This is a genomic window from Plantibacter sp. VKM Ac-2885 (assembly GCF_015351205.1).
GTDB classification, from domain to species: Bacteria; Actinomycetota; Actinomycetes; order Actinomycetales; family Microbacteriaceae; genus Plantibacter; species Plantibacter auratus.
Map to the genome: position 1 here is coordinate 1,179,785 of NZ_JADKSK010000002.1, position 57,671 is coordinate 1,237,455.

The 57,671-nt window shown below is 68.8% G+C and carries 49 protein-coding genes (2 of these 49 running past the window's edge); 29 read left to right on the plus strand and 20 right to left on the minus strand.

Annotation, left to right across the window (positions count from 1 at the left end; all coding sequences use genetic code 11):
• Positions 1-424 carry the 3' portion of a dTDP-4-dehydrorhamnose 3,5-epimerase family protein gene (locus ITJ66_RS17945; protein WP_137243398.1) on the plus strand. Its footprint begins 179 nt before the window's first position, so the window shows 424 of its 603 coding nt (coding positions 180-603); the start codon falls outside the window, past its left edge; the stop codon is at positions 422-424.
• Between the two features lie 87 nt (positions 425-511).
• On the opposite strand, the gene ITJ66_RS17950 is transcribed toward ITJ66_RS17945, so the two are convergent.
• Positions 512-2,038, minus strand: a complete 1,527-nt coding sequence (locus ITJ66_RS17950; RefSeq protein ID WP_194645500.1) for a glycosyltransferase — start codon at positions 2,036-2,038, stop codon at positions 512-514.
• A complete protein-coding gene (locus tag ITJ66_RS17955; protein WP_194645501.1) occupies positions 2,035-2,307 on the minus strand; it encodes a hypothetical protein in 273 nt (90 codons plus the stop codon). Before ITJ66_RS17955 ends, ITJ66_RS17950 begins: the two co-directional genes overlap by 4 nt.
• A gap of 160 nt (positions 2,308-2,467) precedes the next feature.
• On the opposite strand from ITJ66_RS17955, the gene rfbA reads away from it, so the two are divergent.
• Positions 2,468-3,337 carry a glucose-1-phosphate thymidylyltransferase RfbA gene (gene rfbA, locus ITJ66_RS17960; protein WP_137243395.1) on the plus strand — a complete coding sequence of 290 codons (870 nt, stop codon included), beginning with the start codon at positions 2,468-2,470 and terminating at the stop codon, positions 3,335-3,337.
• Positions 3,338-3,365: 28 nt separating this feature from the next.
• On the opposite strand, the gene ITJ66_RS17965 is transcribed toward rfbA, so the two are convergent.
• On the minus strand, positions 3,366-4,337 hold the full coding sequence (locus tag ITJ66_RS17965; protein ID WP_194645502.1) for a lysylphosphatidylglycerol synthase transmembrane domain-containing protein: 972 nt from the start codon (positions 4,335-4,337) through the stop codon (positions 3,366-3,368).
• Between the two features lie 46 nt (positions 4,338-4,383).
• Here ITJ66_RS17965 and ITJ66_RS17970 point away from each other — a divergent pair, with 46 nt between their 5' ends.
• On the plus strand, positions 4,384-5,595 hold the full coding sequence (locus tag ITJ66_RS17970) for a glycosyltransferase (RefSeq protein WP_194645503.1): 1,212 nt from the start codon (positions 4,384-4,386) through the stop codon (positions 5,593-5,595).
• On the opposite strand, the gene ITJ66_RS17975 is transcribed toward ITJ66_RS17970, so the two are convergent.
• Positions 5,583-6,524 carry a glycosyltransferase family 2 protein gene (locus ITJ66_RS17975; RefSeq protein WP_137243392.1) on the minus strand — a complete coding sequence of 314 codons (942 nt, stop codon included), beginning with the start codon at positions 6,522-6,524 and terminating at the stop codon, positions 5,583-5,585. The genes ITJ66_RS17970 and ITJ66_RS17975 overlap by 13 nt on opposite strands.
• A 165-nt stretch (positions 6,525-6,689) precedes the next feature.
• Between ITJ66_RS17975 and ITJ66_RS17980 the strand changes: the two genes are divergently transcribed.
• Positions 6,690-9,521 carry a hypothetical protein gene (locus ITJ66_RS17980; RefSeq protein ID WP_194645504.1) on the plus strand — a complete coding sequence of 944 codons (2,832 nt, stop codon included), beginning with the start codon at positions 6,690-6,692 and terminating at the stop codon, positions 9,519-9,521.
• 47 nt (positions 9,522-9,568) lie between these two features.
• Here the strand turns inward: ITJ66_RS17980 and ITJ66_RS17985 are convergent, their stop codons facing one another.
• Entirely contained in the window at positions 9,569-10,309 is a 741-nt protein-coding gene (locus tag ITJ66_RS17985; RefSeq protein ID WP_137243390.1) for an ABC transporter ATP-binding protein, read from the minus strand.
• Entirely contained in the window at positions 10,306-11,145 is an 840-nt protein-coding gene (locus ITJ66_RS17990) for an ABC transporter permease (protein ID WP_137243389.1), read from the minus strand. The genes ITJ66_RS17985 and ITJ66_RS17990 overlap by 4 nt, the downstream gene beginning before the upstream one ends.
• 109 nt (positions 11,146-11,254) lie before the next feature.
• Between ITJ66_RS17990 and ITJ66_RS17995 the strand changes: the two genes are divergently transcribed.
• The 8 genes from ITJ66_RS17995 (at position 11,255) to ITJ66_RS18030 (ending at position 21,139) form a co-directional block, all read left to right on the plus strand.
• On the plus strand, positions 11,255-12,190 hold the full coding sequence (locus ITJ66_RS17995) for a class I SAM-dependent methyltransferase (protein ID WP_137243388.1): 936 nt from the start codon (positions 11,255-11,257) through the stop codon (positions 12,188-12,190).
• A 100-nt stretch (positions 12,191-12,290) separates the two neighbouring features.
• Positions 12,291-12,551, plus strand: a complete 261-nt coding sequence (locus ITJ66_RS18000; protein WP_194645505.1) for a hypothetical protein — start codon at positions 12,291-12,293, stop codon at positions 12,549-12,551.
• Between the two features lie 3 nt (positions 12,552-12,554).
• On the plus strand, positions 12,555-14,006 hold the full coding sequence (locus ITJ66_RS20275; protein WP_137243386.1) for a glycosyltransferase: 1,452 nt from the start codon (positions 12,555-12,557) through the stop codon (positions 14,004-14,006).
• A 17-nt stretch (positions 14,007-14,023) separates the two neighbouring features.
• On the plus strand, positions 14,024-15,262 hold the full coding sequence (locus ITJ66_RS18010; RefSeq protein WP_137243385.1) for a glycosyltransferase family 4 protein: 1,239 nt from the start codon (positions 14,024-14,026) through the stop codon (positions 15,260-15,262).
• Positions 15,255-16,181: an NAD-dependent epimerase/dehydratase family protein gene (locus ITJ66_RS18015; RefSeq protein WP_137243384.1), complete on the plus strand. Its 927-nt coding sequence runs from the start codon at positions 15,255-15,257 to the stop codon at positions 16,179-16,181. The genes ITJ66_RS18010 and ITJ66_RS18015 overlap by 8 nt, the downstream gene beginning before the upstream one ends.
• Positions 16,182-16,333: 152 nt before the next feature.
• Entirely contained in the window at positions 16,334-16,780 is a 447-nt protein-coding gene (locus ITJ66_RS18020; RefSeq protein ID WP_137243383.1) for a hypothetical protein, read from the plus strand.
• The gene (locus tag ITJ66_RS18025) at positions 16,777-19,056 is read left to right on the plus strand and encodes a hypothetical protein (RefSeq protein WP_194645506.1); all 2,280 of its coding nucleotides are present in this window, start codon (positions 16,777-16,779) and stop codon (positions 19,054-19,056) included. The genes ITJ66_RS18020 and ITJ66_RS18025 overlap by 4 nt, the downstream gene beginning before the upstream one ends.
• A gap of 85 nt (positions 19,057-19,141) precedes the next feature.
• Complete coding sequence (locus ITJ66_RS18030; RefSeq protein WP_137243381.1) at positions 19,142-21,139, plus strand: hypothetical protein; 1,998 nt, start codon at positions 19,142-19,144, stop codon at positions 21,137-21,139.
• Between the two features lie 85 nt (positions 21,140-21,224).
• Here ITJ66_RS18030 and ITJ66_RS18035 read toward each other — a convergent pair whose 3' ends face one another.
• Positions 21,225-22,862, minus strand: coding sequence for a DUF2142 domain-containing protein (locus tag ITJ66_RS18035; RefSeq protein ID WP_194645507.1), 1,638 nt, complete (start codon positions 22,860-22,862; stop codon positions 21,225-21,227).
• A gap of 247 nt (positions 22,863-23,109) precedes the next feature.
• Here ITJ66_RS18035 and ITJ66_RS18040 point away from each other — a divergent pair, with 247 nt between their 5' ends.
• A complete protein-coding gene (locus ITJ66_RS18040) occupies positions 23,110-24,420 on the plus strand; it encodes a hypothetical protein (RefSeq protein ID WP_194645508.1) in 1,311 nt (436 codons plus the stop codon).
• The gene (locus tag ITJ66_RS18045) at positions 24,417-25,469 is read left to right on the plus strand and encodes an acyltransferase (RefSeq protein ID WP_194645509.1); all 1,053 of its coding nucleotides are present in this window, start codon (positions 24,417-24,419) and stop codon (positions 25,467-25,469) included. Before ITJ66_RS18040 ends, ITJ66_RS18045 begins: the two co-directional genes overlap by 4 nt.
• On the opposite strand, the gene ITJ66_RS18050 is transcribed toward ITJ66_RS18045, so the two are convergent.
• The 3 genes from ITJ66_RS18050 to ITJ66_RS18060 are packed head-to-tail and all read right to left on the minus strand — an operon-like array spanning position 25,408 to position 27,466.
• Positions 25,408-25,800 (minus strand): DUF2304 domain-containing protein, encoded by a 393-nt coding sequence (locus ITJ66_RS18050; protein ID WP_228501983.1) that lies wholly within the window; start codon positions 25,798-25,800, stop codon positions 25,408-25,410. The genes ITJ66_RS18045 and ITJ66_RS18050 overlap by 62 nt on opposite strands.
• Positions 25,797-26,540, minus strand: coding sequence for a glycosyltransferase family 2 protein (locus ITJ66_RS18055; protein WP_137243377.1), 744 nt, complete (start codon positions 26,538-26,540; stop codon positions 25,797-25,799). Before ITJ66_RS18055 ends, ITJ66_RS18050 begins: the two co-directional genes overlap by 4 nt.
• A gap of 44 nt (positions 26,541-26,584) precedes the next feature.
• Positions 26,585-27,466 (minus strand): glycosyltransferase family 2 protein, encoded by an 882-nt coding sequence (locus ITJ66_RS18060; protein WP_137243376.1) that lies wholly within the window; start codon positions 27,464-27,466, stop codon positions 26,585-26,587.
• 91 nt (positions 27,467-27,557) lie between these two features.
• Between ITJ66_RS18060 and gmd the strand changes: the two genes are divergently transcribed.
• The 5 genes from gmd to ITJ66_RS18085 all read left to right on the plus strand — a co-directional run bounded on the left by gmd (position 27,558) and on the right by ITJ66_RS18085 (position 34,212).
• A complete protein-coding gene (gmd, locus tag ITJ66_RS18065) occupies positions 27,558-28,619 on the plus strand; it encodes a GDP-mannose 4,6-dehydratase (RefSeq protein WP_137243375.1) in 1,062 nt (353 codons plus the stop codon).
• A 5-nt stretch (positions 28,620-28,624) separates the two neighbouring features.
• Entirely contained in the window at positions 28,625-29,560 is a 936-nt protein-coding gene (locus tag ITJ66_RS18070; protein WP_194645510.1) for an NAD-dependent epimerase/dehydratase family protein, read from the plus strand.
• The gene (locus ITJ66_RS18075) at positions 29,557-30,744 is read left to right on the plus strand and encodes a DegT/DnrJ/EryC1/StrS aminotransferase family protein (RefSeq protein WP_194605100.1); all 1,188 of its coding nucleotides are present in this window, start codon (positions 29,557-29,559) and stop codon (positions 30,742-30,744) included. Before ITJ66_RS18070 ends, ITJ66_RS18075 begins: the two co-directional genes overlap by 4 nt.
• 124 nt (positions 30,745-30,868) lie before the next feature.
• A complete protein-coding gene (locus ITJ66_RS18080) occupies positions 30,869-31,696 on the plus strand; it encodes an HAD family phosphatase (RefSeq protein WP_194645799.1) in 828 nt (275 codons plus the stop codon).
• On the plus strand, positions 31,693-34,212 hold the full coding sequence (locus ITJ66_RS18085; RefSeq protein ID WP_137243373.1) for a glycoside hydrolase family 65 protein: 2,520 nt from the start codon (positions 31,693-31,695) through the stop codon (positions 34,210-34,212). Before ITJ66_RS18080 ends, ITJ66_RS18085 begins: the two co-directional genes overlap by 4 nt.
• A 47-nt stretch (positions 34,213-34,259) precedes the next feature.
• Here ITJ66_RS18085 and ITJ66_RS18090 read toward each other — a convergent pair whose 3' ends face one another.
• Positions 34,260-35,348 carry a glycosyltransferase family 1 protein gene (locus ITJ66_RS18090; RefSeq protein WP_194645511.1) on the minus strand — a complete coding sequence of 363 codons (1,089 nt, stop codon included), beginning with the start codon at positions 35,346-35,348 and terminating at the stop codon, positions 34,260-34,262.
• A 73-nt stretch (positions 35,349-35,421) separates the two neighbouring features.
• On the opposite strand from ITJ66_RS18090, the gene ITJ66_RS18095 reads away from it, so the two are divergent.
• The gene (locus ITJ66_RS18095) at positions 35,422-36,414 is read left to right on the plus strand and encodes a glycosyltransferase family 2 protein (RefSeq protein ID WP_194645512.1); all 993 of its coding nucleotides are present in this window, start codon (positions 35,422-35,424) and stop codon (positions 36,412-36,414) included.
• Positions 36,415-36,462: 48 nt separating this feature from the next.
• Here the strand turns inward: ITJ66_RS18095 and ITJ66_RS18100 are convergent, their stop codons facing one another.
• From ITJ66_RS18100 to ITJ66_RS18110, 3 genes are read right to left on the minus strand one after another with little or no spacing between them, the layout of a single operon-like run.
• A complete protein-coding gene (locus ITJ66_RS18100; protein WP_194645513.1) occupies positions 36,463-37,743 on the minus strand; it encodes a lipopolysaccharide biosynthesis protein in 1,281 nt (426 codons plus the stop codon).
• Positions 37,744-37,750: 7 nt separating this feature from the next.
• Positions 37,751-38,596 (minus strand): glycosyltransferase, encoded by an 846-nt coding sequence (locus tag ITJ66_RS18105; protein WP_194645514.1) that lies wholly within the window; start codon positions 38,594-38,596, stop codon positions 37,751-37,753.
• Positions 38,597-38,635: 39 nt separating this feature from the next.
• Positions 38,636-39,226, minus strand: coding sequence for an acyltransferase (locus ITJ66_RS18110; RefSeq protein ID WP_205125861.1), 591 nt, complete (start codon positions 39,224-39,226; stop codon positions 38,636-38,638).
• Positions 39,227-39,350: 124 nt separating this feature from the next.
• Here ITJ66_RS18110 and ITJ66_RS18115 point away from each other — a divergent pair, with 124 nt between their 5' ends.
• Positions 39,351-40,418, plus strand: coding sequence for a glycosyltransferase family 4 protein (locus ITJ66_RS18115; RefSeq protein WP_194645515.1), 1,068 nt, complete (start codon positions 39,351-39,353; stop codon positions 40,416-40,418).
• The gene (locus ITJ66_RS18120; RefSeq protein ID WP_194645516.1) at positions 40,418-41,530 is read left to right on the plus strand and encodes a glycosyltransferase family 4 protein; all 1,113 of its coding nucleotides are present in this window, start codon (positions 40,418-40,420) and stop codon (positions 41,528-41,530) included. Before ITJ66_RS18115 ends, ITJ66_RS18120 begins: the two co-directional genes overlap by 1 nt.
• On the opposite strand, the gene ITJ66_RS18125 is transcribed toward ITJ66_RS18120, so the two are convergent.
• Both ITJ66_RS18125 and ITJ66_RS18130 read right to left on the minus strand, forming a co-directional pair.
• Positions 41,416-42,753 (minus strand): hypothetical protein, encoded by a 1,338-nt coding sequence (locus ITJ66_RS18125; RefSeq protein ID WP_194645517.1) that lies wholly within the window; start codon positions 42,751-42,753, stop codon positions 41,416-41,418. The genes ITJ66_RS18120 and ITJ66_RS18125 overlap by 115 nt on opposite strands.
• The gene (locus ITJ66_RS18130) at positions 42,750-43,679 is read right to left on the minus strand and encodes a polysaccharide pyruvyl transferase family protein (protein WP_194645518.1); all 930 of its coding nucleotides are present in this window, start codon (positions 43,677-43,679) and stop codon (positions 42,750-42,752) included. The genes ITJ66_RS18125 and ITJ66_RS18130 overlap by 4 nt, the downstream gene beginning before the upstream one ends.
• A 141-nt stretch (positions 43,680-43,820) precedes the next feature.
• Here ITJ66_RS18130 and ITJ66_RS18135 point away from each other — a divergent pair, with 141 nt between their 5' ends.
• Positions 43,821-45,266, plus strand: a complete 1,446-nt coding sequence (locus ITJ66_RS18135) for a sugar transferase (RefSeq protein WP_194645519.1) — start codon at positions 43,821-43,823, stop codon at positions 45,264-45,266.
• 21 nt (positions 45,267-45,287) lie between these two features.
• On the opposite strand, the gene ITJ66_RS18140 is transcribed toward ITJ66_RS18135, so the two are convergent.
• Genes ITJ66_RS18140 through ITJ66_RS18150 form a run of 3 tightly spaced genes read right to left on the minus strand, consistent with a single transcriptional unit; the run spans position 45,288 to position 49,235 of the window.
• On the minus strand, positions 45,288-46,565 hold the full coding sequence (locus ITJ66_RS18140; protein WP_137243362.1) for an O-antigen ligase family protein: 1,278 nt from the start codon (positions 46,563-46,565) through the stop codon (positions 45,288-45,290).
• 7 nt (positions 46,566-46,572) lie between these two features.
• Positions 46,573-48,000, minus strand: coding sequence for an O-antigen ligase (locus tag ITJ66_RS18145; protein WP_137243361.1), 1,428 nt, complete (start codon positions 47,998-48,000; stop codon positions 46,573-46,575).
• A 56-nt stretch (positions 48,001-48,056) separates the two neighbouring features.
• On the minus strand, positions 48,057-49,235 hold the full coding sequence (locus ITJ66_RS18150; protein ID WP_192018517.1) for an acyl-CoA dehydrogenase family protein: 1,179 nt from the start codon (positions 49,233-49,235) through the stop codon (positions 48,057-48,059).
• Between the two features lie 196 nt (positions 49,236-49,431).
• On the opposite strand from ITJ66_RS18150, the gene manA reads away from it, so the two are divergent.
• Entirely contained in the window at positions 49,432-50,631 is a 1,200-nt protein-coding gene (gene manA, locus ITJ66_RS18155; protein ID WP_192018518.1) for a mannose-6-phosphate isomerase, class I, read from the plus strand.
• Between the two features lie 44 nt (positions 50,632-50,675).
• Here the strand turns inward: manA and ITJ66_RS18160 are convergent, their stop codons facing one another.
• Positions 50,676-51,656 (minus strand): GlxA family transcriptional regulator, encoded by a 981-nt coding sequence (locus ITJ66_RS18160; RefSeq protein WP_194645520.1) that lies wholly within the window; start codon positions 51,654-51,656, stop codon positions 50,676-50,678.
• A gap of 93 nt (positions 51,657-51,749) precedes the next feature.
• Between ITJ66_RS18160 and ITJ66_RS18165 the strand changes: the two genes are divergently transcribed.
• The 5 genes from ITJ66_RS18165 to ITJ66_RS18185 form a co-directional block, all read left to right on the plus strand.
• Positions 51,750-51,893 carry a hypothetical protein gene (locus ITJ66_RS18165; RefSeq protein ID WP_161578604.1) on the plus strand — a complete coding sequence of 48 codons (144 nt, stop codon included), beginning with the start codon at positions 51,750-51,752 and terminating at the stop codon, positions 51,891-51,893.
• Positions 51,894-51,947: 54 nt separating this feature from the next.
• On the plus strand, positions 51,948-52,910 hold the full coding sequence (gene galE, locus ITJ66_RS18170) for a UDP-glucose 4-epimerase GalE (RefSeq protein ID WP_064295220.1): 963 nt from the start codon (positions 51,948-51,950) through the stop codon (positions 52,908-52,910).
• A gap of 186 nt (positions 52,911-53,096) precedes the next feature.
• Positions 53,097-53,426 carry a WhiB family transcriptional regulator gene (locus ITJ66_RS18175; RefSeq protein WP_079002812.1) on the plus strand — a complete coding sequence of 110 codons (330 nt, stop codon included), beginning with the start codon at positions 53,097-53,099 and terminating at the stop codon, positions 53,424-53,426.
• 111 nt (positions 53,427-53,537) lie between these two features.
• Positions 53,538-56,903, plus strand: coding sequence for a glycosyltransferase family 2 protein (locus tag ITJ66_RS18180; protein ID WP_194645521.1), 3,366 nt, complete (start codon positions 53,538-53,540; stop codon positions 56,901-56,903).
• Positions 56,893-57,671, plus strand: partial view of a DUF5719 family protein gene (locus ITJ66_RS18185; RefSeq protein ID WP_194645522.1) — the 5' portion only. The gene runs 655 nt beyond the window's last position; 779 of the gene's 1,434 nt are visible here — the first part of the coding sequence; its start codon is at positions 56,893-56,895; its stop codon lies off the right edge, out of view. Before ITJ66_RS18180 ends, ITJ66_RS18185 begins: the two co-directional genes overlap by 11 nt.

Here is a 57,671-nt window from a genome sequence, read left to right on the forward strand (position 1 = left end):
CATCCACTTCGCGGACATCCCGATCGGGCAGGCGAAGTACGTCACGGCCACGCGCGGTGCCGTCCTCGACTACGTCATCGACATCCGCGTGGGCTCACCGACCTTCGGCCAGTGGGACTCGGTGTTGCTCGACGACACCGACCGCAAGGCCATCTTCATCTCCGAGGGCCTCGGTCACTGCTTCGTGGCGCTCACCGACGACGCCACGGTCAGCTACCTGGTGACCGACGTCTACCGTCCTGACCGTGAGCACGGCATCAACCCGCTCGACGAGCGGGTCGGTCTCGTCATCCCGCCGGAGGCCGGCACCCCGCTGCTCTCGCCGAAGGACACCGAGGCCCCCGGCCTCGACGAGGCGGCCGCCGCCGGCCTCCTGCCGACCTGGGATGACGCCCGGGCGTTCTACGCGACACTGCGCGGCTGAGTCCATGCGCGGCTGACGTCCTGCACAGGTGAACGGCCCTGCGTCCCTGAGAGCGACAGCTGCAGGCCGTTCCCGCACAGCCCGTCGCTACGGGATGTACGGGTCGTCGGTCGGCTCGCCCCAACGGGCGAACAGTCCTGCGGCGTGCTCGTCGGCGGTGTCGGCGTCCTCGGGCCTTCGGTCGACGACGGCTTCCGCTGACGCCGACCACAACACACGTCGCCCGAGCCACGCGAACTTCCGACCGAGGTCGAGGTCCGCGATCTCGCCGCGCAAGCCCTCGTTCCAACCGCCGACGGATTCGAATCCGAACCGATCGACCGCGACGAGCATCGCGGAGACGGCGCTCACCTCACGATCCACGACGAGTGCGTTGGCCTCTCCGGCGGCATCGGCGGCCCGGCCTGAGTACGGCCGGCGGTAGTCACCCCGGGCGTATCTGAATCCGGCATGCAAGATGTGCCCTGACGTGTCCAGCAAGCGAGCACCCACCGCGCCGACGTCCGGCTGCGACAGCGGTCCGGTGAGGTTGGCCAGGGAGTCGACCGCGACCGATTCGATCCGAGTGTCGACGAACACGACCACGTCTGCAGTGCTGTGGGAGAACCCGATGTTCCGTGCGGCGGAGGAGGAATCGGACGGCGCGGGCACGAACACCCGACGTGACGTCGGGGTCTCTTCGAAGCGCTGGAGCGTGGCCTCCGACACGGCGGGGGCATGGACGACGACGAGTTCGACATCGGTCTCGACCCCGGTGGTCAGGGCGACGACGGCGTCGGTTGCTCGCTGTGCCTCCGTGTCGTCGTCGATGCACAGCACCAGGGAGACCGCGGTGGGCAGCGACCACGCGATGCGATAGGTGCCCGGGAGGCGGCCAGGCTCGGCCACCCCGGCGAGACGTCGGCGACCGACCGCCTCGGACACGGCGCGCAGCCCGGCGTCCCAGGCGTAGTCCTTCTCGCGGACGTCGATCGCGGTCGAGCCGGCGGTCGCTCGCCAGTGGTAGAGGACCTCGCCGAGGTGCACGATGCTTCGCGCACGCTCGGTGACGCGCAGGATCGCGTCGTGGTCCTGCGAGCCGTCGTAGTCGGAGCGGAACCCTCCCACCTCGCGGAGGAGCGCGGTTCGGATGATGGACACATGCGAGGTGTACATCTGGGACAGGAGTCGAGCCGGCGACCACCTGGGCTTGGCGAAGGCCCCGGAGAGTCCGCCCTCATCATCGATCTTGTCCTCGTCTGAATAGAGGTAGTCGACCGCCTCGTCCGCGGCGATGGCAGCTGCCGCTACGGCGAGGACGGCGGGGGAGAGGGTGTCGTCGTGGTCGACGAGCACGACGAACGTCCCGGCGGCCGCTTCCAGGCCGGTGTTCGTCGCCGCAGAGATGCGTCCGTTGGTCGACCGGCGGACGACGGTGATACGCGGATCGAGGTCCTGGATCACGGTGAGCGCCTCGATGGTCGCGGCGGACGTCGAGCAGTCGTCGACGAGCAGGAGTTGCCAATCACCCGAATGCTGCGCGAGCACGGAGTCCACCATCTCCCGGAGCTGAGCGGGGTCCGTGTCGAAGACCGGCGTGACGATCGAGAAGAGCGGAGCGTCAGCCGGGCTCACCGACGTCGCCTCCGAACACGGTCGATCGGGCTGAGGAGCGCGTCCCCGACTCGCCAGCGCGTGGATCCGGTGAATTCGGCGACGAGACGCTCGACGTCTGCGGCGTGGGCGCGCTGCTCAGCCGCGAGCGCGTCCTGCAATTCAGCGATCGTCAGTTCGGCTCGCGCACGCTCGGCGCGGGCCCCTACGAGGGCGTCGTTCGCCTGGATTAGGCGGTGCCGGACGTCGGGTTCGGATGTGTGCGGTGGTGGTGCGGCGTCTTCGGTCACGTCGGCATCTCCTCCAGTGGTCGGCGCCGCCCCAGACTACCCGACAGGCCCTGAGAGCCGGTTCCTGCGATAATGGCACGTCGAGCGAACGCGCGGGCACCGATCAGGGCTCGTCCGACGCACGGACCGACTGCATCGAGCGAAGGAAGTACAGACAACTATGCGCGGCATCATTCTCGCCGGTGGATCCGGCACGCGGCTGTGGCCGATCACCAAGGGCATCTCGAAGCAGCTGATGCCGATCTACGACAAGCCGATGATCTACTACCCCCTGTCGACGCTGATGATGGCGGGCATCAAGGAGATCCTCATCATCACGACGCCCGAGTACAACGAGCAGTTCCGCGCGCTGCTCGGCGACGGCTCCGATCTGGGCATCCGGCTCGAGTACGCCGTGCAGCCGTCGCCCGACGGTCTGGCGCAGGCGTTCATCATCGGTGAGGAGTTCATCGGCGACGAGAGCGTCGCACTCGTCCTCGGCGACAACATCTTCCACGGCACGGGCCTCGGCTCCGCGCTGCGCAACCACAACAGCATCGACGGCGCGCTCATCTTCGCGTACCAGGTCGCCGACCCCAAGGCATACGGTGTGGTGGAGTTCGACGACGACTTCAAGGCGCTCTCCATCGAGGAGAAGCCCGCGCAGCCGAAGAGCAACTACGCCGTTCCCGGCCTCTACTTCTACGACAACTCCATCGTGGAGATCGCGAAGACGATCGAGCCGTCGGCCCGTGGCGAGCTGGAGATCTCGACCGTCAACGAGCGTTACCTCGAGCAGGGCGACCTCCAGGTCCAGGTCCTCGACCGTGGTACTGCGTGGCTCGACACCGGGACCTTCGAGTCGATGATGCAGGCATCCGAGTACGTCCGGGTCATCGAAGACCGCCAGGGTTTCAAGGTCGGCTGCATCGAGGAGATCGCCTGGCGCGCCGGCTGGATCGACGACGAACAGCTCGCGGCTCTCGCCACCCCGCTCGTGAAGAGCGGCTACGGGCGGTACCTGCAGACGCTGCTGGCACAGCAGGCCTGACCCACCACCTCCCGAGCCCGGCTCGCGCTCAGCGCGGGTCGGGCTCTTGCGTGCTGTGGGCGGAGCGGCTTCCCGGCGGCTGAGGATCGACGGCGACGACGCGCACGTGTCCGCGTACGACCGCATAGCCGCAGACCGCGACATCGACGACGATGAGCACGAAACGGCTCACGAGGACGATCCCGAGGATCGACGACGCCGTCACGGTGTTCGCGAGGACGAGGGCGAGGATCGCCTCCCGGACGCCGGCGCCGGCCGGGGCGATGACCGCGAGGAATCCGACGACCCAGGCCAGAGCGTACCCGCAGATCGCGGGCAGGATCGCCGCGACGTCCAGGGTGCCGAGCGCCGACACGATGCACCAGAGGTGCAGACCGAAGGCGGCCCAGCTCGCCAGCGACCAGCCGACGGCGGACAGCAGCGGCAGGGTGCGGAGCTCGGGCAGCTCGTCCCGTCGCTTCATGACGGTGAACATCCAGCCGAGCACGCGTCGCATCACGGGCGGCAGGAGGGCGACGACGCCGATCACCACGAGCACGACGAGCACCCACGCGTACTCACGCAGGGCCGGGAACCCGAAGAGCGCGCCGACGGCGAGTGTCGAGCCGGTGACGAGGCTCACGCCGAGCTGAGCGGTCAGCGTGACGACGGTCGTCGCCGTCGGGAGTCCGGCGCGTCGTCCGAGCTGACTGCCCGCGACGATCGGCCAGACGCCGCCGGGGATGTACTTACCGATCTGTGAGACGAAGACCACGTACCCGGCGTCGCGGACGGAGATGCGGTGCCCGAACGCGATGACGATGGCGCGCCAGGCGAGCATCGACAGTGCTACCCCGGTGAATCCGGCAGCACCGGATGCGACGATCCACAACGGGTCCATCTGCGACACGCTCGCGCTGAACGACGCCCAGTTGGCGACGACCGTCCACGCGATGCACGCGATGACGACGACGGCGAAGCCCACCTGGATGGGCTTCCTATACTTGGTGAGGATCTTCATGGGAAGTGCCCATTATCCCGGAGCGATGCAGGAACGGAGTCTTCGGATGGCGCGACCGCGACTGCTCGTCCTCGCCTCGACCTGGCCCGCGGTCCCGGAAGACGGTACGCCGTCGTTCGTGCGCGACCTCGCGCTGCAGGAGGCGTCCGACTTCGAGGTGCTCGCCCTCGTCCCGCGCGTCCCCGGCTCGGCGGCCCGAGAACATGACGGACCCCTTCGCGTCCTGCGCTACCGCTTCTTCCCGAAACGATGGGAGGACCTCGCCGACGGCGCGATCCTCGAGAACCTCCGCAGGCGTCGGAGCCGCTGGCTGCAACTGCCGTTCTTCCTCCTCGGCCAGACGATCGCCACCGCCCGTGCCGTGCGCTCCTTCCGGCCTGACGTCATCCATGTGCACTGGATCATCCCGCAGGGCATCGTCGCGAGGCTCGTCGCCCCCGGTGTGCCGAAGCTGCTCACCTCGCCGGGTGGCGACCTCTACGCCCTCGACTCGCCACTCATGCGGCGCGTCAAGCGCTGGGTGCTGGGGGAGGCCGACCGCGTCACCGTCATGAACCGGGACATGATGCAGCGGGCGATCACCCTCGGCGTCGCGCCGGACCACGTGCAGGTGCTCCCGATGGGTACGAGGGTGGGCACGACGACCGACCTCGAGACCGCTGAAGCGGTCCGAGACCGGACGGGACCGCCCCGCGTCTTCTTCGTCGGGCGACTCGTCGAGAAGAAGGGTGTCCACGTCTTGATCGAGGCCCTGCGGCTCCTCCCGTCCCGACTCGACTGGACCGCCGAGATCGGCGGGGACGGTCCGCTCCGCGCAGCGCTGGAGGCACAGGCGGCGGGCCTCCCCATCGGGTTCCTGGGGCAGCTCGATCGTCCGGCGCTCGACGCCGCGTTCCGTCGCTCCGACATCGTCGTCTTCCCATCGGTGCTGTCCACCTCGGGCGATCAGGACGGCCTCCCTGTCGCGATCCTCGACGCGTTCGCGGCAGGTGCCTGCGTCGTCGTCTCGGACCTGCCCGGGTTGAACGAGGCGGTCGACGACGGCTCGAGCGGTGTGATCGTGCCATCGGACGACGCTGCGGCGCTCACTGCGGCGATCGAACGGCTCCTGGACGACCCCGCGCGCCGATCCCGGCTCCAGGCGGGCGCGCTCGCCCGCGCGGACGACTATTCACTCGAGACGGCGGGGGAACTGTACTCGGCGCTCCTGCACGACATCCTCGCCGCGCGGGAGGCCGCCGGTCGTCAGTCGCCGTAGCGCTGCAATTTGAGGTAGTCGAGCGTCTCCTCGTTCAAGGTCCGGTTGATCCGCGTGAGGTCGGCGACCACGCCGATTGCGAACGAGAGCAGGGAGCCCATGAGCAGTGTGGCACCGACGAGGAGCGACTGCAGATGGTCTCCGCCATCGTCCACCCACAGGAGCACGGCGTACCGCACGAACGGTGTCAGGCCGGCGAGTGCGAGCACGAGCCCGAGGCCGGCGAAGACCACGTACGGGCGGTACATCAGGTAGGCCCGGGTGATCGCCACCCCGGACTGGTACATGTGCTCGCCGATGCTCCGGAACAGCCGTGACTCCCGGGTCTTCGGATTGGTCGTCACGGGGATGCTGGTGATCGCCAGTCGCTTGTAGCCTGCCTGGATGATCGTCTCCATGCAGTAGCTGAACCGGGTCACGACGTTCAACCGGATGAGCGAGGTCTTCGAGTAGGCGCGGAAGCCGCTGGCCGCGTCGGGCAGGTCGGTTCCTGCGGCGACGTTCACGACGCGGCTGCCGAGACGCTGCATGATCTTCTTGAAGGGCGAGAAATGCTCGATCAGGGCCGTCTGTCGGTCTGCGACGACGATGTCGGCCTCACCACGGAGAATCGGCTGGACGAGGTCGCCGATGCGGTCCTGCGGATACTGGTTGTCGCCGTCCGTGTTGACGACGATGTCGGCGCCGTGGAGCAGCGCGTAGTCGACGCCGTCCTTGAACGACTGCGCGAGTCCGCGGTTGCGGGTGTGCCGCACGATGTGTTCGACGCCATGGGCTCGAGCGACCTCGACGGTGCGGTCCGTCGAACCGTCGTCGATGACGAGGATCTCGATGCGGTCGACGCCCTCGATGACCTTCGGAATCGAGGCGAGGACGAGCGGAAGCGTCGTCTCCTCGTTCAGACAGGGGATCTGGACGAAGACGATCATGGCTGCCTTTCAATGGAGCGGACGTTCCAGTATCCCCGATCCGAACGACCGGTCCGGCCCGCTGCACCCGTCCGGTACCGCGCACGATTCAGTCCCGTGGGGGTTGTCGGGGATAATCGTTCAGGACCCGGGGACGGGCCCACCCCCTGATTTGCGAGGATCCGCGTGTTCACAGCCCTGCGCCGAACCACTCCTCGTGCGTCGCGTCCCCTGCCCTGGCCGGGTGGCATCTGGATATCCATCGTCGCCTGGGCGGCTCTGGTGACGTTCGCGTTGTTGAGCGTCGGCCCACCACTCCTCGGTATGGGGACCTTCCTCGGAACGGATCTGCTGCAGAACGCGGCGCCGTGGCAGTCAGCGTTAGGACCGACCAGACCAGTCGTCAACGCGCTCGTCGGCGACACCGTCGACACCGTCGTCCCGCAGACCTGGGCGATCGTCGACATGCTCCGAGCGGGCACCTCTCCGGCGTGGAACCCGTGGGTCGGCGGCGGCACGGAACTCGGAGGGCTGCCGAACTCCGGCCTCTACTCGCCGCTCTCGGTGGCGTGGTGGGTGCTGCCGTTGAGCGCGGCTCCCGGGGTGACGAAGCTGTTGGAGATCGTCGCGGTGACGATCGGTATGTCGCTGTTCCTCCGCCGACTGCGGCTGCCCGACCCGGCCTGGGCTCTCGCGAGCCTCGTCTTCGTCTCCTCCGGCTTCATGGTGTCTTGGACCAACTGGCAGCACACGAGGGTCGCCGCGGTCATCCCGCTGCTGTTCTGGGCGCTCGATCGAGCGGCCGTCCGGCGCCGTCTGGTCGACGTCGTGCCGGTGGCGATCGTCGTGGGCGTCATGCTGCTCGGTGGTTTCCCGGCGGTCACGGCTTACGCGCTGTACGCCGGTGCCGTGTGGGTGGTCTTCCGCGCCATCACGACCGGACGCTCGTTCGGCCGTGTGGTCGGGGCAGGAGCCGTGTGCGCCGCCGGTGTCGTCCTCGGCGTGGCGCTCTGCGCCTGGACCATGGTCCCCTTCGCCATCAACGCGACGAGCGTGCTCGACTTCTCCGTCCGAGCCCAGAGCTCCACCGACTCCCTGCAGCTCATCGACCTGGTGTCGGCGTTCGTGCCGGAGATCATCGGCGACGTGTCCATCCCGACCGCCTACGGCTCAGGGTCACCGATCGAGCGCCTGTCCTACGTGGGAATCGTCGCGATGTTGCTGATCGCGTCGCGGTTCCTGCTCCGACGATCGTCCGTGGCCATGCCAGGCGCCCGCTTCCAGATCATCGCGCTCGCGGTCTGCGTCGTCCTGGTCTACATCGGCGGACCGGCGCTCGCCGCCGCCCAGGAGCTTCCGGTCTTCTCGAACAACCCGATCGGGCGGCTCCGCGTGCTGGTCGGATTCTTCTCGGCGACGCTCGCCGCGGCAGGATTCGCAGCGCTCATCGCCGAGGCCCGGCCACCACGTGACGTGCTCGAGCTCCCGGCTGCACGCGGTGCGCTCGACGGCCGCCAGCTCACCCTGCGCATCCTCACGGCGCTCGCGATCCTCGGTCTCATGGCGTCGCTCACCGCGACCGCGATGGACGAGGTCCCGGCGTGGGCCGAGGGTGGGATCATCGCGGCGATCTGGACGACGGCCGGCTTCGGTGCCGCGGGCCTCGCCCTGATCCTGCTGGGGCGGTTCGCCAAGCCGTCCGTCGTCAGGGCCGCTGCGGTCGGCCTCCTGCCACTCCTCGTCCTCATCCCCGCGCTCGACCTCGTGGACCACTGGTGGGGCTGGTCGGACGAGTCGACCCTCTATCCCGCGACGGAGACGACGGACTATCTAGCGCAGCATCTCGGCGAACAGCGATTCGCCAACACCGACGCGGTCCTGTTGCCGGGGGCCAACACGATCTACGGGCTGCGCTCCGTCGGTGGGCACGCCTACCAGACGGCCCAGTGGCAGGATCTGCTCCGCGAGGTCGACCCGAATACGATGATCTCGCCGACCTATTCGACGTTCCTGTCGAGCATCGCCGCGATCAACATCGCATCGCCGGTACTCGACCGCCTGGGTGTGTCCTACATGCTCTTCGATCCCAACGCGCCGGCGCCGGGGGTGTTCCAGGGCGTCGATCGATCGAGCGAGACCGTCGAGCTCGGCGACGGGCCCGTGCGCTCGACGGTCAGGACCGGCCCCGTCCGGACGATCGGGTTCGCGATCGACGGCGACGCGTCGATCGGCGACGGCGCGGAACTGACGGCGGACATCGTCGACGAGGTCTCCGGAGACGTCCTCGCCTCGACGACGACCTGGTACCGTTCCCTCTCCGGGGAGCGCAACGTCACCCTTGCCGGTGAGCCCATCCCGGCCGGCACCGCCTGGCACGCCGAGATCCGTTTGTCGAGCGGCTCGGCACAGGTCTTCGCGGCGGTGGACGATCCCGCGGCAGCGGCCGTCGCGCTGACGCTCCCGGCCGAAGACGGGGCGCGGATCGTGCAGACCGGGGAGGCGACGATCATCGAGCGCACCAATGCGCTCCCACGAGTCCGATGGGCCGACAGCGCCATCGTGGAGACCGACGCGGACCGGAGGCTGAGCCTTCTCGCCGAGGGCGCGATCCCACCGACGACCGTCCTGCTGGAACGTGACGAGGACCTGGAGACGGCCGTTCCGGCGGAGGAGGACGTGGGGTCCTCCGCCACCGTCGACCTCGCCCCGACCGAGGACGATCCTGCGGCGGTGTCCGCGCGGACGACCTCGGATCGTGCAGGATGGCTCGTCATCGACGACTCGCTCCGCCGTCCGGGCTGGTCGGCCACGATCGACGGTGAGCCGGCGGCGCTCGTGCCGGCGGAGCACGCCGGAGCAGCGGTGCGCGTCCCCGCAGGCACCCACGACGTGCGTGTGCAATACACCGTCCCCGGCCTCGAGACCGGGACCCTCGTCTCGCTCGCGGCGCTCGGTGTCACCGTGCTGCTCATCGCCGCCGAGCTGCTGATCGCCCGGCGCCACCAGAGACGACGCTGAGCGCCGCCCGAGGGGGCGACGCTCAGCGGATGAAACCTGAGAGCCGACTACGGCTGGTGCGGGTAAGAGCTCTCGTAGGCGGCGATGACCGGATCGATCTCGCCCACCAGCTCGAGGTGACCCTTGTTGATCCAGGCGGCGTGGTCGCACATCGTCTTCACGGAGCCCATCGAGTGGGACACGAGGATCACGGTCTTGCCGGCGGCCTTGAAGTCTTCGAACTTCTGGAAGCACTTCTGCTGGAACTCGGCGTCACCGACGGCGAGCACCTCATCGACGACCAGGATGTCGGGGTCGACGTTGATGGCGACGGCGAACCCGAGCCGCACGTACATGCCTGAGGAGTAGTTCTTCACCGGCTGGTCGATGAACTGCTCGACGCCGGAGAAGTCGACGATCTCGTCGAACTTGCGCTGGATCTCCTTGCGGCTCATGCCGAGGATCGATCCGTTGAGGAAGACGTTCTCGCGACCCGAGAGCTCGGGATGGAATCCGGAACCGACCTCGAGGAGCGCTGCGACCTTGCCGTTCGCGGTGATCGTGCCCGTCTCCGGGTACAGGATCTTCGCGAGGCACTTCAGCAGGGTCGACTTGCCGGACCCGTTGCTCCCGATCAACCCGAAGGTCGACCCCGTCGGCACATCGAACGTGATGTCGCGAAGCGCCCAGAAGTCCTCGTGGACGGACACCTTCCGTCGCATGATGGCGGACTTGATGCTCTGATTGCGCTCGTGATAGAGGCGGAACTTCTTGCTCACGTCCTGGACGTGGACCGCGATCTCACTCATAGGATCTCCGCCAGTCTCTTCTCTTTCCGGGTGAACACGAGGAAGCCGGCGACCAGGGCGACGAGCGCCCAGGCGAGGCACGCCAGGACATCGGCGGGGTCGGGCCAGCGTTGGTCGTACATGAGGTTCCGGAAGACCTGCACGAAGTGGAACATCGGGTTGGACTCGTAGATGTCCATCACGGTGATCGGGGTGCCCAGCAGGCCGCCGACCTTGTCCGACTGCACGCCCACGAGCGACGCAGGGTAGATGATCGGGGTGAGGTACATCCAGATCTGCAGCAGGATCGAGATCAAGTGCTGCGTGTCGCGGAAGTAGACGTTCGCGATGGCCAGCAGCATGCCGACGCCCACTGCGAAGGCGGCGAGAACCACCATGAACACAGCGACGAGCGGAAGCCAGACGATGACGCCCCAGCCACCGACGGCGCAGAGGACGATGACGAGGACCGCCATCTCGAACAACCAGTTGTAGCCGGTCGTCAGGACCGCTGAGACCGGGAGCACGACGCGAGGGAAGTACACCTTGGTGATCAGTCCGGCGCCGCCGACGATGGAGCTCATGCTCGCGGACAGCGCCCCGGAGAAGAAGGACCAGGGGAGCAGCCCGCACAACAGCCAGACGGCGAAGATGTGGAGTCCGCTCGGGTCACCGGCGGCAGGCTCCGCGCGCAACAGGAAGTAGAAGACGAAGGAGTAGACCAGCATCGACGAGAGTGGACTGACGAGCGACCACAGGCGTCCGAGGATGGTCCGCTTGTACTGACCGCGGATGTCTCGGAGAGTGAGATTCGCCAGGAGTTCCCTGGCGGATGCCAGTTCCCTGAGATACTGCATTGAGCCTCGATTGTGCGTTCGGGAGTGCTTCGACGTGAACCACGTCAATCTACCGTAGCTTTCCTGAAGATCACGCCGACGTTCCGACCTCATCCGTACAAGGAGCCCCATGACCCTCGATGACCGAGCATCTGCACGCCGAGAAGACCCGGTGGTCGGGTCCGCCTGGATCAGCCACGCCTCCTATTGGATGCCTCGACACATCGTGCAGTCGGCCTGGCTCGAGCACGCGCCGTTCGCCTTCTGGATGATCGACGCGCTCCGGCCCTCCAGCTACGTCGAGCTCGGCACGCACAACGGCTTCTCCTTCTTCACCGCCTGCGACGCCGTGACCCGGCTCGGTCTCGACACCGCGTGCTCGGCACTCGACAGCTGGGAGGGCGACGACCAGGCGGGCTTCTACGGCGAGGACGTCTACCAGTCGGTCCTCGCGATCCGTGACGCGGAGTACCCGCGGATCGCGACCCTGCTCCGCGGGTACTTCAGCGACAGCGTCGACCGGATCCCGGACGGCTCGGTCGACCTCCTCCACATCGACGGGCGCCACGGGTACGAGGACGCGCTCGAGGATTGGACGGCGTACGCTCCCAAGCTCTCAGCGCGCGGCGTCGTCATGTTCCACGACACCTTCGAGTTCGATCGCGGCTTCGGCGTGCACCGCTTGTGGGCGGAGCTCGCTGCGCAGTTCCCGGAGCGGAGCTTCCAGTTCGAGCACGGCCACGGCCTCGGGGTCATCGGCGTGGGTGCCGATCTCCCGGCGCCGGTCGTGGAGTTCTTCCAGGCGGCGCAGTCCGACGGGCCGCAGATCGAGAGCGACTACCACTGGCTCGGCAAGCAGGTGTCCGCGCACTACGAGCGCGATCTCGACTACCGGAACCAGTTGCACCTCGCGGAGGTCGAGCGTGCCTCGCTCCGCGCGGAGGCCGAGGCCGCCGATGCGAGCCGAGCCGTCGCGGTCGGCGAGCTCGACGCCATTCGCACGAGCACCTCGTGGCGACTCACCTCGCCGCTGCGCAAAGCAGTCGGCGTCCTCCGGCGACGCTGAGGGGTGCGCCGGATTCCTGAACGTCGCCCCCGAGCTGGCCTCGGAGCCCGGTGCTACACTCGACCAGTTCATCCGGCAGACGCAGAGCGAGGCCCTTTCCATGTCAGCTGACCGTCCGACTCCTGAACAGATCGCTGCGGACCGGCGCGTTCTCGAGCTCATCGACCGCGTCCTCGGGCTCGAGGCCGAGCTCGCGAGGGTCTCCGTCTACAACAACCCCGGTCGCGAGCAGTTCGAGGCGCTCGAGCGTGAGAACGCAGGCCTCAGGCAGCAGCTGGAAGCCGTCCACGGCACGCGGACCTGGAAAGCCGGCAGGGCCGTCCTGGCGCCACTGCGGGTCGTCTCCCGGACCCGGGCCTGATCCGTGGCGGTCACCCACACGGACGCCGCACCGTTCGGCCTCACCTTCATCCTGTCCGGCCTCACCGCTGCTGACGCCGAGTCGTTCCGCTCCTCGGTCGGTACTCGGGCCGAGGTGGCGACGGTCGTCGACGGCGACATCGACGCCCTGAACGCTGCCGTGCAGGCTGCGCCGACCCCGTACGTGTCGGTCCTCTCCCGTCCCGGGATCCTCGTCGACGGCGCCCTCGACACGATCCGGACGTTCATCGACGAGCATCCCGACACCGAGGTGCTCTACACCGACGAGGCGGTCGTCCTGCCGGACGGATCCCTTGATCCGGTCCTCAAGCCTGAGCCGGCCGCAGAACGCCTGCGCAACCAGTACTTCTGGGGAGACCTGGTGCTCGTGCGTCGTGAGACGCTCGAGCGGCTCGGCGGGTTCGGCATCGGGTACGCCGGTGCCCACGCATACGAGTTCGCGCTACGTGCCACCCGAGGCGACGCGGTCATCGGCCACCTCGCCGCGACGGCGTTCGTCCCGAGCGGAGCAGGAGCGCTCGGCGACTTCGGCGTGGAAGCGGCAGAGGGCGTCCGGCGCGCGCTCGAAGAGCACCTGGCCGCCACTGGTGGCGGCTCCGTGCTCGAGATCGGCACCGACGGCGTCCACCACACGGTCCGCGCCGTCCAGGGCGAACCGCTCGTGTCGATCGTGATCCCCACTCGCGGCCAGTACCTTCCCGGTTCCACGCGGAGCTACCTCGTCGACGCGATCGAGAGCATCGTCGAGCGGAGCACGTACGAGCGCTACGAGTTCGTCGTCGTGATCGACGACGTCGCGGACGCGGGCGTCGTCGAGCGCATCACCGAGACCGCGGGGTCGCGTCTGCACCTGGTCCCGTGGACGGAGTCGTTCAACTTCTCGGGGAAGATCAACCTCGGGGTCCTGTCGTCGATCGGCGAGTACGTGCTCATCCTCAACGACGACGTCTCGGTGATCACCCCGAACTGGATCGAGGATCTGCTCGCGCTGGCGCAGCTGCCGAACGCCGGGATGTCCGGCTGCATGCTGTATTACGAGGACGACACCATCCAGCACGCCGGTCACCACTACTGGCGCGGCGACACCATCCATGTCGGGATGCAGCTGCCCCGCGGCACCGCGGGCCCCACGAACGGCTACCGGGTCGAGCGCGAGGTCGTCGGCATTACCGCGGCCTGTGCCATGATGCCGCGCTCCGTCTACCTCGAGGTCGGTGGGATGACCACCCTGCTCCCCGGCGCCTTCAACGACGTCGACCTGTGCCTGAAGGTGCTCGAGCAGGGCTACGACATCCTGTGGACGCCCCATGCAGAGCTCTACCACTACGAATCGAAGACCCGCGACGCGCGGGTCCGCCACTACGAAGTGCAGACCGCCTGGGGGCGCTGGGAGCACAAGATGCACCAGCCCGGGTTCTGGCCGTACCCTGTCTAGGTGACAGAGAGAGAATTATGAGATCCTTCCTTCGGAAAGTCAGCGTCGCCCTCGATGTCCTCAAGAACGACGGACCGCGCCACTTCTGGCGACGGGTCCAGATGAACCTCCGGGCGCGCGTCGCCGGAAAGACGATCTACCTCCCCGTCAAGGTGTCCGACGCGATCGCGGTCGACTGGACGAAGCCGGGTCCGCAGCTGCAGAACCCTGTCGTCGTCACCGACCGGAAGTCGCACATTGCATGGATCATGTCGCCGCCCAGCGCGACGAGCGGCGGGCACCAGAACCTCTTCCGCTTCATCGACTTCGCGGAGCGCGCCGGACACACGTGCAGCGTCCACTTCTACAACAGCATCGGCGTGGTGGTCGACCTCAAGGACATGCGTCGGATGCTCGACCAGTCGCCGGCCTACCCGGTCCTGAAGGCTGACTTCCACAACTACGACCCTGAGCTCGGTGTCGGTCCCGGCATCGACGCGCTCTTCGCGACCGGTTGGGAAACCGCGTACCCCGCGTTCACCGACGCCAGCGACGCACGTCGCTTCTACTTCGTGCAGGACTTCGAACCGGCGTTCTACGCTGCGGGCACGGAGGCGATCCTCGCCGAGAACACCTACCACTTCGGGTTCCACGGCATCACCGCCGGCGGCTGGCTCTCCAAGAAGCTGCACGACGAGTACGGCATGCCGACGGACCACTTCGACTTCTCCGTCGAGCGCAAGCACTATTCCGTCACGAACACGGGGCCGCGCAAGGAGATCTTCTTCTACGCACGGCCGGTCACTCCGCGTCGCGCGTTCGAACTCGGTGTCCTGGCGCTCGCCGAGTTCGCGAAGCAGCGTCCCGAGTACACGATCAACATGGCCGGATGGGACGTCTCCGACTGGGACATCCCTTTCCCGTACGAGAACCTGTCCGGACTCGAGATCTCCGAACTCAACCCGATCTACAACCGGTGCGCTGCAGGCCTGGTGCTGTCGCTCTCGAACATGTCGTTGCTCCCGCTCGAGCTCATCGCCGCCGGTGTGGCGCCGGTGGTGAACGATGCTCCCAACAATCGGCTCGTCTCCGACAACCCCTACATCGAGTACGTGCTCCCGGCGCCCGGCGCGATCGCGGACCGTCTCGTCGAGGTGGTCGATCGTCCGGACGCCGCCGAACGCTCGGTCGCGATGTCCGAATCGTTGGAGCACACCACCTGGGCCGACAGCGGCCGCCAGTTCGTCGAGGCGTTCGAACGGGCCATGCGTGGCTAGAGCACTCGTCATCGGGGCGAACGGTTTCATCGGATCCCATCTGGTGGACGCCCTGGTGGCCGACGGACACGAGGTCGCCGCATTCGACCGTTTCAGCGGTGGCAGCGAGCCGAGCTTCAGCAGTTCGGGTGTGGAGGTCATCCGTGGTGAGTTCCTGAGTCGCACGGACCTCGACAGCGCGGTACGAGGTCGCGACCACGTCTTCCACTTCCTTTCGACCACGAACCCGGCTACCGCCGAGGCTGATCCCACGCTCGACATCCGGACGAACGTGGCCCAGACCGTCGAGCTGCTCGAGTCGAGTTCGGCAGCCGGCGTCGGACACTTCTACTTCGCCTCGACCGGCGGGGCGATCTACGGTCCGCAGGGCAAGGCGAGCTACGCCGAGAACGACCGGGCGCTCCCGGTCTCGCCGTACGGCATCGGCAAGCTCACGATCGAGCACTACCTGCACTACTTCCGCACCATGCACGGCCTCGACTCCACGAGCTTCCGGATATCCAACCCGTACGGCACGCGGCAGCACCCCCACAAGAAGCAGGGACTGATCCCCATCGCGCTCCGCCAGGTGGTCAACGGCGAGACGACGGTGCGGTTGGGTGACGGATCGATGGTCCGCGACTACATCTACGTGACGGACGCCGTCCGGATGATCACCAATGTGGTCGGACGTGATCGCGAACACGACCTCTACAACATCGGCAGCGGGCGGGGGTACTCGGTGAACGAGGTCTTCGAATCGCTCCGCCGCGTCACCGGAATCGACTTCGCCATCGAGGATCGGCCTGCGCCGGCGACCTTCGTCGATCGGGTGGTGCTCGACGTGGCCCGCTACGTGGCCGAGTTCGGTGAACCCCCGACGATCGCGCTCGACGACGGCGTCAGGGCGACCTATGAGGAGCTCGAGCGTTCCGCCTGAGGAAGCCAGCACCTGTTCGCTGGATTCTCCCTCAGCCACGCCGATAACCTCATGTGTCGCATTGACCTCACAGGTACCGCTACCCTGAACGGGGGTAACCGCCCTGCGAGATGATCGGGGAGACGATGGCGGCTGGACGAAGGACCGTCGTAGTGCGTGTGGCCGTGGTCGCCGCCGTGCTCGGTCTCCTCAGTGGATGCACCGACCCGGGAACGGGCCCGAAGCCATCCGGAAGCGCCACGAGCATCGCACCAGGGGTCACCCCGCCGCCGGAGAAGACCGAGACGCCCAGCCCCGTGACCGCCGATGCGGTCGTCAGTTACGTCGGCGTCGACGTCGACGGGGTCAACGTGTCCGCAGGCGGTTACATCCAGGGCGTCCTCGAGAACGGTGGCGCGTGCACGTTCACCTTCACCGGCACGGCCGCGCCCGTCGCGGTGTCCAGCGAGGGTGTCGCCGACTCCAGCACCACGTCCTGCGGGACCGTCCAGGTCCCGCTCGCCCAGCTCCCGTCCGGCACCTGGTCGGTCGTCCTCAGTTATTCATCCGATTCGATCGACACCCTGGTCTCGACCGCTCTCACCGTGGAGGTGCCATGAGGCGCTTGCGTTTTCCCGCGATCCTTGCCGCGATCGCCCTGATCGCCGGCGTCTTGACCATCGCCCCCGTCGCCGCACCGAGCGCTTCCGCCGCTGACGGCCGGGACTTCCAGGCGGGGAACATCATCAGCGACTCGCTGTTCTACGACGGCGGCACCATGAACGCCGGCGAGGTGCAGAACTTCCTCAACGCAGCGCGGCCCGGATGTCGAGCTGGGTACACCTGTCTCAAAGACTTCGCCGAGGCCACGGCCAGCCGAGCCGCCGTCGCCGGTCGCTGCGCGGCGTATGCGGGTTCCGGGCGCGAGTCTGCTGCGAGCATCATCGCGAAGGTGGGTGCGGCCTGCGGAATCAGTCAAAAGGTCCTCATCGTGATGCTGGAGAAGGAGCAGAGTCTCATCACCGACGACTGGCCGAGCGCGCGTCAGTACCGTTCAGCGATGGGCTACGGCTGCCCCGACACCGCCGACTGCGATACCAACTACTACGGGTTCTTCAACCAGGTCTACGCGGCCGCGCTGCAGTTCAAGAACTATCAGGCCAACCCGACGCGTTGGAATCACGTGCCGGGCCGGATCAACGCGGTTCGATACAACCCGAACGCTGCGTGCGGCTCGAGCTCGGTGTTCATCCAGAACTACGCGACGGCCGGACTGTACAACTACACGCCGTATCAGCCGAACGCGTCGGCTCTCGCCAACCTCTACGGCTCGGGCGACGGCTGCGGCGCCTACGGCAACCGCAACTTCTGGCGGCTCTACACCGACTGGTTCGGCTCCACCACGGGCGGTAGCAGCCTCGTGAAGTCGGCGGCTTCCGCCGCGATCTACCTGGTCGCAGGCGACCAGAAGTACTACGTTCCCGACCAGGCGACGCTCTCCGCCTTCGCCTCCCTCGGCGGCGTCGCGACCGTGTCGCAGGCCTACCTCGACCGCTACACGACGGTTGGGAACGCGACACGCATCGTCCGAGCACCGAGTGGGGCGATCTACCTCGTCGACGCCGGACTCAGGGTCGGCTTCACGAGTTGTGAGATGGTGCTCGATTACGGCGGGTCCTGCACGACAGCCGGATACACCCAGCTCACCGATGCACAGATCGCCCTGTTCGTGGAACCGGCGGCCAGGGTGACGCCGGTGTACGCCACCACGGCAGGCGCCCGGTACTACGTCACTCGTGGTACCAAGCGCGAGATCGTCGATGCGACCGCGCAGGCTCTCGCCGGCATCCCCGCCGACCTGATCGTCCTGACCGAGGCCGGAGTCGCGAACCTCGCGGACGGAGCGCCGATCCTGCGCGACTCGATCTATCTGGGCAGCCGCGGAACGGGTGGGTACTCGTTCGTCTCGGGCGCCACGAAGTACCCGGTGCAGGGAAACGCAACGGTTTCGCTCGGACTCCCCGCGAAGTCGGGCAGCGCGCTCTGGCCTCGGAACTACGATCGGGTCGTCACCGGCGGGACGTTCCCGGGTGCCGTCGCGGCGCCGGGTGGGGCCGCTCAGGTGCTGAGCACGGATGGGCGCTATGCGTGGAGTGTCGGAACTCCGATCGCGACCGTGCCCGCCTCGCAGGACTTCGTGAACAGCTACCCTGCGCTGGGGACCATCGGAGAGGGCAGCACCGTGACCGGCAACACCGGCGCCGTGTACCTGGTCGCCGACGGCATACTCCGGCCGTTCGCGTCGTGGTTGGCCTTGATCTCGACGCAGAACACCACGTCGCCGTCGTGGATCAGCGTCGCGCCGAACGTCCTCGGCCAGGTACCGCAGGGCAACCCGGTGCTGGCGCCGGGAACCCTCGTCCGCTCGCCTGAGAGCGCAGCGGTCTTCCTGATCGACGGCACGAAGACCAAGGTGCCCGTGTCCAGCTTCGAGTACACCAACGCGATCGGTATCTCGGGTGTCGACTTCATCCCACAGGCACAGCTCGACGCCTACGCCACTTCGCCGAACCTCCAGTACGGCGTGACGTGCAATGGCGTGGACTACGTCTCGGCGGGTGGCAGGATGCACAAGCTGACGCCCGAACTCAAGGCGCTCTACCCGGCAGTCACCTACGTGACCTTGTCCGCGATCAACTGTCAGCCTCGCCCCATCGGGAACGATGCCGGCAGGTTCATGCGGACGCCGAACGGCACGATCTACTATCTGGATGCCGGGACGAAGCGACCGATCTCCTCGATGGCCCGCTTCGCGGAGTTGGGCGGGACCTCGTCCAACTACCTCGACGTGAACTACCCGTTCGCCGGGCTGTTCGCCGACGGTCCAGTCGCGTGAGGGGCGGGCGACGAGCCTGTCGCCCGCCCCAGCCGTGGTCAGCGGGTACGCTGGACAGGCCATGACTCCTTCAGTACCTCGTTCCATGTCAGCGCGTATCCGGAGATCATGGGAGCCGGATGTCGACGGCCTGCCCAACCTCCGCGTCCTCGTCATCCCGCTCGTCGCGCTGGCGGTCATCTTCCTCGGTCTCGTCGCTGGGGGCATCACCGGGAGCTCCTCCGGCATCCTGAACGCTTCGTACAACTCGAAGCCGGACCCCAACCTCCTCGCCGGGACGCCGCAGGCCATTCGCAGTGACGAGTGGGGGGTCAACAACTCGTGGGTGATCTCGCAGGTCGAGCAAGGTCTTCCGACCGAGAACCACAACTTCCCGGGCGGCACGGACGTCACGGTGCTGCAGGACCTGCCGAGCCACGACTGGTCAGTCGCGTTCCGACCGCATCTCCTCGGGTTCTCCTTCCTGCCCCTCGACAACGCCATGGCGGTGAAGTGGTGGCTCCCTGCCCTCGCGCTCGTCGCCGGGTGTTACTTCTTCCTGGTGACGCTGCTTCCACGCAGACCCGTCACGGCCGGGCTGGTATCGGTCGGCTTCTTCTTCTCGCCGTTCTTCCAGTGGTGGTTCGGGCCGAACACCTTTTGGCCGGCAGCTTGGGCGTTCCTGCTGATGGGGGCCACGATCTGGCTCCTGCGAACTCGGCGGCGCCTACCCAAGGTCATCCTGCCGGTACTCGTCGGGTACGTGGCGGTGACCGTCGGCATGACGGTCTACGTTCCCTTCATCCTTCCGGTGACCCTCGTTGCGCTGGCGTTCTGCGTCGGAGCGGTGCTCACCAGAGACACGACCGTCACCATCGGCGTGTGGCGCCGTCTCGCCTCGTTGCGAGGGATCTTCATCGGCGGAGTCGGCGCGGCCCTCGTACTCGCGGCGTGGATTGTCACACGCCTGGACACCATCCGAGGCTTCACCTCGACGGTCTACCCGGGTGCTCGGCTGGAACCCACCGGCGCGGCCGGCGGTCAAGGTCTCCTGGCTCTCTTCGGCGGGCCGTTCTCGCGCGGGCTCGGACCTGCAGAGGGGCAGCCCCTCGGCGCGAACGCGTCCGAGGCCTCGACGTTCGTGCTGGCGGGACTGTTCCTCGCGATTCCGCTGCTCTGGGGCCTGGTCGATCGCCACCGGCGGCGTCTCCCCGTCGACTGGATGACGCTCCTCCTGCTTGCGCTGACCGCCCTGCTCATGGCCTACCTGTTCGTGCCGGGGTGGGATGCGATCGCCCACCTGCTGATGCTCGATCGGGTCCCGTCGCAGCGCATGCGGTTCGCGTTCGGCATGCTGTCTGTCGTGCTGATCGGTTTGACGGTGCTTCGCGCCGACGAACGGCGCTCCAGCGGTCATGCGCGATTCCCCCGCTGGACCGCGGCGATCGCGGGTGCGCTCTGCCTCGGTGCATCCGGTGTCGTTGCGGCATACCTCGTGCCGCTGCACACGCCGCTGACATCGAGTTGGTTCTGGATCGCGGCGGTGCTCGCCACGACCGTGGCCGTCGTCCTGATCGCGGTGCGTCTGCCGGCTCTCGGGTCCGCCGCGCTCCTGCTGGTCATGCTCGGTGTGGGAGGCGGGGTGAACCCCGTCTATGCCGGGGTCTACGACCTGAACGAGACGACGCTCGTGAAGACGATGCAGCAGATCGACGCGGAGCGACCCGGCTATTGGGTCGGTGCAGGAAACACGCCGCTCCTCGGGATCACCCTCCTTCAATCGGGCTTACCGTCCTACAACGGCGTGCAGGGTGCTCCGTCTGAGCAGATGTGGAAACAGATCGACCCGACCGGGGAGCGTGAGCGAGCCTGGAACCGCCTCGCGAACATCGCTTGGGGTGTCGGCGACGGACCACCCGACCCGTTCAATCCCAGCGAGGACCAGATCCGGATGATCTTCGACTCCTGCTATTCGTTCGCCCAGCAGCACGTGAGCTACGTGTTGTCGGAGTTCGACATCCAGCAGCCATGCGTCGAGCGATTGAAGACCGTTCGACAGGGACCGTCGACCTTCTTCATCTACTCGGTCGTGCCAGCGAGCTGACACCGGCGAGGACGACACGTCAACGCGATCCCACGGGACAGAGCCGGTTCGTCAGGATCCGGAGCGACCGCGTCGGCCGGGCTCGTCAACCGGACGTGTCCGTGCGCACGACAGGGGAGGGCTCCAAGCGCTCGATCTCCGCGGTCTCAAGGCGCTCGGCGGGAGTCACCAGCTGGTCGTCACGGGTGATCTCCGCGCCTGCTGAGCGGACGAAGACGCGTCTGAGCAACACCACCGTGAGGACCGAATCGACCAGGAAGATGATGGCCAGCGTCTTCCAGCCGAACGGCGGCTCCCAGCCGTCAGTGAAGACCATGTCCGACAAGCTGCCGTTCGCGCCGACGATGTACCGGCGCAGGACCATGACGAACGCCAGAAGATGGCCGAGGAAGAGGAACGCGTAGGCGCCGGTGACGAAGTGGCGAACCCGGCCGTCTGCACCGAGACCGGCGTCGTCGAGGGCGACACCGGCGGCGATGAGGAGGCAGATGAAGATGGCGAGCATGTAGCGGCCCTGCCAGATGAACCCGTGCTGCGCATAGACGGCCACCTGGGTGATGCCGGGGACCAGGATGCAGACGGCGAGCAACACCCAGATCGCCCACTTCGTGCTCCGTTTGCCCCAGAGCAGGGCGACGGCCACGAGCAGGGTGATACAGCTCGTCCAGGCGGCGATCGTCAGCGATGGAGCGCTCGTGTCGACCCAGCCGAACACGCCGACCATCCCGAACAGGAAATCGACGGTCTGGAGCTCGGTGAACAGGAACACGAACGCGAGGCTCACCGGGCTGACCGCGGAGGGAGGCGTCTGCGCGGCGAGGGTCGGCGGGTTCAGGTACCAGAGCACCGAGGCGATCCCGACGACCCCGAGCGCGAGGACGAGCGCCCATGCGATCGGCGTGCGGAACAGACGCAGGATCCGGTCGCGCTCGCCGAGCAGCATGGCGACGAGGGCGATCACGAGCAACCAGAGCAGCGAGATGCTCCTCGTGCTGATCAGGAATGACGCGGTGAGCAGCGCGAAGCCGGCTTGCTCGACGAGGCGGCGGCCGACCTGCCGCCCTCGGAACGTGGCGAGCAGGGTGGCGAAGAGCCCACCGGCGGCCGCGACCTCGAGACCGTTGGGGTTGATCGACCCCGCGAGGTAGACGACCATCGGGGTGACCGCGATTGCTGCTCCCGCGACCGCCCATCGGAATCGGGGGAGCAGGGTCAACTGCATGAACATGATCCCCAGTGCCATCGCGCAGAGGACCGCGCCGGCGATCCGCATGCCGAAGAAGGCGGCGTCGCCGGTGAGGAACAATGACGGCCAGCCGGCGAGTACGTAGAAGACGGGACTGTTGAGCCCTGCGGACGTGCCGGTCGTGACGAGCGTCTGGTCGGTGTTGCGGACCGGGAGCTGACAGTCGGCGGTGACCTCGGGTTTGAATGCGAAACAGACGAGGTCGTGAGCGTTCGCGATGTTCTCGGGGACGGTCGCGGCCGTCAGGGTCGGGTTTCCGGCCCAGGGGCCGGGTACAAGTTCTCCGCGGGCCACAGCTGCCGCCTTGATCGCGTGGGACGGTTCATCCGGGACCGAGCCGATCGGAGAGGCCAGCGCCCAGAGCATGCTCGGCACGAGGACGGCGATGAATGCGACCAGGAAGGTGAGCCAGCGACGCTGCTCCCAACGGTGCGTCGTCTCCATCGAGGTCGGGGACGAGGTGAGGGGCGAGGCCATGGAGGTCCGGTCCAATCGGTGGCGAGCGAACGGCGGCGCCGTCCGCGCGCGGAATCGCAGCCGTCAGTCATCCTACCGTCGGCATGCCTGGGCGGCCGGTGACCGGAGGGCGGTTCGCGAGGCCCGCCCCGGACACGGCGAGCCCGAAGCCGTCTCGGGGTCCGTACGGCCCTCGGGCGACTGGTAACCGCCGACCGTCTTGTACGATCGGAGGGCCATGCTCCGAGATGAAGGGACGACCTCATGCGTGTCCCGCCCCTCGATCCGACCGTGCGGTACGGAGGCTCGGATTTCCGGCGCTAGCGACGTTCCGCCCCCGGCAGCAGCACGCCGCGGGCCGAACGGGGCCGTCCTCATCCTCGCCGCGACCGCGATCGGTGGCGGTGCCGGATACGTCCTCCAGCTCCTCGCCGGTGCGGCACTCGGAACCGCCCTGTACGCCCCCTTCTCCGTATTCTGGTCTGCGCTGTACCTGTTGGTCAGCGCGCTCTCCGGTGTGCAACAGGAGGTTGCCAGAGCATCGCGACCGGTCGATGCCCGTGCCGCGACGGCTCCGAGGCGCGCGCCCGTCGTGCGCAACTTCGCCGTCGTCGCGGCTGTACTCGTCGCAGCGGTGGTCACGGCGTCCGCCTGGCTGTGGGTCGGCACGGTGTTCCCGGATGACGGATGGTCGCTCGTCCTGCCGCTCGTGATCGGCCTCTCGGCCTACGTGATCGTGGCAGCCACCGCCGGCGTCCTGTATGGACTGGCCATGTGGACGTCCGTGGCAGCGTTCACCATCGTCGACGGCGTCCTGCGCTTCGCGATCGTCGGGGTGATGTTGCTCTCGACCGACGACGTCCATGTCCTCGCCTGGGGTGTCGTCGCACCGTTCGTCCTGACTCCGATCCTGCTCTGGCCGTTCGTCCGATCCGGGGTGATCGGTCGCTTCACGATCGACGTCGGCCCGAGACCGCTCACTTGGAACGTCTTGCGCACGGTCGTGGCGTCGACCGCGACCGGGATCATGGTGAGTGGTCTGCCGCTCGTGATCCAGGCGACGGGCGACACGGTCTCGCCCGACGCGTTCGGTTCACTGACGTACGCCATCACCTTGACGCGCGCACCGATCGTCATCGTCGTCCTCGCCTTGCAGAGCTACCTGGTGATCGTCTTCCGGTCGCATGCCGAGGCGGTCCTCAGCTGGGTGGTCAAACTGGGTGTCCTGGTCCTCGCCGCCGCCGGATTGTTGGGCCTCCTCGGTTGGTGGCTCGGGCCCTGGGCGCTCGGCGTGCTCTTCGGCCGCGACGAGGTGCTCGCCGGGGGGACGATCGGGTTGCTCATCGCGACCGCCGGGCTGGTCGGCGTCCTCTGCGTCACGGGCTCCGCCACCTTGTCCCGCTCCCAGCACGGGGCGTTCAGTGCCGGCTGGGTCGCTGCCGCGCTCGTCCTCGTCGCCGCGCTCGCCCTGCCTCTCGGGCTGCATGAGCGGACGCTGCTCGCTCTCACCGTCGGACCGCTGACGGGCCTCGTCGTCCACGCCGTCGCGCTCCTCCGCCGTCCGCGAGAGCGTGCGTGACCGGGAACAGCTTCGCCGGGTTGCGGATCATCGCTGCGCTCGTGGTCCTGGTGCGGCACTCACTGATCGTCCTCGACGACGCCATCTCGCCGTTCGGCCCGGTCGGAATGGACGACCTCCCCGCGCTCGGTCTGTGGGTGTTCTTCGTCGTGTCGGGGTTCCTCCTGCCAGCTGCGTGGGAGCGGCGCCCCCGTTTGGTGCGTTACGTCGCCGCCCGGGTCCTGCGGGTCTTCCCGGGTCTGTTCGTCGCGCTGCTCGTCACAGTCCTCGGCATCGGTCTGGCGGCGACCGCCCTGCCGCCCGGGGAATACCTCGGCCATCCCCAGACGCTCGTGTTCCTCGCCGACAACCTCACGCTCCTCCCGAACTACGTCCTCCCGGGCGTCTTCGAGTCGAACCCGTACCCGCTCGCCGTGAACGGCGTGCTCTGGTCGATCGGCCCTCTGTTCGTGTTGTACCTGCTCGTGCCCGTCGTCGGGAGTATTCCGCTGCGGGGCCTGCGAGCCGCGACCTGGTCGGGCATGGTCGTCGTGTGCTGGCTCGCGCCGGTGCTCGAAGCCGTGGACACGGACGGGATCGTCTGGGGCAACTTCACCCACGACATCCTGCGGGTCGGGGCGTTCTTCAGCGCGGGAGCGGCCATCCGTGAGTGGCGGCTGCCCCTGCGGGGTCCGGCGGCGCTGACGGCTGGTTCGATCCTCGCCATCGTGATGGTCGTCGTCCCCGACCTCACCTGGCCGGTCGCGCACGTGACGGTGCCCTACCTGCTGGTGTACCTCGGATCACGCCCGATCCCGGTGCTGCGTTCCCTCGGTCGGTTCGGCGACCCGAGCTACGGGATCTTCCTGATCGGCTTCCCCGTCCAGCAGCTGCTCATCCACGGCAACCCCGAACTCGACTGGATCCCGAGCATCCTCTGCACCGCCGCGGTCTCGGTCGCCTTCGGCTACGGGTTGTGGTGGTTCGTCGACCAGCCGATCGCGAGGCTCAGGCTTCGCGGGACCCGTCGTCCCGCTGCAGCTCGCCCAGTCGCCGTTCCAGTTCCCTGATCCGCAGGTCTTGGAGTGCGCTCTCCTCGGCGAGCGTGCGGGAACGTTGTTCGAGCGTGGTGAGCTCCGAACTGTGCTGGATGCTGACGAGGAACAGGATGAAGATGCTGACGAAGAAGACGAGGTTGGTCGGGATCTCGACGCCGATGAGCTGAGCCGCCCAGACGAGGACTTGCGGGAAGACGCCGATGACGAGCGCCAGGAGACCGGCGATCAGCCACCAGACGGCGTGCCGCTCGCGCAGGGAGCGGCGGCGGAGCATCTCGATGACGATCCCGAGGGTGAGGAGCGCTCCGACGATGCCGAGGATGTAGGTACCGAGCGGCATCATGCCGTCACCACCTCTCCTTCGCCCTTCAACGGTACCGGCGGTCGGATCAGGGCGAAGGCGAGCGCGAGTCCGGCCCTCGCCAGATATTTCGCCGCCTTGACCGGGTTGTGGGACGGAGTGCCACCGGCGCGCGGACGCATGGCGACGGGTACCTGCCTGATGACACATCCGGCGCGTGCGGCGATCACGAGTGACTCGATCGTGTCGCCGAGGTACTCAGCGGGGTAGTGCTCGGCGAAGAGACGCACGGCGCGTGGTCCCGTCGCGCGGAACCCGCTCGTCGTGTCGGAGAGGCGGGTGTGGGCGATCCGGCTGAGTACGCCGGAGAGCACGACCATCGCCCACTTACGCGGTCCTCGCACCTCGTAGTCGCCCTCGCCGGCGAATCGGGCACCGAGCACGAGGTCGGCCGTCTCGAGCTCCTCCACGAGTCGGACGACACCCTCCGGGTCGTGCTGGCCGTCGGAGTCGACCTGCACCACGTTGCGGTAGCCGTTCGCGATGGCGTACTTGAAGCCGGCGCGCATCGCGCCGCCCACCCCGAGGTTGAACGGTAGCTCGATCACCGCAGCACCGGCGGCGGAGGCCACGAGCGTGGTGTCGTCCGTCGAGCCGTCGTTCACCACGAGCACTGAGACACCGGGCAGTTTCCGGTGCACCTCGCGCACGACGTCTCCGACCGAGGCCTCCTCGTTGAGCGCAGGCATGACGATGAGGGTTCGGTCGAGAAGCGTGGCCATGCCGCCAATCCTACTCAGCCGTGGCGATCCACCAGCGTCGGACGTCAGGAGAGGATGTGGGTGCGGAGGACTTTGAGGCCGGCGCGATCCTTCGCCGACAGTGCCTTCGGGAGCTGGAGGATCGCGTTCAGGCGAGAGGTGAGGTGTGTTCGCGCGACCCGGGCCGATTTCGTCCAGCCGAGTGCGCGCTGCCGCTCCGACTCTTCGGCGAAGACCTGACGCTCCTGTTGGAAACGCCGTCCGTCGACCGCCGTGTAGGACGACACGCTCCCGGTGTGTCGCCGGTACCGGAAGACGGGAACGTCGTCGACGACGAGTGATCCGCCGTTCCGGAAGATCTCCATCATGAGCGCGAGATCTTGAACGACTTGGAGGTCGTGCCGGAATCCGAAGCGTCGCACCGTCGCGACCTTCCAGCTGACCGACGGGAAGTACGCCCAGTTGCCGCGGAGGAGGCTGGTCGTCAGACGTTGGCCGGACAGCAGCTCCGGTTTCGGGCCACGGGGGCGCAGCAGCGCCTTCACCCGGTCACCCACCGGCCGTACCAGGTGTCCGTCCTCGTCGATCACCTCGACGCCCGGCTGGATCAGATCGGCTTCCGGGAACTCGGTGGCAAGGACGGACATGCGGGCGACGAAGTCCGGGAGGAGTTCGTCGTCACAGCCCATGAGCACACAACGATCGGCTGTGGCGAGGTCGATGCACCGGTCGAAGTTGCGGCTGACCCCCAGGTTCTCGGCGTTGCGCAAGACCTCGATCCTCGGATCGCCGAGCGACCTCGCCCACTCACCAGGTGCGAGGTCCGGGTAGACGTCGTCGACGATGACGAGTCTCCAGTCCTGATCGGTCTGGGCGAGCACGCTTTCGACGGCGACCCTGAAGTGGTCGAAGCGTCCGTAGAAGGGCATCATGATGTCGAGCGTCACTCGGGTAAGCTAGCAACGTTTCTCGGGCAGTGCGGCATTCCTCGAAAGAACGCCCGGCCCGACCACACGATTCGATCCAGAGCGGAACCCCATGACTGAAACCCCTGTGACGCCGGCTCCCACGACGCCAGCCCCCGTCAAGAAGGCCGTCATCACCGGTATCACCGGCCAGGACGGCAGCTACCTCGCAGAACTCCTGTTGTCGAAGGGGTACGAGGTGCACGGCTTCGTGCGGCGCGCGTCCACCTTCAACACCGGCCGGATCGACCACATCTACGACCCCGAGACGACCCACGACGGTTCGCCCCGACTCCAGTTGCACTTCGCCGATCTGGCCGACGGCTCGCGCCTCGCGACCCTGCTCGCCGAGATCCAGCCCGACGAGGTCTACAACCTCGCCGCCCAGTCCCACGTGCGCGTCAGCTTCGACGAGCCCGAGTACACGGGCGACACGACCGGCATCGGGACGGTCCGGCTCCTCGAGGCCATCCGCCAGATCGGTCTCCACTGCCGCTTCTACCAGGCGTCGAGCTCCGAGATGTTCGGTGCGACGCCGCCGCCGCAGAACGAGGAGACCCCGTTCTACCCGCGCTCGCCCTACGGTGTCGCGAAGGTCTACTCCTACTGGATCACCCGGAACTACCGTGAGGCCTACGGCATGTTCGCGGTCAACGGCATCCTGTTCAACCACGAGTCGCCGCGACGTGGTGGCACCTTCGTGACCCGCAAGATCACCCGTGCCGCCGCGCGCATCGCCGCCGGCCAGCAGGACTTCCTGTACATGGGCAACCTCGACGCCGTCCGCGACTGGGGCTACGCGCCCGACTACGTCGAGGGCATGTGGCGGATGCTGCAGGCCGACGAACCGACCGACTTCGTCCTCGCCACCAACACCGCGTACACGGTCAAGGACTTCCTCCAGTTCTCCTTCGAGCGGCTCGACCTCGACTGGGAGAAGTACGTCAAGTTCGATGAGCGCTACCTCCGTCCCACCGAGGTCGACGCGCTGATCGGCGACTACGCGAAGGCCGAGTCCGTCCTCGGCTGGACCCCGAAGGTGCTGCCACCGCGGCTCGCGCAGATCATGGTCGACTCCGACGTCGCCGAACTCGAGGCGTCCGGCAAGCCCTACATCGACACCGCGGAGGTCTAGGCGCGGTGCGCGTCCTCCTCACCGGTGGCGCCGGCATGCTCGGTTCGAGCATCGCCGAGGTCTGGCCCACGCTCCGCGCCGCCGACGAACTGATCGTGGCGACGCGCGCGGACGCGGACCTCACCGATCGCGCCGCCGTCGCAGCCCTCATCGGTCGGACGGTGCCGGACGCGATCGTGCACACCGCAGCGAAGGTCGCCGGCATCCAGGCGAAGCTGCAGCGCCCCACCGACTTCCTGCTCGACAACCTCCTGATCGACACCTCGGTCATCCGAGGCGCGATCGACGCCGGTGTCCCCGAGCTGCTCTACGTGTCGAGCGCGGCGATCTACCCCGAGGGGCTCCCCCAGCCGATCGGTGAGGGCGCGCTCCTCAGCGGCACGCTGGAGGGCGCGAACGAGGGATATGCGCTCGCGAAGATCGCCGGGACGAAGCTCTGCGAGTACGCGAGTCGGCAGTACGGGTTCGCCTATCGCGCAGCAGTGCCGTCGAACCTCTACGGCCCGGGCGACGACTACACCCACGGTCAGGCGCACCTCATCGCCGCCGCCCTCGGCAAGGTGCACGCCGCCGTGACGAGCGGCTCCGACGAGGTCGAGGTCTGGGGCGACGGCACCGCCCGACGCGAATTCACCTACACGCCCGATCTCGCGGCGTGGCTCGTCACGCAGCTCGGCTCACTCGACCCATGGCCCGTCACGCTCAACCTCGGGCCGGGTGTCGACCACAGCATCACCGAGTACTACGAAGCTGCTGGTCGCGCCGCCGGCTTCACCGGTCACTTCCGGTACGACGACACCAAGCCTTCCGGCGTGCACCAGCGCCTGCTCGATTCGGCCGCCGCCCGTGCGCTCGGCTGGAACCCCACCACCCCGCTCGCGGCCGGCGTCGCCGCGAGCTACCACGCCTATCTCGCAGCTCAGGAGCCACAGACAGCATGACCGACGACACCTTCGACTCCGGTTTCCCCCTCGCCACCTCCTCCTGGGATGCCGCGGAGTACGCCGCCATCCAGCGCGTCGTCGACAGCGGCCGCTTCACCATGGGTCCGCTCGTCGCGCAGTTCGAGCGCGATTTCGCCAGTGCGTTCGGCGCCGGGTTCGGCGTCATGGTCAACTCCGGGTCGAGCGCGAACCTCCTCGCGATCGCCGCAGCCGTCCTCGACGACCGGGTCGACCTGCAGGCGGGCGACGAGGTCCTGGTGCCCGCCGTGTCGTGGGCCACCACCTACTACCCGCTCCAGCAGTACGGCCTCATCCCGAGCTTCGTCGACATCGACGTCGACACCCTCAACCTGGACCTGTCGCTCGCCGAGGCCGCCATCACCCCGCGCACCAAGGCGATCTTCGCGGTCAACCTCCTCGGCAACCCGAACGACTTCGCGGCGCTCACGGCACTCGCCGAACGTCACGGTCTCCTCCTGCTGGAGGACAACTGCGAGTCGCTCGGCGCGAAGGACGACGGTCGGTTCGCCGGAACGGTCGGAGCGATGGGCACGTTCAGCGCCTTCTTCTCCCACCACATCTCGACGATGGAAGGCGGGATGATCCTGACGGACGACGAGGCCACGGCGCAGATGCTCATCTCGCTGCGGGCCCACGGCTGGACCCGTGGACTCCCCGAGAAGAACGCCGTCCACGACAAGTCGGGCGACGAGTGGGACGACCTCTTCCGCTTCGTCCTTCCCGGTTACAACGTCCGTCCGCTCGAGATGTCCGGCGCGATCGGCATCGAGCAGATCCAGAAGGTCCCACAGCTCATCGCGGGTCGTCGGGAGAACGCCGTGTACTGGACGGAACGCTTCGCCGACCTCGATTCCGTGCGCATCCAGCGCGAGCAGGGCGAGAGCAGCTGGTTCGGCTTCTCCCTCGTGCTCGAGGGCGCGCTCGCCGGCCGACGCAAGGAGGTCGTGCAGGCCTTCGCTGCCGCGGGGATCGAGTCACGGCCCATCGTGGCGGGCAACTTCACGAAGAACCCGGTCATGAAGTACCTCGACGCGAAGGTCCCGGCCGAACTCCCCGCCGCCGACAAGATCCACGAGGACGGGCTGTTCGTGGGCAACCACCACTTCCCGGTCCACGCCGGCATCGACCGCGTGTACGACGTGGTGGCCAAACTCTCCTAGGCTGGGTCTGCGCGGCCGCCCCACCGGTCCGCAGCAGCTTCCGTTCCACTGTCCACCTCTTCCCCCAAACCGACGAGGACCGTGCACCGTGACCCAGCCGATCAACGCGCCATCGAACGACGTCCTGACCCTCGACGAGGCGGCCTCGCGGCTCCTCGGCTGCCGGGCGGTGCTGTTCGACCTCGACGGCGTCATCACCCCGACCGCCGAGATCCACATGCACGCCTGGGCGAAGCTCTTCACCGACGAGCTCCTCGCCCACGGGATCACTGAGCCGTACACCGACGCCGACTACTTCCAGTACATCGACGGCAAGCCGCGGTACGACGGGGTGCGCGCGATGCTCGCGTCACGCGGCATCACGCTTCCCGAGGGTTCGCCGACCGACGCGCCTGAGCTGGAGACCGTGTGCGGTCTCGGCAACCGGAAGAACTCGGTGTTCACGGCCGTCCTGGAAGCGGACGGCATCGCCGCGTACCCGGGATCGTTGACCTTCCTCGACACGGTCGAGGAGGCAGGGCTCGCGGTCGCCGTGGTGTCGAGTTCCAAGAACGCCGAGGTCGTCCTCCGAGCGGCAGGACTCCGTGAGCGGTTCCCGGTCGTGATGGACGGCGTCGTCGCCGCGCGCGAGGGGATCGCCGGCAAGCCCGCGCCGGACACCTACGTCGAGGCCGGTCGTCTGCTCGGTTACGCGCCGTCTGAATGCGTCGTCGTCGAGGACGCGCACTCCGGGGTCGAGGCCGGTCGACGTGGCGACTTCGGTCTCGTACTCGGCGTCGACCGCGGCATCGGGCACCAGGCGCTCATCGATGCGGGAGCCGACGTCGTGGTCGACGACCTCGACGAGCTCGTCGACCCACTGCGGTCGGCTTCGCGAACAGCGGGGCCGGACGATCCGGCCGACCCCCAGACCTTCACGGCACCCCACGACTCCTCCGAGGACCAGGCATGAACCACATCACCAGCGACCCGCTCGACCGTCACCGGTTCCCGCTCGACGACTGGGCGCTCGTCGAGACCCATGTCGACGCGGACGACGAGGGCACGACCGAGACCCTGTTCGCGCTCGGCAACGGCTACCTCGGCTTCCGCGGCAACGTCGAGGAGGGCCGCGACGGCCACGTCCACGGCACATTCATCAACGGGTTCCACGAGACCTGGCCGATCCGTCACGCCGAGGAGGCGTTCGGCTTCGCCCGCGTCGGTCAGACGATCGTCAACGCGCCCGACACGAAGGTCGTGCGCCTCTACGTCGACGACGAGCCCTTGATCCTCAACGACGCCGACCTCCTGAGCTTCGAGCGTCGCCTCGACTTCAAGACCGGTGTCCTCAGCCGTGAACTCGAATGGCGGACGCCCTCGGGCAAGCGGGTCCACATCCGCTCCCGTCGCATGGTGTCCTTCACCGACCGCCATCTCGCGGTCCTCGACTACGAGGTCACGTTGCTCGACGCGGACGCGTCGCTCGTGCTCTCCAGCCAGATCATCAACCGGCAGGACCGTCAGGACGACTACCTCACGAACGCACCCGAGCCGGGGATGGGCGACCCGCGCAAGGCGGAGTCCCTCACCGAGCGGGTGCTGCAGCCGCGGTACAAGCTCATCGACGGTCCGCGCGCGATGCTCGGGTACCAGACGACGAACTCCGGCATGACGATCGTGGCGGGTGCCGACCACACGATCGAGACCGAGAACGAATACGAGGTCTCGACGCACATCGAGGCCGACCTCGCGAAGCACGTGTACACGATCCGCGGCCGCGCAGGTGTGCCCACGAAGCTCACCAAGATCATCAGCTACCACACCTCCAACGCCGTCCCTCCGAAGGAACTCGCCGACCGCTGCGCCCGCACGCTCGACCGTTCCGCCGAGAACGGCATCGAGTCGGCGATCCGCAACCAGGAGCTGTGGCTCGAGGACTTCTGGGCGCGCTCCGACGTCGAGGTCCACGGACAGCCGGCCATCCAGCAGGCGACCCGGTGGAACCTCTTCCAGCTGGCGCAGGCGTCGGCACGCACGGACGGCGGCGGTGTCGCGGCGAAGGGCGTGTCCGGCTCCGGGTACGGCGGCCACTACTTCTGGGACACCGAGGTCTACGTCCTCCCGTTCCTCAGCTACACGGCACCGCTCGTCGCGCGGAACGCCCTCCGGTTCCGTCAGAACATGCTCGACGCCGCCCGCTCCCGCGCGACCGAGCTCAACCAGCACGGCGCCCTGTTCCCGTGGCGCACGATCAACGGGCTCGAGTCGTCCGCGTACTACGCGGCCGGCACGGCGCAGTACCACATCGACGCCGACATCTCCTATGCGCTGCGGCAGTACGTCGCGGCGACGGGGGATGAGGACTTCCTCGCCCGCGGAGCCGTCGACATCTTCGTGGAGACGGCGCGCATGTGGGCCGACCTGGGCTTCTGGCGCGCGAACGGCAAGGACTCGTTCCACATCTACGGGGTCACGGGGCCCGACGAGTACACGACCGTCGTGAACGACAACCTCTACACCAACGTCATGGCGCGGTCGAACCTGCTGTCGGCCGTCGAGGCCGTGGAGCGCCTCCGCGAGGACGATCCGGCCTCCTTCGAACGCCTGGTCACGCGGCTCTCGCTCGACGATGCCGAGGTCCGCGAGTGGCAGCGCGCCGCCGAGCACATGCACATCCCCTTCGACAAGCGGCTCGGCATCCACCCGCAGGACGCCCAGTTCCTCGAGAAGGAGCTGTGGGACCTCGACCACACCCCGCCCGAGCACCTCCCGCTGCTCCTGCACTTCCACCCGCTCGTCATCTACCGGTTCCAGGTGCTCAAGCAGGCGGACGTCGTGCTGGCGCTGCTCCTGCAGGGCGACCACTTCACCGACGAGGAGAAGCTCGCCGACTTCGACTACTACGATCCGCTGACGACGGGCGACTCGACCCTGTCGGCGGTCGTGCAGTCGATCATCGCCGCCGAGGTCGGGTACCAGCGGCTCGCGCTCAAGTACTTCTGGTCGGCGCTGTTCGTCGACCTCGCGAACCTGCACCGCAACACCCCGGACGGCGTGCACGTCGCCTCCACCGGTGGCGTGTGGAGCGCGCTCGTGCTCGGCTTCGCCGGGATGCGCGACCACGGCGGCGTGATCTCCTTCTCGCCGCGCCTGCCGGTCGACTGGCAGGGCATCACCTTCCGGCTCACCGTCAAGGGCACTCGGGTGCGGATCTCCGTCCGGCGCACCGAGATGCGGTTCACCGTCGAGGAGGGCGATTCTGCCTCGTTCGTCGTCGGCGGCGGCAACGTCCTCGTCGAGGCCGGCACCACGGTCACCGTTCCACTCGACAACCAGGGTCCGCACCTCGTCGGCGAGCCGAGCGCGAGCGACATCGAGGGCAGCCGCCGTGCCGACGGCTCACTCATCACCGTCTCGATGCCGACCATCGCGCTCGGGCCGGCCGACACCGAGTCGATCCCGGTGATCCAGCCGCAGTCGGAGTAAGGCGACGCGGCTGGATGGCGGTGGCCCGTCGTCCAGCCGCGGCCGTGTCAGGCGAGTGTGGTCCGGAAGGTCTCGAGTGTGCGTGTCGCCACGCGTTCCCAGGAGAACTGCTTGGCGCGTTCCCTGCCCTGATCGGCGAGTTCGGCCATCCGTGCGGGGTCACTGACCGCCGTCGTCATGGCAGTGGCGATCGACTCGAGCGAATGGGGATCGAAGTACTCGGCCGCATCGCCGGCGACCTCGCGGTACACGGGGATGTCGGAGATGAGCACGGGGAGCCCCGCCATCATGGCCTCGAGGGCGGGCAGGCTGAAGCCGTCGTGGAACGACGGCATGGCGAGCGCGGTCGCGGTCTCGTAGAGGTGACCGAGTTCCTCGCTGGTCAACCAGGATCGCAGCTCGACCCAGTCGTGCATGCCGACCTCGTCGACGACGGCGCGCAGAGGGTCCTCGCCGTGGCTGCCGGTGATGACCACCCGAGGGCGGATCGCCTCGTCAACGAGCGGCAACGCCCTGATGAGACCAGCCCAGTTCTTGTGCGGGCGCCGGTTGCCCGTCGCCAGGATGAAGGGGTGCTCCTTGTCCGGTCGTCGTTCGCCCATCGGCAGGGCGGTTCCGGCGAGGGGGATGAGGTCGATGCGGTCTGCCGGGAAGCCGAGGTAGGTGATGATCTCGCGCCGGGACACCTCACTGATGGTGATCATCCGGCTGGCGTTCCGTGCACCCAGGCGCTCCATGAACTTCACGGGTTCCGTGAACGCCGGGGTGCTCATCATCTGGGGCTGGCTCCAGTAGAGCATGTCGTGCATGGAGATCACGGTGGGCATGCTGCTCCGGGCAGGACCGAGCAGAGCCGGGCAGTGCAACAGATCCGCACGGTGACGCTTCGCGATGCGACCGATCGACCAGAGCTCGCCGATCGCCCACCGGAAGCGGTTCTCGCCGCTGATACCGGTGTCGATCATGTCCCCGGGGAACCAGGAACGGTCGAGCTGGTATCCCTCTTTGCTGGCCAGCCCGACGAACTCGAATTCACTGCCGAGTCGGCCGATCTCGCGGTACAGCTCGCGCGCGTATGTCTCCATACCGCCTTTCGTTCCGGTGTACGAGAGGAGGTCGACGGCTACGCGGGGCATAAGGCACGAGGATACCAGTGGGGCGGGCGGGATAGGCTGGTCCGCGGTCCGATGAGCGGTGAGGGGCGGGTCCATGCCAGCAACAGCAGCAGTCGACGGACGCGTCTCCGTCGCCCTGTGCACCTACAACGGCGCCGTGTTCCTCGAAGAGCAGTTGGCCAGCATGCTCGCGCAGACCGTGCTCCCGGGCGAGATCGTGGTCAGCGACGACGGTTCGACTGACGGGACATCCGCCATCGTCGAGCGCTTCGCCGCTGGGTCGTCCGTCCCGGTGCGCGTCCTGCGGAATCCGAGTCCACTCGGCGTCACGAAGAACTTCGAGGGGGCGATCCGCGCGACCACGGGGAGCCTGATCGTCCTCTCCGATCAGGACGACGTGTGGCGGCCCGACCGCGTCGAGCGTGCCCTGGCCGCCTTCGACGCGCGTCCGGAGCTGCAGATGGTGTGCTCGGACGCCCGGCTCGTCGGAGCCGACGGGGTGTCCCTCGGCACCACGCTCTTCGCGTCGCTGTCGATCGGCCCGCACGAACGCGACGGGATCCGGGCTGGTGATGCTTTCGGCGTGTTGCTGCGACGCAATCTGGTCACCGGTGCGACCGCGATGCTCCGGCGCGAGGTCTTCGACGCAGCCGTACCGTTCCCCGCTCCGTGGGTGCACGACGAGTGGTTGGCGATCGTGGCCGCGTCGCGTGGCCCGATCGAGCTGCTGGACGAAACCCTCGTCGACTACCGACAGCACGGCGCGAACCAGATCGGGATCGTCGAGCCGACGCTGGCGTACAAGGTCTCGAGGCTGATGCAGCCGGGGCGCCAGCGCAACCGCGACATCGCAGATCGCGTCGCCGGGCTCGCTTCCTGGCTCGACGAGGCCCGTGAGCCCGCACCGCTCGCCGATCGCTCGGCCGTCGTCGCCAAAGCGGCCTTCGAGCGGTTCCGGGCCGATCTCGCCCCGGCTCGGTGGCGACGGATCCTCCCCGTCATGCTGCGTGCTCCCCGCGGCGAGTACCAGCGGTATGCGAGCCAGGGGGCGCTGGACATCGTGAGGGACCTGCTGCAGCCGGCCTGACCCGGTCCGAGTCCGAGCCATGACCGTCGAGGTGATCCGTGGCGCCCTTCAGCCTCGGGTCACCTGCCATACGGCCGCGCCGACCATGACGATGCCGAGCGCGAGGAGGCCGCCCCGCCAGGGCGCCCGATGACGCGCGGCGAGGAGCAGCAGCGCCATCACGACGAGTTCCCGGGCGTTCACGAGCCAGGCCGCGAGCTGCAGGTCGTGGAGGGCGACGACGCCGACCGGGAGGGACAGCAGTACCCCGACCGCCTTGATCGGACTCGCCCAGCGCATCCGGCTCTCGGCCTGGAGGACCGCCGTGACCGACCAGGCGACGACCGATGGGACGACCGACAGGGCGAGGACGGGGACGAGTGCGAGGGCGGGGCCCCAGCCGTCTGCGAGGAAGGGGTCCACGACCAGCTCAGCCCCGATACTCGTCGCCACGGCGGCCATGACCGCCAGGACCAGCGATCGTCGGAGCGAAGCCTCCGTGACCGAGACGATCTCGGACCCTCGGCCGTCGCGTGCCGCTTCGGCGAGGATCGGCCGGAGGACGTTGATCGCCGCCAGCGCCGCCGCGTCGCCGATGCTCCGCGACAGCGACATGGCGAACGCGTACTGGCCGAGGCGCCCCCCGCCGGCGAGAGCCCCGATCGAGAGGCGGTCGGTCTGCCCCTGCCCCCAACCGAGGAGCGAGAACAGCGCCGTGTGTAGGTAGTCGCCCAGGACGTTCACGGTCGGTTCGCGGGAACGCGCGTCGGCGGCGGACGCGCGGGGGAGTCGCGCTGCACGTCGCCGGTTGAGCAGGGCGAACCCCGCCTCCGCGAGCATCGCCTGCAGCGCACTGGCGAGCAGCGATCCCGTCAGCAGCAGGGTCGGCACGCTGCAGAGCAGGGACGCCAGCGATGACCACGCCTGATGCGACGCGATCTCCTTCCATCTCCCGGCTCGCTGCAGGCGGACCAGGGCGTCGATGCCCACGGCCGAGGCCGCCGGGACGAGGACGAACGGCGTAAGGGCGATCGCCTGCCATCGGTCCTCCGCGTGGTGCGTCAGGAGCAGGGCTCCGACGGTCGCGGCGAGCACGGCACCTCCGATCAGGGCGGACCAGACCCGGAACCGGCGGACGAACCGGTCCCCGGCCTCGGTGCCACCGTGGACGACGGCGGTCTGCCGGGCGGCCGTGTCGCCGACGGTCTGGACGAGCGTGAGGGCGAGGACCATCCAGGCGTACATCCCGACGAGGGGCGGGGTGAGCCGGGCTGCCAGGACGAGCATGATGAGCGCCGACGCCACCCGGGGAAGGATCCGCTCGACGATCGCCCAGGCGAGATGGATCATCGTCCGCTCACAGATAGCACGTGCGTCGGCGCACGCTCTCCCGGAGCCGTCCGATCCGGCCAGCCAGCCGTTCGACGGCGAACCGCCGGCGGAGCGACCGGCGACCACTCGTGACGATGATCAACAAGCACGCCGTGACCGAGAGGACCGCGCGGATCGGCGATGATCGCGGCATTCCCGACGCACGGTGCCGGACGTACAGATGGGTGACCCCGCGGCCGTAGTTGATGTGCTGCCGCATCACCCGTCGGAGATCGGCGCGGAGGGCGTATGTCACGACGGCGTCGGGTACGAGCACCGTCGCGGCTCCGGTGAGCGCGGCTCGCCAGAAGAAGTCCGTGTCGTCACCGCCGTCGCGGAACGTCTCGTCGAACCCGCCGATCCGCTCGTACACCTCCCTGGTGAACCCGCAATTCGCACCGAACGGGCTCGCGAGATCCCAGCCGACGAAGAGGAGTTCTCGCTGGCGCATGATGACGGTGCCGTCGGGCAGCGTGCGATCCAGCCCGCCGCCGACGCACTCGGCGCCGGCTTCGAACGCGGCATGGTGCGCTGCCAGCCAGCCCTGGTGGACGATGTCGTCGGCGTCGCACAGCAGGATCCGGTCACCCCGTGCTGCTTCGACTCCTCGGTTTCGCGCGTGGTTGATGCCGGTCCGCGCGGAGGCGTCGATGAGATGCACGCGGTCGTCGTTGCTGGCGACGGAACGGACGAGGTCGGCGGTTCCGTCGGTGGAGCCGTTGTCCACGACGAGCACCTCGAAGTCGACTGAGGCTTCCTGCTCCAGGAGGGCACTCAGCTGGGCGTCCAGTGTCGCTGCCCCGTCACGGCAGGGGATGACGATCGTGTACACGGGGGCCTTTCCTGTGTCTGGGCCGAAGTTCGTCGGGTGTCACGGGGTCCGTCGGAATGCTGACGGGATCGGGAACCGTTCGACGGTCGATGCGGCGGGACCGACGACGAGGGAGCCCGGAGCGACGGATCGGGTGACGACGGCTCCGGTCCCGATCACGGACCCCCGTCCGATCGTCACGCCCGCCAACACGGTGACGCCGGCCGCCAGCCAGACGTCGTCCTCGATGACCACCGGCTCGACCTTGACGGGCTGCCCGGGGCGCACCGGATGGAAGTTCGTGTCGTAGATCCGCGCGCCGTCTCCGATCGAGACGCGGTCGCCGATGACGATCGACTGCTCGGCGTGGATGCACGACCCTTGGTTGATGAAGACCCGGTCTCCGAGGACGAGGGAGCCGCCCGGACCGGTGGAGATCGAGGAGCGCTGCGTGGTCGAGCGGAGCTTGAGGCGCACGCCTGCCTGGAACGTTCCGGGGATGACGAGGACAGGGGCGCGCCCTTCGAAGATCGCGAGGCGCGGACTCGCACCGGCGCGGAACCACAACAGGATGCCGGCGCGGACCAGGCCCGAGGCGTTCACGGACAATTTGCGGAGACGCAGGAGGATTCGGCGCAGCGCTTGCGGCACGGGGTCCTCCGAATCGGCGGGGTTTGAGGTTCGCTCGGTCGACCAGTATATTACAGATACTCTCCGGTGATATTTCTCATGCCCGGGCGACATGTTCCGACAACCGAGTCCTCGAAGGCCTGCCATGACGACCGTGCTCCACGTCACCGAGTGCTACGCGGGGGGCATCCCCGTGGCGATCGAGGCCTACGTGCGGAATTCACCGCCGGGTGTCGAACATCACCTGCTCGCGCAGATCCCGGACGGCGCCCCGCTCGACGAGACGCTGTCCGACTGCTTCGCCTCCGTGACCGCGCTCGGGCGGCGACCGCTCGCTGCCGTGCGAGCCATCCGGCGGGTGCGCCGTCGTACCGGGGCCGACATCGTGCACGCCCACTCGAGTTTCGCCGGTGCGTACGCCCGTGTCGCCATGCGCAGCTCGCCGCGGTCCCGCATCGTCTACACCCCGCACTGTTACGCGTTCGAGCGTGCCGACCTCCCGCGATGGAGTCGTCGAGCGTTCCGTGCCGTGGAATGGTTGCTCTCGTTCAACGTCGAGACCATCGCCGCCTGTTCCGAGGGGGAGGCGGCAACCGCGGAACGGCGCGGACCCTTGCGGCCACGGGTGGTCCACGTGCCGAACGTGGTCGCGGTTCCGCCTCCCAGCGCTCGCCGGAACGATGACCCGGACCTCCATCGGCCGCTGCGGGTCGCGAGTCTCGGACGCATCGCTCCGCAGAAGGATCCGATGCGGTTCGCCGATGCGGTCGCGTCGATCCGGTCGGGCGGGGTCGAGGTCGCTCCCGTGTGGATGGGCGGCGGCCGCGTCGACGACGTCACCCGACTGGAGGCGGCCGGCGTCGAGGTCACCGGTTGGATCCCGCACGCCGAGGTGGGCTCGCGCCTTGCACGGAGCGACGTCTACCTCCACACTGCCGCCTGGGAAGGGTTTCCGCTCGCCGTCCTGGAGGCCGTGCAGGCCGGCGTCCCGACGCTCGTCCGCCCGATCGCCGCGTTCGGGGCGCTCCCGGACGTCCTCACCCTCGACCGCGGCCTCGAGGTGATGGTCGCCCGGAGGCTGGCCGGCCCGGAGGCGTTCGCCACCTGGGCGGAGCGGAACGTCTCCCGCTGGTCGGAACGCCTCAAGGAGCACACCCCGGCCCGCCAACGGGCGGCCCTCGCCGAGGCGTACCGGATACCGCAGGTGGCCTGATGCGCGTCGCGGTCGTGCAGTGGGGTCGGACCGGGGGAGGCCCGCTCTTTGCCCAGGAACTGGCTCAGGCGCTGCAGGAGGACGGCTGCGATGTCGTCGTGTCCTATTCCCTTGACGCCGAGGTGGCGGAGCGGTTCGTCGCCCTCGGGGTGCCGTCCTTCACGATCCGCACGTATCGCGACAAGCGCGGCGCGGTGCTCGGCCTCCCGCGCCTCCTCTGGGCGGCGCTCCGGCTCGACCGCTTCCTCCGTCGGCATCGCATCGACGTCGTCGTCATCGCGATGGAGCAGCTCTGGCAGGGGGTGGTCGCGCCCGTGTTCCGCTTCGGTGGTCGTCGGAGTCTGCTCTGCGTCCATGACGCGACGATGCACCCCGGGGACTTCTCGCGGCTCGAGCACCTCCTGCGTCGTGCCGAGCGTCGGGCGACGGACGGAGCGATCGTGTTCTCCGCCCCGGTCGCCGCTGCACTCACGTCCCGTGGTGAGTTCCGCGCGGACCGTGTCCACGAGACCGTCCACGCCCCGTACCGGGTCGACGCGGGCCGTGCCGTGGTCCGGTCGACGCACCGGGAGGGCGTTCCGGTCGTCGGATGTTTCGGTCGGCTGTCGGCGTACAAGGGGCTCGGTCTCGGTGTGGCGGCGATCACCGAACTGCGGGCTCGCGGTGTCCGCGTCCGGCTTCGGGTCGTCGGGTCCGGGACCGACGACGCCCTCGCACTCCTGCACCACCCGGACGACGAACTGGAGAACCGCTGGGTCGCCCAGGAGGAGATCGTCGACGTGGTGGACGGCTTCGACATCGCCCTGCTGCCCTACACCGAGGCCAGTCAGTCCGGTGTGCTCGCCTATGCAATGGCACTCGGGGTGCCGTCCGTCGTGACGCCGGTCGGCGGACTCGCCGAGCAGGCGATCGCGTCAGGATCGGGCATCGTGGCCACGGCGGTGACGTCGACCGCGCTCGCCGACGCGCTGGAGGAGCTCCTCGCCGACCCCGGTCGTTACCAGGCGCTCTCCACGGCGGGGGTGCTCGCTGCGGCGGGTCCGTTCTCCTGGGCGCGCGTCGCAGCCGACGTGCGCGTCGCGGCAGCATCCGTCGTGCCCACGGGTCGCTGACCCCGACGGCATGCGGCGGATGTCGGCCCCCGCCGGGCTGAGGCTCCCGTCGCTCCGGGCCGCAGGCTCAGGAGGAGGCACACGGCGACGATGAGCATCGGTGTGAGATGCCGGAGGAACGAGCCGTAGTCCGGCTCGAAGATCGACTGCACGATCAGGAACGCGAGGATCGCCGCGAACAACCGGTTCTGGAACGCCGTGAGGACCGACGAGCCGCGGGGCGCTCGGATCCTCGCCGACCGGATCGCGGCGATGAGCGACCCCCAGATGCCGAGCAGGATGAGCGCCACGACCAGGTAGATCGCCCCGCCGCGGAGCATCAGCGGGATCGGGATGATGAACGAGGCGAAGGTGAGGACACTGTTGACGAACCCGGACACGGGGCCGGCACCGGGGAAGAACTGCACGATCAAGGTGTTGACCGATTCCGCGGTGCGGTGCTCGTTCACCGTCAGGCGGTAGTGGTCGAGGTCGACACCGACGACCAGCGGGAAGACGACGGACAGCCCGGCGTAGAGCACCAGGATGAGCGCCAGGGTGGCTGTCCAGCCGCGCCGCGCCCGCAGTGCGAGACGGAGCGCCAGGTAGAGACCGGCCACGAGGAACCAGTACGTGCGGAAGCCCTGGGCGTACAACAGCATCGCGGCCACCGGTACCAGCTCGGCCGGCAGGCCTCGTCCACGGTGGGTGATGAGGGCGAGGACCGCGCCCACGGTCAGCAGGTCCTTCGTGTATGCGCCGTGGTAGACGGCGGCGAGCGCGACGCAGCAGATGATGATGGCCCAGTCCACCCACTCGGCCGTCGTCGTCCGGGTGCGTGAGATCGCCACTGTCAGGACGAGCAGGTAGCTCGCGACACCGACGAGCGCGGCGAGCGTCGGCAGCTCGGAGAGGCCCATCCAGCGGTAGACCGCGGCGATGAGCTGGAACGACGAGTCGGCCTCGGTGAACGTCCCCCGGTTCACGCTGATGATCGTGCCCTCGTCGTTCGCGAAGTGCCCGGGCAGTCCTGGTTGTTCGGCTGCCACCCAGGCGAGCGCGAGGAGTGAGGCGATCATGAGGAGCGACCCGCCGACGAACGGACGGTGGTGCCCGCGATCGCCGATCCCGGGTGTCCGCTGGATCAGCCGATGGCGGTACTCGGTCCGGCGGGCGGCGGCGTCGGCCCGGGCGCGGGTCAGTTCCCGCCGGGTCAGGGGTTCGGAAGACTGCCGGGCGGTCACGGACGGAGCGTGTGCGGAGCGTGCTCGAACTGTAACGACGGCTGGAGCTCGCCGAACCAGGTCTCCGCGTACCTGGTCAGCTTGCGGTTGTTGTTGTCGATCGCGATGACGTGGCGTCCCATCTGCAGGGCGATCAGCATGGCGTGCAGGCGATCCGTGACGACCTCCTCGCCGCGGGAGATGAGTCGGACCGCCGCGGTGAAGCGGCGATCCGCCCGCCGCATCCACGCCTCGTGGTCCCGCGCCATGAGCGGCTTCAGGGCCGGGTGCTTCGCCGCCCGCCAGCCGAGCCACTCGTGCGCCCGGAGGTCCAGGGGGTCGGCTGGCCAGTCGGCGCTGTCGGAGCCCGCGAGCCGACCCGAGGTCTCGTCGTCCGTCCGGGCGATGACGATGCGCCGCTGTGTCGGTTCGGGGGCGCTGATCGAGCCGAGGAGATGCACCGCGTCCGGCGAGAGGCTGAGGTCCTCGACCTCGTCGCGGAGGAGGTCGTAGGAGGTCTGGTCGCGGACGGCGACCCGCAGGTTGGGCCGGGCGGCGAACCGTCGGGAGAACGCCCGGCGGTCTGTATCCGTGGGGAACACGACCGACTGCGGTGCCTGGATGAGCAACGTGTCGGCAGGGAGGCGCTCCGCGAGTTCGTAGCGAGCCTCGCTCAGCACCGGGTAGAGGCCTCCGAGATTGCCGCCGCCCTGGATGAGGACCGGGATCGACGAGTCTCGGACCCGCTCCGGCATGCTCCCGGCGCTCGACGTGGTGCGGACCGCGATGCCGTGTTCCCGCCAGAACCGGGCCTGTCCGAGTGCGATGGCCGAGTCGCCGGAGTTCTTGTGGTCGGGGAACTGCGTGTAGTGGAGCTCGGAGACGCCTCGGTGCAACGCGGTGAACGCCGCTTCCGTGCGTCGACGCATGGTCTCGAGATAGGTCATGGCGCTCCGTCCGGCCCGCCCGCATCAGCGGATATGAGTTGATGGAATACATTATGCTCGAATATCGGTCGCCTCGCTTGCGGCCCCAGCCGGGACCGGTCCGGTCGACTGGATCAGTCCGAACTTAGGAAGGCCACCGTCATGCCCTTCGTCGAAGCTCGACGCCTCTGGGAGCGCCGGTGCTCACGCGTGATCCTCGTCCTCGACCTCCTGGCCGTCACGCTGGCGCTCAGCGTGACCCAGCTCCTGTGGTGGGACGCGTACTGGCACGGGACCGTGAAGGTCGTCGGGTCGTTCGGACGCTTCGACCTCGGCTATCCCGCAGTCACCCTCGCGCTCGCCGTCGCGTGGTGGTCGCCCCTGGCCGCTGCCCGGTCGCGCCACCCGCGGGTCCTGGCGGACGGGTGGACGCCGTATCGACGGGTCGTCGTCGTGACGACGACGGTCTTCGGCACGGTGGCGATGGCGTCCTACCTCCTCAAGCTCGAGATCGGACGCGGGTTCCTGCTCACAGCCATGCCGCTCGGGGTCGCCCTGCTCCTGGCGGTCCGCTGGGGCGCCCGTCGACACCTCCGTGCGCGGCGGCGCGGAAGCGCACTCGTCTACCGCACGCTGCTCGTGGGTGACCGCGACCACGCGGTGCATGTCGCCGAGCGCATGCGACGGGGCGACTGGGCAGGGCATCGGGTGGTGGGAGTCGCGACCCCGGGCATCGACGACGATGCACGCATCGCGGACGCCCCGGTCCTCGCCGGGCGGCCGTCGATCCTCAACGCCGCGATGGAGGTCCAAGCGGACACCGTGATCCTCGTCGGCCCCGTCGAACTCACCCCTGCAGAACTCCGACGCCTCGGTTGGGACCTGAGCGAGCGGGGCGTGAAGTTCATCATCGCCCCGACGCTGACCGGCGTGGCTCCGATGCGACTGCACCTGCAAGCGGTGGCCGGCATCCCGCTCATCCACGTGGACCATCTCGAGATATCCGGGGCCAAGGCTGCGGCGAAGCGGACGTTCGACATCATCGGGTCCGCGACGCTGCTCGTGCTCCTGGCCCCGGTGATGCTCGCGGTCGCCCTCGCAGTGAAGACGACGAGTCGGGGTACGGTGCTGTACCGGCAGGAGCGCATCGGTCTGCGCGGCCGCCCGTTCCGTATCCTGAAGTTCCGCTCGATGGCCGCCGACGCCGACACCGGGGCAGCCCTCGCGGTGCAGCAGCACGCGGACGAACTGCTGACGAAGGCCCCGGACAACCCGCTCGTGACGCCGATCGGACGCGTCCTCCGGAAATACTCGCTCGACGAGCTGCCGCAGCTGTTGAACGTGCTCGGTGGTTCGATGAGCCTCGTCGGTCCGAGGCCCCATCGGGACTGGGAGGTCGAGCGCTACGACTTGCTCGCGCAGCGACGCCTCCTGGTGAAGCCGGGTATGAGCGGACTGTGGCAGGTCAGCGGGCGGTCCAACCTCTCCTGGGACGACTCGGTCGATCTCGACCTGTACTACGTGGAGAACTGGTCGGCTGCGGTGGATCTGAGGATCCTCGCGCAGACGGTGCGAGCGGTCGTCGCCCCGGGAACCGATGCACGGTGATCCGGAACCGCGCGGCCGGGTTCAGCGTTCGGGGAGCTTGTGCCGCCAGCTCAGCCCGCCGGCACCGATGACGGCGCAGACCACGAGGAGCAACCACCCGCCGCTCAGCAGCAGGCTGCTCTCGGCAGCGCCCGATGCGAGCAGGGTCACGACGATGAGCGCAGCCCAGACGTGCACGACGCTCCGCCGGTTGGTCGCGATGAGCCAGGTCCGCACGAGCGCCAGGCCGCCGAGGAGGAGGAACAGGGCGAGCCCGATCAGTCCGAGCTGCAGGTACACGTCCAGGTAGGCGTTCAGCGCCGAGTCGTTCGTGCGGCCGAGGCCAGCGTCGATGAACCGGTATGGGACGGCATCGGAGACCCAGCCGCCCGTCCATCCCCAGCCGTTGATCTCGCTCGGAGCCAGGCGTCGCAGGGTCTCCTGCCAGAGTGCGTAACGCTGCTCGATCTCGAGCCCGAGACCGAGGACGCGGAACACCTCGGATCGGAACAGGTACCCGATGAGGCCGACGAGCGCGAGGACGGTGAGGAGGACGAACTGCCAGGTGCGGCGCGGTTCCGGTCGGAGTTGCCGGAAGCCGTAGAGCACGGCGGTCGCAATGCCGAGGGCTGCGGCGAGGAGCGCGACGCTCGGTGAGCGCGTGCCGAGGATGAGCCCGGCGGCGAGGGCGATGGACCCGATCGTCACCCCGTGCCGCACGGAACGGGTCCGCCATTCGACGACGAAGGTGACGAGACCGAGCAGGGCTGCGATGCCGAGGGCGCTCCGGGTTCCGAAGACCCCCTCCAACGGGCCGCCGAAGGCGAGGTTCCCGCTGATCCCGAGGAACGGCAGTGGGGTGTCGATGAGGACGCCGCTCACGACCTCGAGGGCCAGTGAGGTGCCGAGGAGCGCGCGGAAGGCGGTGCCCGTCGCCCGGACGATCTGGATGGTGTCGCGGGTGAGAGCGATCACGATGGCGATGAAGGCCCACGCGAGCTGTCCGCCGATGGCGGGTACGGTCGCGAGCGGCGTGGCGCTCCACACGACCGACACCGCGCTCCAGGCGAGGAACAGCAGGACCGAGATCGGCAGGAGGCCACGCCACTCGATGATGGGGAGGCGTGCGAGGAGGATGCCCGTGCCGATCGTCGTGAGGCCGACGAGCATCGCGCTGAACCCGGCGACACCGATCAGGCTCGTGATGAGATGCTCGCCGAAGGCGGTCGCGACGGCGATGGTGGCGAACGCGGCGGCCAGCGGCGCCGACGACAGGACGCGCGCGGCGACGGAGAACGCGTCGAAGTCCGCCGGTCTCACGCCGGGCTCATCCGCCGACGACGTCGCGCCGGTGCGCAGGTGCAAGGTCGGACGAGGCTGCGACGGTGGGGATCGGCCAGGCCGGTTCCTGCTTCGTCTTCACGACGAGGAGCACGAGGAGCACCCACCCGGACTCGATGAGCAGCCGGCTCTCCGCGACGGACTGCACGACGAGGGAGACCGCGATGAGGACGGGGGCGAGCGAGAGGGCCGTGTACGGCCGATGTGCGTCGAGGTCGACGCGTGGACGGTCGACGGCCAGGAACCAGGTGCGGGTCAACATCGACAGGACGACCGCGGCGAAGAGCACGAGGCCGACGACGCCGAGTTGGAACCAGACGTCGAGCCAGGCGTTGTGCGCCTGGAGTTGTCGGACGCCGCGTCGGATGACCAGGTCGGTGAAGAGCGGCTCCCACGGTGCCCACGGGCTCGAGAAACCCCAACCGAAGACCGGCCGCTGTTCGATGAGGCGCCAGACGGTCGCCCAGATGTCGAGTCGACCGGTGAGGTCCGGGCTCTTCCCGAGGAGGCCGAGGAGTTGCGTCCGGAAGACGACCGCTCCCACCGCGCCGACGACCCCGATGCCGAGGAAGCCGAGGTACACCGGTGTCCTCGCCTCCGGGCGAGGCGCCCGACGGATCGCGAGTGCAGCGGCGAGGACCACCGCCGTCACCACGGCGGCGAGCAGGATGGTGGTCGAGAAGCTCAGGAGGAACATCACGACGGAGAGACCGAGGCGGACGAGCAGGGTCCAGCGACGTTCCGGGCCGGTCAGCCTGGCTGCGCCGGGCTCGTCGCGGCGCGCCGCCAGCCGGAGCCCGAAGACGATGATCCCGAGCAGCGCCACCACGGCGAGGAGGTTGGCGTTCCCCGAGATGCCCTGGATGCGTCCTCCGGAGAACAGGAGGTCCCGCGACCAGTAGTCGAGCAGGGGCGGGTCCGCCGAGTCCCCGGCGTAGAAGTTCGGGAGGACCGGGTGCCGGATGATCGCTGCGACGACGAACTCGAAGAGGAGGGACAGTGACAGCACCCACGTCACGGCACGGCCGAGGACCCGGATGACCTCGGGCCAAGTGAAGCATCCGGCGAGGGTCACGCCGAGGATCGTGCACAGCGCCGCACCGAGCAGGGTCGCGGCCGTGCCGCTGGGGTAGGCGGACCAGGCGAGCGACACGATCGACAGCACCCCGTAACCGACGAGCGACCACGGCACCCTGGTGCGCCGCCAGTTCGGGCGGACGACCATCAGGCACGCGAGCGCGGCGCCGCCTGAGACCAGGGCCACCGCCGTGTACCCCCAGATGGTGAAGAGGTTCGTCCAGAACGTCCCGGCGAGGACCGCGAACGTCGCGAACACCGCGACGTGCCTGACGACGAGTGCGCGTGTCGTCAGCGCTGCCGGCGGGCGGGGCGGGGCGGGTTCGGTGGACAGCATCGTGCCCCCAGGGTAGCGGCTGCGGCCGCCACCGAGGCCCTGGTCCAGCGCGGTGGTCAGACGAACGCCGCAGTGCCGGTGATGGCCCGCCCGACGATGAGTGCGTTCATCTCCCGCGTGCCCTCATAGCTGTAGAGGGCTTCGGCATCCGCGAAGAACCGGGCGGCGTGGTAGTCCAGCACGATGCCGTTCCCGCCCATGATCTCCCGTGCCCACGCGACCGTCTCGCGCATCCGCGCGGTGCAGAACGCTTTGGCGAGCGCGGAGTGCTCGTCGCGCTGGGTGCCCTCGTCGAGCATCTGCGAGACCCGGACGCACATCGCCATCGATGCCGTGATGTTCCCGAGGCACTTCGAGAGCAGGTCCTGGATCAGCTGGTGGCCCGCGATCGGCTTGCCGAACTGCACGCGCTCCTTGGCGTAGGCGACCGCCGCCTCGTACGCGCCGACAGCGACGCCGACACTCGACCAGGCGACGCCGGCGCGCGTGAGTCGCAGTACCTTCGCCGTGTCGCGGAAGGAGTTCGCGTGCTGCAGCCGGAGGCGCTCGGGGACCCGGACGTTCTCGAGGGTGATGTCGGCGTTCTGCACCATGCGCAGGCTGATCTTGCCCTCGATCTTGGTCGCGGAGTAGCCGGGGGAGTCGGTCGGCACGATGAAGCCCTTCACCTGACCGTCGGCGGTGTCCTTCGCCCAGATGATCGTGATGTCGCTGAAGGTCGCGTTGCCGATCCACCGTTTCGAGCCGGACAGGATCCACTCGTCGCCGTCCCGCGTCGCCGTGGTGCGGAGCCCCTGTGCGCTGTCCGACCCCGATTGCGGTTCAGTGAGTCCGAAGGCACCGAGGACCTCGCCGGAGGCGAGCTTCGGGAGCCATTCGTCCTGCTGCTCCTGGGAGCCGCACTCGCTGATCGAGCCCATGGTGAGACCGTCCTGCACCCCGACGAAGGTGGAGATCGACGCGTCGATCCGGGAGAGCTCCATCGAGGCGAGGCCGCGGAACACGGCGCTGTTGTCGAACGGCGTCGTCTCCGGCCAGGCCCACCGGGCGACGTCGAGCTCGAGGAGCGGGGTGATGAGGTGCTTCGGGAACTCGGCCCGCTCCCAGTACTCGTTCACGATCGGCTTCGCCTCGGTCTCGGCCCAGGCTCGGAGGCGGGCGATGGCCTCCTGCTCGGGAGCCGTCAGAAGGCTCTCGAAGCCGTAGAAGTCGCTGGCGAGGGGTTCGAAGATCATGGTCCGTTGCTCCATTGCGTCCGCTGGCGCCGGATCGGCGTCCCGGCCAGCCTAGGCAGGTGTGCTCGGCGCGGACAACGGCTTGGTAGTTTGGTGCACGGTGCCGGGCGACCGCGTCGCACGGCTTGTAGGACGACGCCAAGCGGCCCCAGGGTCCGGCTGGCGCGTCACCCTCGTCCGTCGAAAGGGCCCCACCATGTTCGTGCCGCTCAGTGCCACTCCTCGTGACTACGCGTGGGGGTCGTCGACGGCGATCGCGGAGGTGCTCGGGTCCGAGCGCTCAGGACGTCCGGAGGCGGAACTCTGGCTCGGCGCACACCCCGGGGCGCCGACGCCGATCGCGGATCCGTCGACGGTGGGGGGACACGCCGACCTCGAGCGCTGGCTCGCCGCCGATCCCACCGCGCTCGGCGGGCACGGCTCGCTGCCGTTCCTCCTCAAGGTCCTCGCAGCGGCCCATCCGCTCTCGCTGCAGGCCCACCCCGACCTGCACCGCGCCGCCGCGGGCTTCGCCGCCGAGAACGCACGAGGGGTGCCGCTCGACGCTCCGCACCGCAACTACAAGGACGCGCTCCACAAGCCGGAACTCATCGTCGCCCTCCGGGACGGCTTCGAGGCGCTCTGCGGGTTCCGCGAGCTCGATGCGACCGATGCGCTGCTCGCCGAGCTGGTGGCCTCGGCGCCCGATCCGGCTGCTGCGGCGCGCATCACCATGCTCCGGGGGATGCTGGCCGCCCCCGACGGGCTCCGCGACACCGTGCGGATCCTGCTCGAGCAGCTCCCCGGCGGGCTGCTCGACGCCCTCGTCGTGTCCGCCGCGGCTCCCGGTTCGGGCGCGTTCGACGCCGAGCGTGCCCTGGTCGGGCGGCTCGCGCAGGAGTATCCGGGTGATCCCGGCATCGCGGTCGCCCTCCTCCTCAACCTCGTGACGTTGCGAGCAGGAGAGGCGCTGTACCTCCCAGCCGGGAACATCCACGCCTACCTCCGCGGCATCGGCGTCGAGCTCATGGCCGCGAGCGACAACGTCCTGCGCGGCGGGCTCACCCCGAAGCACGTCGACGTGCCCGAGCTGCTCGAGGTCCTGGAGTTCGAGCCGCGGCCGGTGCCGTGGCTCACCCCGACGGACCTGGGTGGGGGGCTCAGCCTCTTCGTCCCGGACGTGCCGGACTTCGAGCTGCTGCGGGTGGACCTGTCCGATGAGCCGTCCGAGCAGGAGTCGTCGTTCCGGCTCCCCGGCCCCGGGATCGCGATCGTGGTCGACGGCTCGGTGCGGATCACCGGAGCCACCTCGTCCATCGAGCTCGGTCGAGGTGGCTACGCCTTCATCACGCCCGACGAGGCGGAGCTGCGCTTCTCCGGGACCGGGACCCTGTTCCTGGCGACGACCCAGGCCTGACCACCCAGGCCGGACCGCCCGGCCGGGTGGTCCGGTCCACCAGCTCAGGCGCTCTCCCGCACCCCGAAACTCCGCCGGTAGGCGGCGGGCGTGGTGCCGAGGACGCGGTCGAAATGATGACGGAGGACCGCCGCGGTGCCGAACCCGGTGTCCGCAGCGATCCGCTCGACACCGTGGTCGGTCCGTTCGAGCATCTCCTGGGCTCGGAACAGGCGTTGCCGGTTCAGCCAGGCGGCCGGCGTGCTGCCGAGCTCCGAGCGGAAGCGGCGTGCGAAGGTCCGCTCGGACATGTGCGCCTGCCGCGCGAGGCGCCCGATGGGCAGGTCCTCGGCGAGGTGGTCGAGCATCCAGTCGACGACCGGGGCGAGGGACTCGCACTGCTGCGCCGCGACGGGGGAGAGGACGTACTGCGCCTGACCGCCGTCACGCTGTGGCGGGACGACCATCCGGCGGGCGATGACGTTCGCGCTCGCCGCGCCGTACTCCTGTCGTACCAGGTGCAGACACGCGTCGATGCCGGCAGCGGTCCCCGCGCCCGTGATGACCTTGCGGTCCTCGACGAACAGCACGTCCGGGTCGACGGTGGTGCCCGGAAACATCGTCTGCTGCTCGCTGGTGTACATCCAGTGGGTCGTGCTGCGCCGACCGTCGAGCAGCCCGGCCTGACCGAGGACGAACGACCCGCTGCACACGCTGAGGACCCAGGCACCACGTGCCTCCGCTGCTCGGAGGACGTCGAGGTAGGCCTCGTCGACCGCTCCGGCACGCGATCCACCACGACCGGTGATCACCACGAGGTCCGTCTCGGCCGCGAACGACAGGTCGTCGTCGACGATCATGTCGAAGCCCCGCGAACCGTCGTCGCTCAGGTTCATTCGAACCGGACCGGGGTCCTTCGTGACGATGCGGAGGTCGAAGGCGGGACCGCCCTGGTCCGACCGGTCGATGCCGAAGACCTCGCAGACGACGCTGAACTCGAACGGTTGCAGCCCCGGGATGGCGAGCAGGGCGACCTTCGACAGCATGGGACCTCCGGATGATCGATTTGGCAGGAATGTGCTGCTTTGCGTCCATCCTGCCACTGGTGGCAGTTTTTCGCCATTCCTAGAGTTTCAGACATGTCCATCATCGCACTCGTCATCGGCATCATCACCGTCCTCATCGTCGTCGTCGCTTCCGCCGCGACCCTCCGTGCTGTCCTGACCGACGGCTATCGCCGTGTCCCCAGCCGTGCCGGCGCACGACGCACGCGCCTCCAGTAGTCTGGTCACTCCGTCTGCAGCACGGCAGGTGGAGGACTCCCTGGAGGAAGCATCGTGGCGTGGCTGGTGACGGGCGGAGCCGGATACATCGGAGCCCATGTGGTTCGGGCCTTCCAGGCGGAGGGGATCGACGTCGTCGTCCTCGACGACCTGTCGAGCGGGCACGAGCGCTTCGTCCCGGCCGGAGTGCCGTTCGTCCGCGGAACCCTGCTCGACGGCTCGGTCCTCGAGCGCACCTTCTCCGAGTTCGAGCTGAGCGGCGTCGTCCATGTCGCCGGGTACAAGTACGCGGGTGTCTCCGTGCAGCGCCCACTCCACACCTATGCCCAGAACGTCACGGCCACCGCGATGCTGCTCGCCGCGATGGAGGAGCACCGGGTGGAGCGCATCGTCTTCTCGTCGAGCGCCGCGGTGTACGGGACCACGGACGTCGACCTGGTCACCGAGGACACCCCGAAGGCCCCTGAGTCGCCCTACGGCGAGTCCAAGCTCATCGGCGAGTGGCTGCTCCGCGACCAGGGTGTCGCGACCGGGCTTCGCCACACCTCGTTGCGGTACTTCAACGTCGTCGGCTCCGGGACGGACGAGGTCTACGACACGAGCCCGCACAACCTCTTCCCCCTCGTCTTCGACGCGCTCCTCGCCGGACGCACGCCCCGCATCAACGGCGACGACTACCCCACGCCGGACGGCACCTGCGTCCGCGACTACCTGCACGTCGCGGATCTCGCGGCCGCGCACGTCGCCGCGGCCAAGCGGCTCGATGCGGGTGAGCCCCTCGAGGCGGCGTACAACCTCGGGAGCGGCGACGGGTCGAGCGTCGGCGAGATCATGACCGCGATGGCGGAGGTGACCGGGATCGACTTCACCCCCGAGATCATGCCGCGGAGGGCGGGCGACCCCGCACGGATCGTCGCGTCCGGCGCGCTCGCAGCGCGCGACCTCGACTGGCGGATGCGACACGATCTGCGCCAGATGGTGGAGAGTGCATGGCGGGCCAGGCGCGCCGCCGACTGACGTCGCGCGGCCGCACGATCCGCCCCGACGGGCCCCGACACCCAGTTCGGGTCACACTCGGCGCGTCGCGAACCCTCACCTCGTGATTGAGGCTTTACGATGTGCGACTTGACTCGACCATAACTACAAGGGTGTAATTATGTATCGCGCCGCGTGGCGCAGGGTACGAGTAGGTGGGGAGACGGTATGGCGATTCCTGAGTATCGTGCCGGAGTACCCGACGACTGGTTCGTCGATCCGGTCAATCTGGGAGTCCCCGGCGTCCGTCAGCCCGCTGCGGAGGGCGAGGACGACACCCAGCTCTCCTGGCAGACCGATGCGCTGTGCGCGCAGACCGACCCCGAGGCGTTCTTCCCCGAGAAGGGTGGATCCACGCGCGACGCGAAGCGGATCTGCACCAGCTGCGACGTCAAGTCGCAGTGCCTGGAGTACGCGCTCGCGAACGACGAGCGCTTCGGCATCTGGGGCGGCCTCTCCGAGCGCGAGCGCCGGAAGCTGCGCAAGCGCGCCGTCTGACGCTTCCTCGAACGCTGGCCGAACCGCTCCCGGCTCACCGGAACGCCCCCGATTCGGGGCGCGCCCGCTCGGTTCCCGCTCTTCCGGCCGGACCCGCTTAGTCTGAATCCGATGTCTCCCCGAGTAACGGCGATTCTCGTGGTGCGCGACGGCTCAGAGCCGCTCGCACGCACGCTCGACGCCCTCCGTGCCCAGACCCGTCCGGCGGACGGGATCATCGCCGTCGCCACCCGCGCGAGTGAGGCGACGATCGAGGAACTCGGTCGCGTCCCCGGCATGAAGCTCGTGACCTCGACCGAGGACCTCAGCTTCGCGCAGGCCGTGGCCGCCGGCGTCCGCGTCACCGATCAGCCGGAGGACGCCGAGCAGATGCTCTGGTTGCTCTCCGAGGACACGGCTCCCGAGCCGACGGCGCTCGCCGCCCTGTTGGGCGCCCTCGAGGTCTCGCCGTCCGTCGGTGTGGCCGGCCCGAAGATCCTCGACTGGGACGACGCGTCGTTCCTCCGTCGCTACGGCGAGACGATCACCACCCTCGGGGCGGCGGTCCCGGTGGTCGAGGACGAGCTCGACCAGGCCCAGCACGACACGATGAACGACGTGATGGCGGTCGGTCCGGCCGGCATGCTCGTGCGCCATCAGCTGTGGGACCGGTTGGGCGGCTTCGACCAGGCCCTCGTGGCGGACGACGCCCTCGACTTCTGCATCAGGACCCGCCTCGCGGGCTACCTGGTCGCGGTCGTGCCGACGGCGCGGGTCGCCTCCGCCGGCGAAGGCATCGCCGGGCCCTCCTGGTCGAACCGGCTCGGCGCGCGTCGTCGTCGCCACCGCCAGGCCCGCGCCGCACAGCTCCACCGCCGTCTCGTCTATGCGCCCGGGATCATGGTCCCGGTGCACTGGCTCAGCCTCGTGCCCCTCGCCATCCTGCGGGTCATCGGCCACTTCGTGAAGAAGCAACCCGAGCTCGTGCTGGGCGAGCTCTCGGCGGCGTTCGCCGTCGCGTTCTCCGGGACGAAGGTCGGGAGTGCGCGGCGCCAGCTCGCGAAGAACCGCACCTTGGGCTGGTCGAGTATCGCCGGCCTGCGGATGCGACTCGACGAGGTCCGACGCAAACGCGCGCTCGCGCGGGAGGCGACGCAGATCGGCTTCATCGGTGAGGAACGCGACCTTCGCTTCTTCTCCGGCGGAGGCGCCTGGGTCGTCCTCGCGACGGCGGTCATCGGAGCGGCGATCCTCGCTCCGCTCCTCGGAGCCACGTACCTCACCGGCGGGGGACTCCTCCCGCTCTCGGCGACGGTCGGCGAACTCTGGCAGCACATCGGCTTCGGGTGGCGCGACGTCGGTCTCGGCTTCGTCGGTGCCGCCGACCCGTTCAGCGCGGTCCTCGCAGTGCTCGGGACCATCACCTTCTGGCAGCCGTCCTTCTCCCTGGTCCTCCTCTTCCTGCTCGCACTGCCGCTCTCGGCGCTCGGCGCCTGGTTCGCTGCCACCCGGCTCACGGAGCGCAGCGGTCCTCGAGCGGTGGCGGCGCTGCTCTGGGCGCTCGCCCCGACGCTCCTGACCGCACTCGCCGATGGACGTCCCGCGGCCGTCATCGTCCATGTCCTGCTGCCCTGGCTGTTCTACGCGGGTGTGGTCGCGTCCCGGTCGTGGGCCGCAGCCGGCACGAGCGCCTTCCTGTTCGCCGCGATCGTCGCGAGCTCGCCGTCCCTCGCCCCGGCGTTGCTCGTCATCTGGGTCGTCGCGATGGTCTTCGCCGGTCGTGGTGTCGCCAGGGTCGGCCTCGTCCCGATCCCCGCCATCGCGCTGTTCGCTCCGCTCATCTGGCAGCAGGGGCTCCACCGGAACAACTGGCTCGGAATCCTCGCCGACCCCGGTGTCGCGACGCCTGCGACCGCGGCGTCCGGCTGGCAACTGTCCCTCGGCTTCCCCGGCGGCAGCCTGGGTGGATGGAGCCAGCTCGGTGCAGCGCTCGGACTGCCGGGTGCGGCTCCCGCCATCGTGGTGCCCGCGCTGCTCGCGCCGCTCGCGATCCTCGCTCTGCTGGCCCTGTTCCTCCCGGGGTCCCGACGGGCCGTCCCGTTGCTCATCGCGGCGTTCCTCGGACTCGTGTCGGCCGTGTTCGCCACGCATCTCCTCCTCGCCTCGGCCGCCGGAACGGCCGTCCCCGTCTGGGCCGGCGCGGCGATCAGCCTGTACTGGCTCGGGATCGTGGGTGCTGCGACCCTCGGCCTCGACCGCATCCCACGGTTCCGGGCGGTTCCGGCGCTCGTCATGGTCCTCGCCGCCGCGGTGATCGCCCTCCCACTCGCCCTCGCCCAGCCTCTCGGCACCTCGGTGGTCCGTGAGAGCTCCGGTCGCCAGCTGCCCGCCTACGTGACGGCCGCGACGCAGACCGATCCTCGGCTCGGCACCCTCGTCATCACCCCCGGCGACGACGGGACCATCACCGCGGTCGTCATCCGTGGCCAGGGGGAGACGCTCGACGGCCAGTCGACCATCGCCCAGACGGCCCCCGGCGTGTCCTCGGACGACCGCGTCGTCGCCGAGCTCGCCGGCAACCTCGCGTCGCAGAGCGGACTGGACCCGACGGAGACCCTCGTCGAGCACGGTATCGCCTTCGTGCTGCTGTCGCCGGTCGCCGACGGCGAGGAGCAGACGGTGGCGGGTCAGACCGCCGGTCGTGCGGCGAGTGCGCTCGACGCCAACGCGGCGCTGGTCGCCGTCGGTGACACGACGAGCGGCACACTCTGGCGCACCGTCGCGGACGTCGGCACCGGTCCCGAGCTCCCGACGTCGAATGTGCTCGGCACCCTCATCGGTGTCGGTCTTGGCGTCGTGTTCCTCATCACCCTGCTCCTGAGCATCCCCAACGGTGCGTCCCGCGACGGATACCGCGCGGGATCCCGGAAGCCCGTGAAGCTGAAGGGTCGTGCTGCTCGCAAGGCGGCCGCGTCCGGGGCGACGGTCGCGGTGATCGACGACGAGGCGACCGGCACGTACGACGACGAGGAACCGACCGCCGATCTCGACGACGAGGCGGAGGGTTCCGAGTCGGCCGACACCACCGACGCGTCGACCCGCCCGTCCAAGCCGCGTTGGTGGCGTCGGGGGCAGGCCTCCTCCGCTGAGGCGCCCGTGCCCGCGGCGGTGACTGCCGAACCAGCCGATGACGCCGAGTCCGTCGACGACCGTGCATCGACCGTCGACACCGGGTCGGCCGACGACACCGTCGCTCGCGATGGAACCGTGCCGGTCACGGACGACACCGTCGACACGGACCGCGACGTGACCGGGTCGACTCCAGACGCCGACGCGGACGCGAACACCACAGCCGACCAGGTCCCCGACGAACCGGCGGTCGCCGCGCGCGATGCCGCCGTGCCAGATCCGGATCCGAGCGACTCGACCGAGACGACGCCGGATCCCGACACCACCCGCCGGGACACCCCGGGAACGGAGCAGCCGCATGCCCAGTAAGCGCGGAGTCGCCATCACCTCCGGTCGGATCGTCACCGGCCTCGTCGGGATCGGGATCGCCGCGGTCACGATCGCAGCGGCCGGGCAGCTGCCCCTCCCGACGGTGGAGATCGCCCCTCAGGACATCCGAGTCACCCCGGTGGCCGGCGACCAGTCGGTCGTGTGCCCGGGGCCGCTGCTCGCCCTGGCCCAGGACGCGACAGCCGCGACGGCAGCCGGCTCCTTCGGCCCGGCGAGCGTCGACTTCGGAGCGAACGGGGTGACGCCCACGACGAGTGAGCTCGCCGCACCCGACAACACGAGCGGCGCGGCGGACGGCGGACCCACGGTGATCACCGTCCCCGGCGCGACCGACGGGACGGTGACGCCCCTGAGCGGTGCGCAGTCGCAGATCGCCGCCGAAGCCGAGGTCGCCGGCCTGGCCGCCGCCGCCTGCACGCCGGCATCGGCCGAGAGCTGGCTCGTCGGCGGATCGAGTGACATCGGTCGCACCACGCTGGTCCTCCTGAGCAATCCGTCGGCCGTCGATGCGAACGTGACCCTCGAGGTCTTCGGCGCCGCCGGGCGGATCGACGCTCCGGGTGCCGCCGGGATCGTCGTCGCCACCGGCACGCAGCGGGTGATCGCCCTCACCGGCCTCGCACCCAACGAGCCGACCCCGGTCGTGCACGTGACGAGCGAGGGCGGCCAGGTGGTGGCCGCGCTCCAGCAGAGCACGGTCCGCGTCCTGACCCCCGGTGGTGTCGAGGTCCAGGGGCCGACCGCGTC

What these genes read in the sequence shown, in the direction of transcription:
- rfbA (WP_137243395.1), top strand. Translation starts at nt 2,468, where the DNA reads ATGCGCGGCATCATTCTCGCCGGTGGATCCGGCACGCGGCTGTGGCCG.
- ITJ66_RS17965 (WP_194645502.1), bottom strand. Translation starts at nt 4,337, where the DNA reads ATGAAGATCCTCACCAAGTATAGGAAGCCCATCCAGGTGGGCTTCGCC.
- ITJ66_RS17970 (WP_194645503.1), top strand. Translation starts at nt 4,384, where the DNA reads ATGGCGCGACCGCGACTGCTCGTCCTCGCCTCGACCTGGCCCGCGGTC.
- ITJ66_RS17975 (WP_137243392.1), bottom strand. Translation starts at nt 6,524, where the DNA reads ATGATCGTCTTCGTCCAGATCCCCTGTCTGAACGAGGAGACGACGCTT.
- ITJ66_RS17985 (WP_137243390.1), bottom strand. Translation starts at nt 10,309, where the DNA reads ATGAGTGAGATCGCGGTCCACGTCCAGGACGTGAGCAAGAAGTTCCGC.
- ITJ66_RS17990 (WP_137243389.1), bottom strand. Translation starts at nt 11,145, where the DNA reads ATGCAGTATCTCAGGGAACTGGCATCCGCCAGGGAACTCCTGGCGAAT.
- ITJ66_RS17995 (WP_137243388.1), top strand. Translation starts at nt 11,255, where the DNA reads ATGACCCTCGATGACCGAGCATCTGCACGCCGAGAAGACCCGGTGGTC.
- ITJ66_RS18000 (WP_194645505.1), top strand. Translation starts at nt 12,291, where the DNA reads ATGTCAGCTGACCGTCCGACTCCTGAACAGATCGCTGCGGACCGGCGC.
- ITJ66_RS18010 (WP_137243385.1), top strand. Translation starts at nt 14,024, where the DNA reads ATGAGATCCTTCCTTCGGAAAGTCAGCGTCGCCCTCGATGTCCTCAAG.
- ITJ66_RS18025 (WP_194645506.1), top strand. Translation starts at nt 16,777, where the DNA reads ATGAGGCGCTTGCGTTTTCCCGCGATCCTTGCCGCGATCGCCCTGATC.
- ITJ66_RS18030 (WP_137243381.1), top strand. Translation starts at nt 19,142, where the DNA reads ATGTCAGCGCGTATCCGGAGATCATGGGAGCCGGATGTCGACGGCCTG.
- ITJ66_RS18035 (WP_194645507.1), bottom strand. Translation starts at nt 22,862, where the DNA reads ATGGCCTCGCCCCTCACCTCGTCCCCGACCTCGATGGAGACGACGCAC.
- ITJ66_RS18050 (WP_228501983.1), bottom strand. Translation starts at nt 25,800, where the DNA reads ATGATGCCGCTCGGTACCTACATCCTCGGCATCGTCGGAGCGCTCCTC.
- ITJ66_RS18055 (WP_137243377.1), bottom strand. Translation starts at nt 26,540, where the DNA reads ATGGCCACGCTTCTCGACCGAACCCTCATCGTCATGCCTGCGCTCAAC.
- gmd (WP_137243375.1), top strand. Translation starts at nt 27,558, where the DNA reads ATGACTGAAACCCCTGTGACGCCGGCTCCCACGACGCCAGCCCCCGTC.
- ITJ66_RS18075 (WP_194605100.1), top strand. Translation starts at nt 29,557, where the DNA reads ATGACCGACGACACCTTCGACTCCGGTTTCCCCCTCGCCACCTCCTCC.
- ITJ66_RS18085 (WP_137243373.1), top strand. Translation starts at nt 31,693, where the DNA reads ATGAACCACATCACCAGCGACCCGCTCGACCGTCACCGGTTCCCGCTC.
- ITJ66_RS18090 (WP_194645511.1), bottom strand. Translation starts at nt 35,348, where the DNA reads ATGCCCCGCGTAGCCGTCGACCTCCTCTCGTACACCGGAACGAAAGGC.
- ITJ66_RS18095 (WP_194645512.1), top strand. Translation starts at nt 35,422, where the DNA reads ATGCCAGCAACAGCAGCAGTCGACGGACGCGTCTCCGTCGCCCTGTGC.
- ITJ66_RS18100 (WP_194645513.1), bottom strand. Translation starts at nt 37,743, where the DNA reads ATGATCCATCTCGCCTGGGCGATCGTCGAGCGGATCCTTCCCCGGGTG.
- ITJ66_RS18115 (WP_194645515.1), top strand. Translation starts at nt 39,351, where the DNA reads ATGACGACCGTGCTCCACGTCACCGAGTGCTACGCGGGGGGCATCCCC.
- ITJ66_RS18120 (WP_194645516.1), top strand. Translation starts at nt 40,418, where the DNA reads ATGCGCGTCGCGGTCGTGCAGTGGGGTCGGACCGGGGGAGGCCCGCTC.
- ITJ66_RS18130 (WP_194645518.1), bottom strand. Translation starts at nt 43,679, where the DNA reads ATGACCTATCTCGAGACCATGCGTCGACGCACGGAAGCGGCGTTCACC.
- ITJ66_RS18135 (WP_194645519.1), top strand. Translation starts at nt 43,821, where the DNA reads ATGCCCTTCGTCGAAGCTCGACGCCTCTGGGAGCGCCGGTGCTCACGC.
- ITJ66_RS18145 (WP_137243361.1), bottom strand. Translation starts at nt 48,000, where the DNA reads ATGCTGTCCACCGAACCCGCCCCGCCCCGCCCGCCGGCAGCGCTGACG.
- ITJ66_RS18150 (WP_192018517.1), bottom strand. Translation starts at nt 49,235, where the DNA reads ATGATCTTCGAACCCCTCGCCAGCGACTTCTACGGCTTCGAGAGCCTT.
- manA (WP_192018518.1), top strand. Translation starts at nt 49,432, where the DNA reads ATGTTCGTGCCGCTCAGTGCCACTCCTCGTGACTACGCGTGGGGGTCG.
- ITJ66_RS18160 (WP_194645520.1), bottom strand. Translation starts at nt 51,656, where the DNA reads ATGCTGTCGAAGGTCGCCCTGCTCGCCATCCCGGGGCTGCAACCGTTC.
- ITJ66_RS18165 (WP_161578604.1), top strand. Translation starts at nt 51,750, where the DNA reads ATGTCCATCATCGCACTCGTCATCGGCATCATCACCGTCCTCATCGTC.
- ITJ66_RS18175 (WP_079002812.1), top strand. Translation starts at nt 53,097, where the DNA reads ATGGCGATTCCTGAGTATCGTGCCGGAGTACCCGACGACTGGTTCGTC.
- ITJ66_RS18180 (WP_194645521.1), top strand. Translation starts at nt 53,538, where the DNA reads ATGTCTCCCCGAGTAACGGCGATTCTCGTGGTGCGCGACGGCTCAGAG.